Origin of the sequence: Kibdelosporangium persicum, from assembly GCF_013280595.1 — a bacterium.
Lineage (GTDB): Bacteria > Actinomycetota > Actinomycetes > Mycobacteriales > Pseudonocardiaceae > Kibdelosporangium > Kibdelosporangium persicum.
Window position 1 is genome coordinate 721,932 of sequence record NZ_JAAATY010000001.1, and the last position, 57,500, is coordinate 779,431.

General features: G+C 68.5%; 52 protein-coding genes (2 of these 52 cut by a window edge). 21 read left to right on the forward strand and 31 right to left on the reverse strand.

The genetic code is table 11. From position 1 onward, the window contains the following. The 6 genes from fxsT to GC106_RS03315 form a co-directional block, all read right to left on the reverse strand. Positions 1–313, reverse strand: partial view of an FxSxx-COOH system tetratricopeptide repeat protein gene (fxsT, locus tag GC106_RS03290; RefSeq protein WP_281368361.1) — the 5' portion only. The gene continues 3,995 nt to the left of window position 1, outside the view; 313 of the gene's 4,308 nt are visible here — the first part of the coding sequence; the start codon lies at positions 311–313; the stop codon falls past the left edge of the window. A gap of 44 nt (positions 314–357) precedes the next feature. Then, a complete protein-coding gene (locus GC106_RS03295) occupies positions 358–1,392 on the reverse strand; it encodes an AAA family ATPase (RefSeq protein ID WP_173124132.1) in 1,035 nt (344 codons plus the stop codon). Next, a complete protein-coding gene (locus tag GC106_RS03300; protein ID WP_312872382.1) occupies positions 1,389–2,864 on the reverse strand; it encodes a VMAP-C domain-containing protein in 1,476 nt (491 codons plus the stop codon). The genes GC106_RS03295 and GC106_RS03300 overlap by 4 nt, the downstream gene beginning before the upstream one ends. A 92-nt stretch (positions 2,865–2,956) precedes the next feature. After that, positions 2,957–3,748, reverse strand: coding sequence for a lytic murein transglycosylase (locus GC106_RS03305; protein WP_173124136.1), 792 nt, complete (start codon positions 3,746–3,748; stop codon positions 2,957–2,959). Positions 3,749–3,804: 56 nt separating this feature from the next. Next, complete coding sequence (locus GC106_RS03310) at positions 3,805–4,299, reverse strand: helix-turn-helix transcriptional regulator (protein ID WP_173124138.1); 495 nt, start codon at positions 4,297–4,299, stop codon at positions 3,805–3,807. Between the two features lie 173 nt (positions 4,300–4,472). Next, entirely contained in the window at positions 4,473–4,634 is a 162-nt protein-coding gene (locus GC106_RS03315) for a hypothetical protein (RefSeq protein WP_173124140.1), read from the reverse strand. A gap of 417 nt (positions 4,635–5,051) precedes the next feature. On the opposite strand from GC106_RS03315, the gene GC106_RS03320 reads away from it, so the two are divergent. The 3 genes from GC106_RS03320 to GC106_RS03330 are packed head-to-tail and all read left to right on the forward strand — an operon-like array spanning position 5,052 to position 7,360. After that, positions 5,052–5,720, forward strand: a complete 669-nt coding sequence (locus GC106_RS03320; protein ID WP_173124142.1) for a Crp/Fnr family transcriptional regulator — start codon at positions 5,052–5,054, stop codon at positions 5,718–5,720. 56 nt (positions 5,721–5,776) lie between these two features. After that, on the forward strand, positions 5,777–6,118 hold the full coding sequence (locus tag GC106_RS03325) for a hypothetical protein (protein ID WP_173124144.1): 342 nt from the start codon (positions 5,777–5,779) through the stop codon (positions 6,116–6,118). Between the two features lie 12 nt (positions 6,119–6,130). Next, positions 6,131–7,360, forward strand: a complete 1,230-nt coding sequence (locus GC106_RS03330; RefSeq protein WP_173124146.1) for a glycosyltransferase family 4 protein — start codon at positions 6,131–6,133, stop codon at positions 7,358–7,360. Here the strand turns inward: GC106_RS03330 and GC106_RS03335 are convergent. Both GC106_RS03335 and GC106_RS03340 read right to left on the reverse strand, forming a co-directional pair. Then, complete coding sequence (locus GC106_RS03335) at positions 7,335–9,932, reverse strand: tetratricopeptide repeat protein (protein ID WP_173124148.1); 2,598 nt, start codon at positions 9,930–9,932, stop codon at positions 7,335–7,337. The two genes, GC106_RS03330 and GC106_RS03335, sit on opposite strands and share 26 nt — an antisense overlap. A 33-nt stretch (positions 9,933–9,965) precedes the next feature. Beyond that, complete coding sequence (locus GC106_RS03340; RefSeq protein ID WP_173124150.1) at positions 9,966–11,099, reverse strand: acyl-CoA dehydrogenase family protein; 1,134 nt, start codon at positions 11,097–11,099, stop codon at positions 9,966–9,968. 46 nt (positions 11,100–11,145) lie between these two features. On the opposite strand from GC106_RS03340, the gene GC106_RS03345 reads away from it, so the two are divergent. The 7 genes from GC106_RS03345 (at position 11,146) to GC106_RS03375 (ending at position 17,720) form a co-directional block, all read left to right on the forward strand. Further along, positions 11,146–11,814 (forward strand): TetR/AcrR family transcriptional regulator, encoded by a 669-nt coding sequence (locus GC106_RS03345; protein ID WP_173124152.1) that lies wholly within the window; start codon positions 11,146–11,148, stop codon positions 11,812–11,814. Positions 11,815–11,868: 54 nt separating this feature from the next. Next, positions 11,869–12,603 carry a hypothetical protein gene (locus GC106_RS03350; protein ID WP_173124154.1) on the forward strand — a complete coding sequence of 245 codons (735 nt, stop codon included), beginning with the start codon at positions 11,869–11,871 and terminating at the stop codon, positions 12,601–12,603. Then, the gene (locus GC106_RS03355; protein WP_173124155.1) at positions 12,600–13,232 is read left to right on the forward strand and encodes a hypothetical protein; all 633 of its coding nucleotides are present in this window, start codon (positions 12,600–12,602) and stop codon (positions 13,230–13,232) included. Before GC106_RS03350 ends, GC106_RS03355 begins: the two co-directional genes overlap by 4 nt. A gap of 40 nt (positions 13,233–13,272) precedes the next feature. Further along, complete coding sequence (locus GC106_RS47495) at positions 13,273–15,534, forward strand: histidine kinase (protein ID WP_173124157.1); 2,262 nt, start codon at positions 13,273–13,275, stop codon at positions 15,532–15,534. A gap of 5 nt (positions 15,535–15,539) precedes the next feature. Then, complete coding sequence (locus GC106_RS03365; protein ID WP_173124159.1) at positions 15,540–16,181, forward strand: response regulator; 642 nt, start codon at positions 15,540–15,542, stop codon at positions 16,179–16,181. Positions 16,182–16,453: 272 nt separating this feature from the next. Continuing rightward, positions 16,454–17,086 (forward strand): response regulator transcription factor, encoded by a 633-nt coding sequence (locus GC106_RS03370; RefSeq protein ID WP_173124161.1) that lies wholly within the window; start codon positions 16,454–16,456, stop codon positions 17,084–17,086. A 142-nt stretch (positions 17,087–17,228) separates the two neighbouring features. Continuing rightward, positions 17,229–17,720, forward strand: coding sequence for a Pvc16 family protein (locus GC106_RS03375; protein WP_173124163.1), 492 nt, complete (start codon positions 17,229–17,231; stop codon positions 17,718–17,720). Between the two features lie 184 nt (positions 17,721–17,904). On the opposite strand, the gene GC106_RS03380 is transcribed toward GC106_RS03375, so the two are convergent. After that, a complete protein-coding gene (locus GC106_RS03380) occupies positions 17,905–18,372 on the reverse strand; it encodes a hypothetical protein (RefSeq protein ID WP_173124165.1) in 468 nt (155 codons plus the stop codon). Positions 18,373–18,543: 171 nt separating this feature from the next. Between GC106_RS03380 and GC106_RS03385 the strand changes: the two genes are divergently transcribed. Both GC106_RS03385 and GC106_RS03390 read left to right on the forward strand, forming a co-directional pair. Further along, on the forward strand, positions 18,544–19,596 hold the full coding sequence (locus GC106_RS03385) for a GNAT family N-acetyltransferase (protein WP_173124167.1): 1,053 nt from the start codon (positions 18,544–18,546) through the stop codon (positions 19,594–19,596). 70 nt (positions 19,597–19,666) lie between these two features. Then, entirely contained in the window at positions 19,667–20,695 is a 1,029-nt protein-coding gene (locus GC106_RS03390; RefSeq protein WP_173124169.1) for a LacI family DNA-binding transcriptional regulator, read from the forward strand. A 554-nt stretch (positions 20,696–21,249) separates the two neighbouring features. On the opposite strand, the gene GC106_RS03395 is transcribed toward GC106_RS03390, so the two are convergent. The 6 genes from GC106_RS03395 to GC106_RS03420 all read right to left on the reverse strand — a co-directional run bounded on the left by GC106_RS03395 (position 21,250) and on the right by GC106_RS03420 (position 26,997). Next, positions 21,250–21,714, reverse strand: a complete 465-nt coding sequence (locus GC106_RS03395; protein ID WP_173124171.1) for an FtsX-like permease family protein — start codon at positions 21,712–21,714, stop codon at positions 21,250–21,252. Between the two features lie 5 nt (positions 21,715–21,719). After that, positions 21,720–22,418, reverse strand: a complete 699-nt coding sequence (locus GC106_RS03400; protein ID WP_173124173.1) for an ABC transporter ATP-binding protein — start codon at positions 22,416–22,418, stop codon at positions 21,720–21,722. An 84-nt stretch (positions 22,419–22,502) separates the two neighbouring features. Next, on the reverse strand, positions 22,503–25,517 hold the full coding sequence (locus GC106_RS03405; protein ID WP_173124175.1) for a helix-turn-helix transcriptional regulator: 3,015 nt from the start codon (positions 25,515–25,517) through the stop codon (positions 22,503–22,505). Positions 25,518–25,528: 11 nt separating this feature from the next. Further along, positions 25,529–25,696, reverse strand: a complete 168-nt coding sequence (locus tag GC106_RS03410; protein ID WP_173124177.1) for a hypothetical protein — start codon at positions 25,694–25,696, stop codon at positions 25,529–25,531. 244 nt (positions 25,697–25,940) lie between these two features. Then, on the reverse strand, positions 25,941–26,129 hold the full coding sequence (locus GC106_RS03415; RefSeq protein WP_173124179.1) for a DUF397 domain-containing protein: 189 nt from the start codon (positions 26,127–26,129) through the stop codon (positions 25,941–25,943). Positions 26,130–26,133: 4 nt separating this feature from the next. Continuing rightward, entirely contained in the window at positions 26,134–26,997 is an 864-nt protein-coding gene (locus GC106_RS03420) for a helix-turn-helix domain-containing protein (RefSeq protein ID WP_173124181.1), read from the reverse strand. A gap of 142 nt (positions 26,998–27,139) precedes the next feature. On the opposite strand from GC106_RS03420, the gene GC106_RS03425 reads away from it, so the two are divergent. Further along, on the forward strand, positions 27,140–27,460 hold the full coding sequence (locus tag GC106_RS03425) for a hypothetical protein (RefSeq protein ID WP_173124183.1): 321 nt from the start codon (positions 27,140–27,142) through the stop codon (positions 27,458–27,460). 656 nt (positions 27,461–28,116) lie between these two features. Further along, positions 28,117–30,246, forward strand: coding sequence for a SulP family inorganic anion transporter (locus GC106_RS03430; RefSeq protein ID WP_173124185.1), 2,130 nt, complete (start codon positions 28,117–28,119; stop codon positions 30,244–30,246). Positions 30,247–30,301: 55 nt separating this feature from the next. Here the strand turns inward: GC106_RS03430 and gnd are convergent, their stop codons facing one another. From gnd to GC106_RS03455, 5 genes are all read right to left on the reverse strand, one after another. Further along, positions 30,302–31,735, reverse strand: coding sequence for an NADP-dependent phosphogluconate dehydrogenase (gnd, locus tag GC106_RS03435; RefSeq protein WP_173124187.1), 1,434 nt, complete (start codon positions 31,733–31,735; stop codon positions 30,302–30,304). Positions 31,736–31,795: 60 nt separating this feature from the next. Then, positions 31,796–32,704, reverse strand: coding sequence for an acyl-CoA thioesterase II (tesB, locus tag GC106_RS03440; protein WP_173124189.1), 909 nt, complete (start codon positions 32,702–32,704; stop codon positions 31,796–31,798). Between the two features lie 9 nt (positions 32,705–32,713). Then, positions 32,714–34,138, reverse strand: coding sequence for a pyruvate kinase (gene pyk / locus GC106_RS03445; RefSeq protein WP_173124191.1), 1,425 nt, complete (start codon positions 34,136–34,138; stop codon positions 32,714–32,716). A 134-nt stretch (positions 34,139–34,272) separates the two neighbouring features. Then, complete coding sequence (locus GC106_RS03450) at positions 34,273–35,604, reverse strand: pentapeptide repeat-containing protein (RefSeq protein WP_173124193.1); 1,332 nt, start codon at positions 35,602–35,604, stop codon at positions 34,273–34,275. 51 nt (positions 35,605–35,655) lie between these two features. After that, positions 35,656–36,318: a DUF2461 domain-containing protein gene (locus GC106_RS03455; protein ID WP_173124195.1), complete on the reverse strand. Its 663-nt coding sequence runs from the start codon at positions 36,316–36,318 to the stop codon at positions 35,656–35,658. A 163-nt stretch (positions 36,319–36,481) separates the two neighbouring features. Between GC106_RS03455 and GC106_RS03460 the strand changes: the two genes are divergently transcribed. Continuing rightward, the gene (locus tag GC106_RS03460; RefSeq protein WP_173124197.1) at positions 36,482–37,105 is read left to right on the forward strand and encodes a GOLPH3/VPS74 family protein; all 624 of its coding nucleotides are present in this window, start codon (positions 36,482–36,484) and stop codon (positions 37,103–37,105) included. Between the two features lie 4 nt (positions 37,106–37,109). Here the strand turns inward: GC106_RS03460 and GC106_RS03465 are convergent, their stop codons facing one another. Beyond that, positions 37,110–38,132, reverse strand: coding sequence for a serine hydrolase domain-containing protein (locus tag GC106_RS03465; protein ID WP_217279939.1), 1,023 nt, complete (start codon positions 38,130–38,132; stop codon positions 37,110–37,112). Between the two features lie 78 nt (positions 38,133–38,210). On the opposite strand from GC106_RS03465, the gene GC106_RS03470 reads away from it, so the two are divergent. Continuing rightward, positions 38,211–38,897 carry an HAD family hydrolase gene (locus tag GC106_RS03470; RefSeq protein WP_217279940.1) on the forward strand — a complete coding sequence of 229 codons (687 nt, stop codon included), beginning with the start codon at positions 38,211–38,213 and terminating at the stop codon, positions 38,895–38,897. Here the strand turns inward: GC106_RS03470 and GC106_RS03475 are convergent, their stop codons facing one another. From GC106_RS03475 to gltB, 3 genes are read right to left on the reverse strand one after another with little or no spacing between them, the layout of a single operon-like run. Next, positions 38,898–40,337, reverse strand: coding sequence for an aromatic amino acid ammonia-lyase (locus GC106_RS03475; RefSeq protein ID WP_173124203.1), 1,440 nt, complete (start codon positions 40,335–40,337; stop codon positions 38,898–38,900). A gap of 21 nt (positions 40,338–40,358) precedes the next feature. Continuing rightward, positions 40,359–41,870: a glutamate synthase subunit beta gene (locus GC106_RS03480; RefSeq protein ID WP_173124205.1), complete on the reverse strand. Its 1,512-nt coding sequence runs from the start codon at positions 41,868–41,870 to the stop codon at positions 40,359–40,361. Beyond that, positions 41,863–46,416: a glutamate synthase large subunit gene (gene gltB, locus GC106_RS03485; RefSeq protein ID WP_173124207.1), complete on the reverse strand. Its 4,554-nt coding sequence runs from the start codon at positions 46,414–46,416 to the stop codon at positions 41,863–41,865. The genes GC106_RS03480 and gltB overlap by 8 nt, the downstream gene beginning before the upstream one ends. A gap of 264 nt (positions 46,417–46,680) precedes the next feature. Here gltB and GC106_RS03490 point away from each other — a divergent pair, with 264 nt between their 5' ends. The 5 genes from GC106_RS03490 (at position 46,681) to GC106_RS03510 (ending at position 51,347) form a co-directional block, all read left to right on the forward strand. Beyond that, positions 46,681–47,616, forward strand: a complete 936-nt coding sequence (locus GC106_RS03490; RefSeq protein ID WP_217279941.1) for an ABC transporter substrate-binding protein — start codon at positions 46,681–46,683, stop codon at positions 47,614–47,616. Between the two features lie 32 nt (positions 47,617–47,648). After that, a complete protein-coding gene (locus GC106_RS03495; RefSeq protein ID WP_376777691.1) occupies positions 47,649–48,620 on the forward strand; it encodes a FecCD family ABC transporter permease in 972 nt (323 codons plus the stop codon). Beyond that, positions 48,617–49,396, forward strand: coding sequence for an ABC transporter ATP-binding protein (locus tag GC106_RS03500; protein ID WP_376777692.1), 780 nt, complete (start codon positions 48,617–48,619; stop codon positions 49,394–49,396). The genes GC106_RS03495 and GC106_RS03500 overlap by 4 nt, the downstream gene beginning before the upstream one ends. 98 nt (positions 49,397–49,494) lie before the next feature. After that, entirely contained in the window at positions 49,495–50,283 is a 789-nt protein-coding gene (locus GC106_RS03505; RefSeq protein ID WP_173124211.1) for an SDR family oxidoreductase, read from the forward strand. Then, complete coding sequence (locus GC106_RS03510; RefSeq protein ID WP_173124213.1) at positions 50,280–51,347, forward strand: NAD(P)H-dependent amine dehydrogenase family protein; 1,068 nt, start codon at positions 50,280–50,282, stop codon at positions 51,345–51,347. Before GC106_RS03505 ends, GC106_RS03510 begins: the two co-directional genes overlap by 4 nt. Here the strand turns inward: GC106_RS03510 and GC106_RS03515 are convergent. From GC106_RS03515 to GC106_RS03545, 7 genes are all read right to left on the reverse strand, one after another. Next, positions 51,288–51,698: an effector-associated constant component EACC1 gene (locus GC106_RS03515; protein ID WP_173124215.1), complete on the reverse strand. Its 411-nt coding sequence runs from the start codon at positions 51,696–51,698 to the stop codon at positions 51,288–51,290. The two genes, GC106_RS03510 and GC106_RS03515, sit on opposite strands and share 60 nt — an antisense overlap. Before the next feature lie 73 nt (positions 51,699–51,771). Beyond that, entirely contained in the window at positions 51,772–52,857 is a 1,086-nt protein-coding gene (gene lgt, locus GC106_RS03520; RefSeq protein WP_173124217.1) for a prolipoprotein diacylglyceryl transferase, read from the reverse strand. Between the two features lie 60 nt (positions 52,858–52,917). Continuing rightward, positions 52,918–53,718, reverse strand: coding sequence for a tryptophan synthase subunit alpha (gene trpA / locus GC106_RS03525; RefSeq protein ID WP_173124218.1), 801 nt, complete (start codon positions 53,716–53,718; stop codon positions 52,918–52,920). Beyond that, complete coding sequence (trpB, locus tag GC106_RS03530; protein WP_173124220.1) at positions 53,718–54,983, reverse strand: tryptophan synthase subunit beta; 1,266 nt, start codon at positions 54,981–54,983, stop codon at positions 53,718–53,720. Before trpB ends, trpA begins: the two co-directional genes overlap by 1 nt. Continuing rightward, a complete protein-coding gene (gene trpC, locus GC106_RS03535; RefSeq protein ID WP_173124222.1) occupies positions 54,962–55,771 on the reverse strand; it encodes an indole-3-glycerol phosphate synthase TrpC in 810 nt (269 codons plus the stop codon). The genes trpB and trpC overlap by 22 nt, the downstream gene beginning before the upstream one ends. A gap of 170 nt (positions 55,772–55,941) precedes the next feature. Continuing rightward, on the reverse strand, positions 55,942–56,424 hold the full coding sequence (locus GC106_RS03540) for a Trp biosynthesis-associated membrane protein (RefSeq protein WP_173124224.1): 483 nt from the start codon (positions 56,422–56,424) through the stop codon (positions 55,942–55,944). Continuing rightward, positions 56,417–57,500: the 3' portion of an anthranilate synthase component I gene (locus tag GC106_RS03545; protein WP_173124226.1), read on the reverse strand. Its footprint extends 461 nt past the window's final position; 1,084 of the gene's 1,545 nt are visible here — the last part of the coding sequence; the start codon falls outside the window, past its right edge — the gene reads right to left on this strand; the stop codon is at positions 56,417–56,419. The genes GC106_RS03540 and GC106_RS03545 overlap by 8 nt, the downstream gene beginning before the upstream one ends.

A 57,500-nucleotide genomic window follows, 5' to 3' on the forward strand; every position in this document is an offset into this window, starting at 1 on the left:
GTGAGGTGTCCACCAATGTCGGGCGGACCGCTCCTCGTTGGCGTGCCGCCCATTCCTCGTACCGCTCGGGCTGTTTTCGTTTGGGTGGCGGTGTTTCCCGTGGTGGAAGGGTCGGTTCCGGTTCCGGTTCCGGTCGGCGTTCACTTTCGGGAGTTCGCGGGGGATGTTCCGGTTCGGGTTTTGCCCGGGGCGGTGGCGGGGATTCCCTTTCCCCAGCGTGAATGCACCGCACCAGCCACCAGATGTCGCGCAGTTCCTGCCAAGTCAGGTCCGTCGGTCGTGCCTTCGCATGCCCGGCCGTCACCTGCCACATCAGACCGGGTTCCCGGTCTGGTGGCTCATCGGACGGCAGGGCGCTCAACTCGTGACGCTCCTGCTCTGCAACGGATGCCAGATCGCCGACAGCAGCGACTTCCACTCGTCGTCGTCAGGCTGGTGCACGCCCGCGGTGACGAGCTCGACGGCGAGGTGCACGGCGTTGAGCAGCTGGTCGGCCGCGAGGCCGCCGTGTTCGTCGCTGCGCTGGAGGAACTCGCCGATCAGCCGGGCGACGTCGACTCCTTCGGTCGGCCCGAACTGTGCCGCCACCATCGCGCCGAGTTGCTTCTCGTTCGGCGGTTCGAGGTGCAGTTGCAGGCAGCGGCGCAGCAGGGCGGGCGGGAACTCCCGCTCGCCGTTGCTGGTGATGATCACGATGGGGAACGCGCGGCACTGCACGCGGCCGCGCTTGATCGTCGCGGTGCCGCCCCAGTCGTCGGTCATCACGGTGACCTCCGGCTGCTGCTTGGCGATCCGCACCAGCTGCTCGATCCGGTATTCGCCTTCCTCGAAGGCGTTCAGCAGATCGTTCGGCAGGTCGATGTCGCCCTTGTCCAGCTCGTCCACCAGCAGGACGCGAGGCAGGTCGTACGGCAGCAGCGCCGTACCGAGCGGCCCGAGGTGGATGAACTCGCCGATGTCCGGCTCCTCGTGCGGACGCGTGTTGGCCGCTTGCACCCGCCCGATGGCGTCGTAGGAGTACAACCCGTCCTGTAGCAGCGTGCGGCTGCCGATCGGCCAGCGCAGCACCGGGCCGAGCCCGAGCTCGGAGGCGATCAGGTACGCCAGACTCGACTTCCCCGTGCCCGGACGGCCCGTCACCAGCAACGGTCGCCGCAGGTAGATGGCCGCGTTGACCATCGCGACCTCGTGCGGCGTGGAGAGGTGCCGGCGGTTGGCCGCCTGGCCGATCCGGCGCGCCGTCTCGCCGCCGTCGTCGACCGGTCGCGGTTCGACGTGCCCGGCACCGGGGAACTGCCGCCACGGCGGAGCCTTCGGCAGGTTCTCGACCGGCGACGACCGGGGCTGCCCGGTCCCGGTGTAGACGCGCCAGTCCCGATTCCGCTCAGTCATGCCGCGGGCACCCCTTCCGGGATCACCATCCGGTACGGGTCGTCCCACAGGATCGTCAGCTGGCTGCCGACGTGCCGCGGCCCCAGGCCGTCGGAGTAGGCGTTGGCGCGCACCATCCGCACCCGGTCGAGCAGGTGCAGCGGATTGGTCTCGTACAGGATGTTGTCCACCGCCGCGGCGAATTCCTCGGTGTCACAGTCCGAGCGGTGCCAGAGGATTACCGGGATTCCCGCGCGCAGCGCGATCGATATTTCGTCGGCGTAGGTCGCGCCGGTCGGCGGGGCGCTGAGGATCAGCGAGACAATGGACGGCGTGCGCTCGAAGTGGGAGACGAGTTCCCGTAACGCCTGGTGGGCGTTGGACGGATTCTGGTAACCGCCGCCTTTGGCGACGCCGCCGTTTTCCTCGACCTGTGTCCTGAGTTCTTTCCAGCGGATGTACCACGCCCGGTGCCACTTCCGCGCCTTCATTCTTTCCAACGACCTGACGGAGACCGGGAAACGACAGCCCATCGGTTCGGGAAAACGTGACTCCGTCTCCCACTGCCACTGGTCGACGTCCAGGTTCAGCAATTCGGTGGAGAGCAGGAACTCCAGCCTGATGTTGGGCTCGAACTGCGCCCATTCCGACTCGACGGTCTCAATGACCTCGGCGACCCGGAATTTCATCTCGGAGAGGTTACTGGCATGGACGTCCTGGCCTCTCTCCGGGTGCCACCCGTCGGATACGTCGAGTTGTTTCCATGTCGCCATCCGGTAAGCGTCACCGCTCGGACCAGCGCGTTCGATCTGGAACACCACGTATCCGTCCGAGCGCTGCGGCACCTTCGGCACCAGGGTCGTCGCCAGCTGCTCGCGCAACTTCGCCAGCTCCTGCTCCAGCCCCAGTTTCCCGGCCTGCCCGCTGACCCAGCGACGCAGTTCGACCGCGAGGTCCAGCCGCACGCGGCCGGCCAGGTGCTCGACGAACACGATCGCCTTGGGCACACCGTCGACGCTCGCGTTGAGCGTTTCCAGCACCCGGAACATCTCCTGGTATGTCGTCTGGTCAGGCAGATCGAGCGCGGCCTCACCGGCGACCAGCCGGTACAGGTCTCCGATTTCCGGGATCACCACCCCGCTGAGCAGCGTGAACAGTTGTCTGCGATCCTCAGGCGAGATCGTGTCGTAGACGATCATATCGGTGATTACACGCTTGACATCTGCCATGGCGGTCGAGCCCGGCTCGAGCCGCTCGAGCACCTTCAGCAACGTCGGCAATCCGTCCGAACGCTGTCTGCAGGCGTTGACAAGACTGAACAGATGTGTGGTCGTCTGCGGGTATTCGTCGACGGCCAACGGATGATCAAGCTCGTCGCTGACTATTCTGATCACCAGGTTTCGGCCACTCAGATCGTTAAGACAACCCACCCTCATCAACGCGCGGACAAGCGGCCAGAGAACGCCGTTGTCGCCGCCGTCGCCGTCCGTCATTCGGAACCTCTCCCCTATCCGAAGGCGTGCCGTCCATCATAGGGGCGCTGGGCACTCGGGATCATTAGTTCAGACCGATGAGATTGCTTTCGTCAGCTCCGGCCCTGTTTCGCGTACGCGTCGGCGAGGCCGAAGACCTTTTGACCATAGGAAACGGAGTTGTTGTACGACAGCACCCCGGCCCACCAGCCGGCGGGCGATCCCATGTCGCGGCCGCCGACGCACAGGTAGCGGGCCGCGGCCAGGGCGGCGTCGTCGATCTGCTGGGGGTCGCCGCGGCCGTCGCCGTCGCCGTCCGAGGCCCATTTGGCCCAGGTCGACGGGATGAACTGCATGGGGCCGACGGCGCGGTCGAGGGTCGCGTCGCCGTCGTAGCGGCCACCGTCGGTGTCCGAGATGTGTTTGACGCCGGCCGATCCGTCCAAGGGCACGCCGATGATCGGTTTGGTCGGACGGCCGTCATCACCGAGTCGCGCACCGCCGTACTGGCCGTGGTTGGACTCGATGCGGCCGATCCCCGCGAGTGTGGCCCAGGACAGACGGCAGCCGGGCGTTGTGGAGCGCAGGACGAGTTCGGCGTTGCCGTACGACCTCAACGCACGGGCGGGAATTCCGGTCCTACGAGAGACCTGGTTCGCCCATGCGACCAAGGGGGCAACACCGGCCGTCGCCTGCGGCACGCTGTCCGCTGCCGCCGCCGGTGCGACCGCGCCCGGTTGCACGGGCGCGGGCTGAACCTGCAGAGCGGGGATCTCGGTGGTGACCGGTCCGGCTTGTGGCGCCGATGTGGCGTTCAGCAGCCACACGCCGCCGCTCGCGAGTACGACCACCAGCGCGACCAAAGCAAGCCGCAAGAGCAGCCCTCGACGACGATCAACCACCATGGGTCGTCAACGACGAGGGCCAAGCCCTGGTTACGTCTTCGATCAGGCCACCAAGATCAGGCGACACCGTTGCGCTGCTGCCGCTGCAGCCGCGCCACACACCAGGCCGCCGCGCTGCCGCGGCGCAGGTGCTCGAGCACCGTCAGCGGACCAAGCCGACGGCTCAGGTCGGACGGCACCAGGCCGGCCGCACGGTAGTCCAGCGCACGCTGGTCAAGCGGGCTGATGCCGGCGTCCCACCACTGCTCGGCCTCGGCCAGTCCGCCGACCATCTGCCAGTAACCCGCCGCCGAGGCGATCAGGTCGGCCGGCACACCCGGCAGGCGCTTGCTCATCGCCTCGATGTAGCGCGGGTCGGCCGACTGCACGGCCGCCCATGACTTCGCCCCACCCTTGGAGCGCTGACCAGGGATCCCCGGTTGGGAAACGGTTACCGGTCCCTCGGCGAGCCACGTCGAGGCAATCCGATTGATCTCCTCCGCTTCCGCGTCTTGCGAACGCTCAGCCGTCCACTGCCGAACCAAAGCGTCGACCCCGTGGTCGTCGACCATGCGTGCCTCCTGTGGGGGCGATGATCACTCGTTGCCGAAGACCGTAGGGTGGAAGCGGGCCAAGAATCCAGAGGTGACGCATCATCAATCTCGCCACCTGGACTTTTTCCCCACAATCCACCCGGACGGTCCAATATGGATCGCTCTTCGGCGCTAGATGTGACGCAGCGTCATTAAGCGAACAGCTCCTTGACAAACGTGATGATCGCGTCCGCGCCATCGCGCAGCCAGCCGAGCACGGTCTGCACACCTTCCGCTGACTGCGTCGGCTGGGTGATCAGGTAGAACAGCAGCAGCGCAACCACTGCCAGCAGGACTATCTTCTTGACGTTCACCGGCCTTGACTCCGTCCGTTCGCACCCCTCCAGTACCGGGCGAGTCCCCGCTCGTCCCCGGAACTGACGCGCCATCACTCTACGGGGGCAACGCACCCCGGCGCAGACGGACACGCCCTGTAATCACCCGTTCGAGCAAACACCCGATCATCGTAAGCGTCACGCTCCGAACACGCACGATCACGAATGGTTCACGAAGATCGGACGAATCCGGCGAGTCGTCAAGCGACACGCCGAACCAAGGCGTCAACGTCACCCGACACAGGACGTCGAATATGCGTTTCACGCTTCATCCCGGCGGACTAGTCGTCCCTTCACCGAGCGTGGCACCTCGGCACGGAAAGGGCCCCGCCCGGCCGAACGACCATGCGATGCTGAAGTTGCCGCACACTTCTGTGTATATCTACACTGACCTCTATGGTGGAGGAGGCAACTCACAACATCCTCAAGATCCTCACCCCCGAGCAGCGCGCGGAACTGGAAGCACGCGGAAAGCGGGTTCCGTACGAGGCCGGTGAGCGAATCTTCCGGGAAGGGGAGCCGTCGCACTACGTCCTGCTGATCCAGAAGGGCCATGTGAAGGTCACCAGGCAGAACGTGCACGAGAACGAGGTCATCCTCGCCATCCGCGGCCCCGATGAGGTGATGGGCGACGAAGGTGTGCTGATGGACGAGCCCCGATCGGCGACCGTCACGACGATCTCCGAAGTCGTCGGCCTGAACATCGCGGCCAAGGATCTCGTGAGCTTCGTCAACGAGCACAACCTTTGGCCAGAGATGTACCGCGCCGCCGTGCGCCGGAGGCGGCAGTCCGAGCAGTTGTTGCTACGCGCGCCGTTGAACGTCAAGGGCAGGCTGGCCCGCTGGCTGCTGGACCTCGCCGCGGAGGTCGGCGAGAACACCGAAGACGGCTGGGTGATCGAGACGACGCTGTCCCAGCAGCAGTTCGCCGGCCGGATCGGTGCCACTCGCGACGCCGTGGCCATCGCCCTGCGCCAGTTGCGAGAACAAGGCATCGTCAGCACCGGGCGCCAGCGAATCGTGCTGCACGACCTCGAACGGCTGCGAACGACAGCATCCCGATAAGTGTAGATTCCTACTCTCAAGTGTGGAATCATACACACTGAGGGCGGGGTGAACCGATGACGGTGAGGACGATGGTGGCGAGTCGGCTGGGAGCCTTCCAGGACATCTGGGACGCCTGGAACGAGTCGGACGACGAGATCAAGGCCAAGCCCCTGCGTCATTTCGAGGTGGCTGTCCGCGAGCAGTTCAGGGAGTTCGACCTGCACCGGCGGAACGGCCAGAAGACCCGCGCCGCCAACGAAGCCGTGGACATCATCAGCATCGCGCTCAACCTGCTGCGCAGCCAGGGCTACGGCCCTGACGAGGTGGCCGAACTCGTCACCGCGCGCGCACGCGACCGGATGCAAGGCAAAACCGGCGCGATCCTCGACAAGTACCGAACCCGGTTCGGCATCTGACGCGCGAGCACGATGTCCGGCCCGACGAGAATCCCGACTCTCGCCGACACCGGCGAAGCGCACCCCAAGCTGTCCATCTTGACGGTCTGCGACGAGTGGACGCCGAGCAAGGGCGGCATCTCGACGTTCAACCGCTGCCTGGCCATCGCCGCGGCACGGTCCGGCCACCAGGTGACGTGCCTGGTCAAGGTAGCCACGCCAGAAGAAGTGCGGGATGCCCGGTCGCACAACGTCGATCTGATCGCCGCGCCACGACTCGCCGACGGCCCGAACCTGAACGTGCCGGTCGAAGAGGTGATCATCCGGCGGCCTGATGTCGTGATCGGGCACGACATGGTCTCCGGCGCGGTAGCGGACAACTACGTGAAGCGGTACATCACCGACGCGGTACAGGTCCTCGTCATCCACAACACGCCTGCGGCGAACGAGCCGTACAAACGGACAGCCGACGCGTCGAAGCGCACCGCCGAAAGGGAAAAGGTGCTACGGGCGATCAACGCCCATGTGGTCGCGGCGGTCGGCCCCAAACTCGCGATCGAGGCCGAGGACCTCGTCGACAACAGACACGGCCGGGTGCCGATCCTGCAACTGGACCCCGGGATGGACATTCCGCCGGTCGACATCGACCTCAGGCGGGACGTACCCGGCACGCGCACTGTCCTGATGCATGCCCGCGCCACGCACATCCAGCCCAAAGGGTTCGACATCGCCGCGCAGTCCCTGGCGGGCATACGAGTGCCTACCATGGGTCCTTATCCGAGGCTGCTTATCCGGGGCGCGGAAGACGACGAACGCGCCGACCAGTTCCGTGACGAACTCGTCGAGCTGTCGAAGCTGCCACGAGGAAAAGTCACAGTGTTTCCGTACACCACTGACGTTCACCAGCTCGATCACGATCTCCGGGCCTCGGTGCTCTGCGTCATGCCCTCGCGTGACGAGGGATACGGCCTTGCCGCGCTGAAATCGATCGCCGCGGGCACACCTGTTCTCGTAAGCCGCAACAGCGGGGTCGCGAACACGCTGTCCGACCGCCTCGGTCCACTGGCGGACGCGATGATCGTCGACGTCGTCGACGACTTGGAGCAGGACGCCCTGGAATGGCGGCGGCGCATCCAGCGCGTTCTGGACGAACCAATGCAATGGTTCGACTACACGCACACGATCCGCGAAGCGCTGTACCCGAAGATGCGGTGGAGCGACACCGTGGCCACGCTGATCAACCGCCTGCAGATCGCGTTCTGACCGAGAACCACTTGCTTCGCACGCGGTCGGTGTCCGGGTGCCGCAACTGTTCGAGGATTTCCACGGCTCGGCGCAACTCCGGCTCAGCGGCGACGGCTTCGCCGATGTCCATCCGCGCGTCGGCGAGGTGTTCGAGGCCGATCGCCTCCCAGTACTGGTCGCCGAGATCCCGGTCGAGGTCGATGGCTTGCCGGTAGTGCGCGACAGCCTCGTGCACCCGGCCGAGCTGTCGCTGGGTGTCGCCGATGGTCATCAACACCTCGGCTTGCCCTTCGCGGTTGCCGTGCAAGCTGTACAGCGCCAGCGCGCGCTCGCATACCGGCAACGCCTCTGCGTGGTTGCCCAACAGGGAAAGCTGCCGCCCCATGACGTTGAGCGCGTCAGCCCGTCGCAGCGGTTCATTCATGGCTTGGACGCCTTCCCACGCTTGCTGGGCATGGGTCAACGCGGTCGCGGGATCCCCCTTGGCTTCGTGGATCCGCGCGAAAGACAGGTGATAGTGAGCCAGGTCCAGGTCGTCTGCCGCTGTCTCGATCACCCCCATGGCCTGTGTCAGCTGAGCCAGTGCCTGGTCGAGTCGGCCAAGGCGCGCCAGTGCCGTCGCGAGATGACGCCCCGAGGTGATCTGCCCGGCGACGTCGCCGTGTTCCCTGGCGGCGTTCCAAGCGATTCGGTGCACGGCGATCCGATCCTCGCAGAACCCGCTGCGGCGCAGGAACACCGTGCACGTCCACGCCAGTTTCCAGCACTGGCCGACGATTCCCTCGTCCGCGGCGAGCCTGACCATGGCGAGCAGGGTCGGGTGCTCAGCGACGAACCACGCCATCGCATCAGCGTACGACGTCAGTTCGGGCCGGCTGACCACGTGGCCGGCGGACGGGAAACGCGCTTGCTGGAAAGGCTGGATCAACCGGTCGGCGGTCAACGATATGTCTACATAGTACTCAAGCATCCGTACGGCTGTGTGGTGCCGTTCCCGGTCGTCCTCAGCGAGTTCGTTCGCATACGCGCGCAGAAGGTCGTGGAACCGGAAGCGGCCGTCCTGGCCTTCCGTGAGCAAGTGGGTGCGGACGAGTTCGTTGAGCAACGAACGGGTCTCCTTGCGGTCCACACCGGTGATGGCACAACAGGCGTGCAGATCGATGCTCGGTCCCGGATGCAGGCCGAGCATGCGGAACAACCGTGCCGCGTGCGGCGAGAGCACCTCGTAGGACCACGAGAACACCGCACGAAGGTTGAGATCGATGTCAACGCCCAGATCGAGGGCGTCGAGCCTGTACCGCTCCTGCCGGATCTGACGCACCAGTGCACTGATCGGCCCCGTCACACGGGCGACCGCGATGCTCAGTGCCAAGGGAAGCCCCGCGCACAGGTCGACCAGATCTCTGATGGCCGCGGGCTCGGCGTCGAGGCGGCTCCCGCCCATCCGGCCGGCCAGCAAGGCGAGGCTTTCATCGAACGACATGCCGTCGAGGGCGATCCGGTGCGCTCCTTCTCTGACCACCAGGCTGTCCAGCCGGTTACGGCTGGTCACCAGCACCATGCACCGGGCGGCGCCCGGCAACAGCGGCCGGACATGCTCAGCGGAGCGCGCGTTGTCCAGCACGATCAGCATCCGCTGATGCACGAGCAGGCTGCGGTAGAGCGCGGCCTTCGCGTCGAGGTCGGCGGGAACACCCTGCGCCGCGACGCCCAAGGCCAGCAAGAACCCGTGCAGTGCTTGATCGGTGGTCATCGGTTCACGCAGGTCGAACCCGCGCAGGTTCACGTACAACTGGCCGTCGGGGAACCGGTCCTTGACCCGATGTGCCCAGTGAGTCACCAGTGTGGTCTTGCCGATCCCGGCGCTGCCGTCGATCGCCATGATGACCCCGGCCGAGCTTTCGGCAAGCTCGTCCAGCCGGTCGATCTCCCTGGCACGACCGGCGAAATGACGCATGTCGACCGGGAGCTGCCGTGGCACTGGCGAAGGAGGGTCCGCCGCAGGCGGTCCTGGCCGCACGGTCGCGTCCGGCAGGAAGATCCACGCAGCCGTGTCGACGTCCTTGTTCGTCACCCGGACCTGCTGGTACGCCGACCAGTTCGCGGCTGGGCTGTGCCAGATCACCTCTTCGTAGAACCAGACGGAAGCGATCACGGCGAGCAGCGCGTCGGACTGGCTCTGCATACGGCGGAACACGTGCCAGTCGAGCAGCCGGAACGCCAGATTGACCGCTCTGCCGACCACGCCGTGCTCGTCGATGTGGATCTCGCCCGCGTGTAGGGCCATCCGGAGCCGGATCTGCTCTTCATCCGGGTGTGCTTGGTTGTGGGCACGCAGCCCGGTCAGCAGTTCGCCCGGCAGTGCCTCGACGAAGTGGCTCTTCGGCACGGTGGACGGGACGATGACCATGATGCCGTCACCACGGTCTTCCCGGTGGCATTCAGCCCAGGGGATGCCCGCTGCTCCGCAGGCCGACTCGACAGCGGCATACAACCCGCGTCGAACAGCGAGTTGATGCGTGTTCGTGCGGCGACCGTCGCCGAACCCCACGACATCGACAACCAGAATGGTCCGGTGCACCGCCACCATGGACCCATCTGACTGCACCGGACCGGTTCACGTCTACAGCGTGCGGGCGATGATCTCCTTCATGATCTCCGTTGTGCCACCGAAGATGCGCTGCACCCGGGCGGCGGTCCACGCCTTGGCGATGGGGTATTCGGTCATGAAGCCGTAGCCGCCGAACAGTTGCAGGCAGCTGTCCACGACCTTGCCGAGGCGTTCGGTCGTCCACATCTTCGCCATGGCCGCGCCGGTCACGTCGAGCTCGCCCTTGAGGTGGCGGGTGATGCACTGGTCCAGGAACGCCTTGCTGACCGCGACCTCCGTCGCCGCGTCGGCGAGGGTGAACTTCGTGTTCTGGAAGCCGAAGATCGGACGGCCGAACGCCGTGCGCTCCTTGGTGTACTGCAACGTCTGCTGCACGGCGAGGTCCATCGCCGCCACCGCTGTCACCGCGATCAGCAGGCGTTCCTGCGGCAGCTGCTGCATCAGCTGGACGAAACCCTGGCCTTCCACACCACCGAGCAGGTTCTCAGCCGGGACGGTCACGTTGTCGAAGTACAGCTCCGACGTGTCCTGGCCCTTCATCCCGATCTTGTCGAGCACGCGCCCGCGCCGGAAGCCTTCCGCCCCTTCGGTTTCCACCACGACGAGGGAGACACCGGCGGCCTTCTCCTCCGGGTTCGTCTTGGCCGCCACGATGATCAGCCCGGCCTGTGCGCCGTTGGTGATGAACGTCTTCGAGCCGTTCACCACGTAGCTGTCGCCGGTGCGGATCGCCTTGGTCTTGATGCCCTGCAGGTCCGATCCGGTGCCCGGCTCGGTCATCGCGATCGCCGCGACCAGTTCACCGGACGCCATCCTGGGCAGCCAGCGCTGTTTCTGTTCCTGCGTGCCGTACGCGTTGACGTAGTGCGCGACGATTCCATTGTGGACAGCCACACCCCACGCGTCGTCTCCGGCCCGCGCTTGTTCTTGCAGCAGAACGGTTTCGTGCGCGAAGGTGCCGCCACCGCCGCCGTACTCCTCGGGGATGCTCAGGCAGAGCAGACCGACCGAGCCCGCCTTGTTCCACAGCTCGCGGTCGACCTGTTTGGCCTCGGCCCACCGCTCCTGGTGCGGGGTGAGCTCCTTCTCGCAGAACGAGCGGGCCAGCTCACGGAATGCCGTCAGGTCCTCGTCGAGCCATGTCATGCTCACGAAAATACATGCGTGCAGGACTGCATGTAAAGTACGCGGCATGTCCACCGAGGCCAGGCCCCGAACACAGCGGGAACGCCGGGCACGCACCCGGGCGGCGCTGCTCGACGCCACCATCGACTGCCTGGTCGACCTCGGCTACTCGGGCACCACAGTGCAGGAGATCTGCCGCCGGGCCGGGCTGTCCCGCGGCGCGCAGCAGCACCACTTCACCACCAAGGCCGAACTGATGGCCGCCGCGGTCGAACACCTGGCCGGCCGCCTGCGGGACGAGGTCAGGGGCACGCTCACCGCGCCGCAAGGCCCGCGACGCATCGGCGAGGCCATCGACCTGTTGTGGCGCGGATTCTCCGGCAAGCTCTCCACGGCCGCGCTCGAACTGTGGGTCGCCGCGCGTACCGACGAGGAACTGCGCCGCTCGATGCTGCCCGTCGACCGCGCGCTCGGCCGTTCGACGCTGGAAATCTACCGCGAGGCAGCGGGCGCGGACCTGCCGGCGGAGCGGTTGGAGACGCTGTACTGGCTGACGGTGAACGTCACCCGCGGGCTCGCGCTGGACGCCATGATCGGCGGCGACCCGGCCAGGCGGGCACACCTGCTCGACGAGTGGAAGGCCATCGCGACCTCCGTCGCGCTCGAGGCTGGTCGGCCCGGCCCTCGCTCGGGCCGACCAGCACCCTGGAAAGACATCCCGGCGCCCGGGTTATGACGCCGCGCCGGAAATTTCCTTCCGGCCCGGGGCGGCGGTGGCAGGATCGAGGGCATGACGTACACCGCCCCGCCGCCCGTGAAGCGGCCGGTATCGCGCCTGACCGCGGGTCTGCTCTGGCTGGTCGCCGCAGGACTGGGGGTGGGCGCGACCTTCGGCGACATCCTCGTCCAGGACTTCGGCGAGGGCTCCAGCTTCCGCACCGGGTTCTGGACACAGGGCCCGATCCAGGACGGCAGGCAGGTCGAGGACCAGGCGGCGTACTACGGCGTGGAAATCGTGATCGCCGCCGCGTTCCTGCTGTTGGCCTTCCTGCTCGTGCTGCTGAGCCGGCGCCGCTGGGCCCCGGTGGTGGCGGGCACGTTCGGCTCGGGCATGTACCTGGCCTCGGCGTTGACGTGGACGGTCACGTTGCCGAGCGCCGCGGGCGAGCCGTCGCCCAAACTCGGGTTATGGCTGTTCATCGGCGCCGCTGTGCTCGCTCTCATCGGACTGGGTGTCGCGCTCGCTGAGCGAGCCAGGCCGATGCAGCACCAGCAGCAGTCGCGGTTCATGCCGCCGCCCCCGCGGCCGATGCGGCCCCCGCAGCCACCGCCACCACCACGATGGGAACCCGAGACCCCCAAATACGGTGTCCCGGTGCAGCAACCTGACGCCCCGCGGCAGCCGGAAAGCCGTCCGCAGTCCGAAAGCCCCCTCGACGCACCGGACCGCACCACGGCGATCGACCCGCCCAAGACCCCGGACCCCGGCGCGATCTCCCGCAAGCTCGAGGGAGACGAGAAGTGACCTACCCCGCCTCGTGGCCGGTCGCGCGGCTGCGGCAGATCGGCTCCGGCGTGTGGCTGTTCGCCGGTGCCCTCGCGATCTTCGGCACCTTCATGCCGTTGCTCGAACAGAGCCGGGGCCCGTCCCGGCCGGCGCTCTCGGTCACCGTGTGGGGCCTCGAAGGCTCGCAGGCCTCGTCGGCCAACGTGTTCCCGCCGGTGGGCATCGCCGTGGTGGTCGGTGTCGTGATGGTGGTGGTGGCGGCGCTGCTCGGGCTGACGTCGACCAGGCAGCACCCGGCGAACGCGCCGGTGCTCGCGGCCCGGCTGATCGGGACGGGCGGCACCGGCCTGCTGCTCGGCTCGCTGATCCAGATCTTCCTGTTCTTCCGGGTGTTCGACCAAGAGGAGGCCGATCCGACCTTCAGCGAGTTCGCCCCGACCACGTCGACCGGGCTGGGCAGCTGGCTGCTGCTGGCCTCCGCGGTGCTCGCCGTCGCCGCGGTCGTGCTGATGCTCGTGCCGAAGATCGCCAAACGCGGCCAGGAACCGGACACCCCGCCGATGGGCATCCCGGTGGTCCGGGTGCTGGAGCCCGAGTACGACGAGCAGACGCCCGCCGAACAGCAACCCACTGACCCAAAGGGGTAGACATTCGTCCGCCGGGCCGGCCATGCGGAATGATCTGGCTGTGTCCGACTTGGCGGGCGCGTGGCGTGTGCCCGCCGCGTGCCTGGTGCTGGCGTTCGCGCTGCTGGCAGCGTCCGGCTGGTGTGTGCTGAGCAGGGCGACCAGCCCATCCGACGGCACCGTGATCAACATCGGTGATCAGGCGGTGTCGTCCCGTGCCGTGGTCATCCAGAAAACGACCGATGATGGGCTGTTTCGCGCGGGCGACGAGGTCGTCTCGATCAACGGCATGCCCGTCCGCGACGCGGTCAGCACCGGAATCGGCGGCCCGGACGCCAAAGTCGGCGATGTCGTGCGGTACGAACTGCGCCGCGACGGCACCACGGTCGAAGTTCGCAAAACGCTGAAACTGTTCCCGCTCAGCGACGCCGTGGGCCGCAACTGGCCGACTTTGCTTGTCCTGGCGCTGATCCTGATCGTCGCCGCCGGGGCCTTCACCGCCCGGCCCGCCGATCCGGCGGCCCAGGCCGCGCTGCTGACCTCCGCGCTGAGCTTCATCACCACAAGCGGATCGACGCACTTCCAACTGGAAGCGCTCGATCTGGTCGCCGGCAGCCAGTTCTGGCGGTGGTACACGGGCGAGTTCAGCTTCATGCTGCTGTGGGCGGCGACGCTGCACATGGCGATCGCGTTTCCCGCTGTGTACAACAAGAACACCTACCGCAAGCAACTGACCGCGGGTTACGTGGGCGCGGTCGTGCTCTACGGCCTGATGGCGCTGTTCGCCTGGCAGTTCATCGACGATCCGCTCGGCCGGTTCAGCCTGCTCGCCTCGCCCGTGTTGCCGGTGCTCTACAGCTATCCCTTGCTGATCGTGGTCGTGCTGGTGGTCCGGTACCGGCTGGCGCAGGACGAACTGGACCGCAACAGGATGCGGTGGGTCGTGTGGTCACTCGGCGGCGGCGCGTTGCTGTACTCCGCGTTCTTCGCGCTGCCAGAGGCTTTCCTCGGCCGCACGTTGCTGCCGAGCGAGTTGCACACGCTGGCGTTCCTGCCCGTGCCGATCGGCGTCGCCGCGGCGATCCTGCGCTACCGCGCGCTGAACATCGAAGTGGTGGTCAGCCGATCACTGGTCTACGGCGCGTTGTCGGCGGGCACGATCGGGCTCTACATCGGCCTGGTCAGCCTGTTGGCCCTGCTGTTCCCTCCGTTGGACGAACTGTGGCAGCAGGCCGCGGCGGCCGCCTGCGTGGCGGTTCTCGTGCAGCCCTTGCGGTCCCGGTTGCAGACGCTGATCAACAAACGGCTGTTCGGCGACAGCCACGACCCGTATCGGGTGGTGTCCGCGCTCGCCGCGAGGCTCGAGGAGACCAGGACTCCTCATGAGACCCTGCCCGCGTTGGTGGAGACGATCGGCAACGCGCTACGGCTGCCCTATGTGGCGATCGAGATCCAGGGCTCGGCGGGTGCCCCCAACGAACGCGTGGCCACGTTCGGCGAACCCACCGGTGAGCTGTTCCGGTTACCCCTTTCGTACCAAGGCGAACAAGTAGGCCAATTGGCCGTAGCGCCTAGAACGTCCCGGGAAGTCCTAGGACGCCGGGACCGCGTTGTCCTGGCGGAAGTCGCCCGGCACGCGGGTGCGGCCGTCTACACCACCCGGCTGACCCGGGACTTGCGGCGCAGCCGGGACAACGTGGTGCAGGCCCGTGAGGAGGAACGCAGGCGGTTGCTGCATGATCTGCACGACGGTGTCGGGCCGACCCTCGCGGCGATCTCGCTGGGGCTGCACGCGTGCCGCAAGGCGATCGGGCAGGCGTCCACCCAAGGCGAACTGCTCGGCACACTGCAGGAGGAACTGGACGGCGCGATCAACGAGATCCGCAGGCTCGCCCACGGACTGCGGCCGCCGGAGCTCGACCGGATCGGCCTGGTCGGCGCGATCAGGGCGTACGCCAAGGCGATCTCCACCAGGGCCGACGAGCGAGGCGTGACGATCAGGTTGGACGTTCCGATAAGCATGCCGAGGCTGCCGGCGACTGTGGACGTCGCCGCGTACCGGATCGTGTCGGAGGCGCTGACGAACGTGACCCGTCATGCCGCCGCACGTTCCTGCGCGGTCCGCCTGTGGGTGGACGACGACCTGCACATAGAGGTCGTCGACGACGGAATCGGGCTGCCCGAGCAGCCGCCGAGCGGCGTCGGGCTATGGTCAATGCGCGAACGGGCGACCGAGCTGGGCGGCGACTGTGTCGTGTCAGCGGCCAACGGCGGGGGCACCAAGGTGCGCGCGACGTTGCCGCTGCCGAAGGAAGGCGGGTAAGGGCGATGGATCCGCTCCGGGTCATGGTGGTTGACGATCACCCGCTGTTCCGGTTCGGGCTGTGCACCGTGCTCGCCGACGTCCCCGGGACCGAGGTGGTCGGCGAGGCGGCGACCGGGCTGGACTCGGTCAGCGCGGCCAAGGCGCTGCGGCCCGACGTGGTCGTGATGGACCTGCACCTGCCGGACATCAGCGGTATCGAGGCGACCCGGCAGATCGTCACCGAACTGCCGGGCACCGGTGTGCTCGTGCTGACCATGTTCGACGACAGCGAGTCGGTGTTCGCCGCGATGCGCGCGGGCGCCCGCGGTTATCTGCTGAAAGGCGCCGGGCAGGACCAGATCGTGCGCGCGGTGCACGGGGTCGGCCGCGGCGAGGCGATCTTCGGGCCGGACATCGCCACCCGGGTGCTCGGGTACTTCAACACCCCGCCGCCGTCCGCCGACCCGGTGTTCCCCGAACTCACCAGCAGGGAACGGGAAGTGCTCGCGTTGATCGCCGAGGGGCACAGCAACGCGACCATCGCGCGTGACCTCTCGCTGAGCCCGAAGACCGTGCGCAACCACGTGTCCAGCATCTTCACCAAGCTGCACGTGGCCGACCGGGCCCAGGCGATCGTGCGGGCCCGCAACGCCGGCCTGGGCTGATCATCCGCCCTTCCGCCCTGTCGACCGTCCCCAGTGGACTCGTTACCGGTTTGCGGTAACGAGCTGGTCTCGTTTTCCGGTTTTCCTTGCCCGCCTGGGTATCCGTGCCCGGAAAGTTCCCCGCGAAGACGGTGCCCGGTCGGGCAACAACAGGACATCGGTCCCATGTGGCCGGGACGCCCCTTCGGGCAGGCTGTGGGCACTCGATAGTTCAAGATGTGCCGGACGGGAACTGGGGACGTTCGTCACTTCACCGGGGAGAGATGAAGAACATGCACGAGCAGCGTCGCACTCCTGTCGTCGTCCGGGCCACCGATCCGATCCTCCAGAACGGCGTGCACATGGCACTGCGCACCCGGCCGGAGATCTGGCTCGTGGACGAGGACTCCGCCACGCCAGAGGCCGTCGCGCTGGTCGTCACCGACCGGTTCGACGAACGCGGCAGCCAGTTGCTGCGCACGCTGCAGGTCCGTGGCTTCACCCGGATCGTGCTGATCGCGGGCGAGCTGGAGGACACCGAGATCCTCACGGCGGTCGAAGGCGGCGTCTGCGCGGTCGCCCGGCGCTCGGAGACCACGCCGGACGTGCTGGTGCGCCTGGTGAAGGCCGCGGCCGCCGGTGAGGGCGCACTGCCGCCGGACCTGCTCGGCCGCCTGCTCAACCGGGTCTCCCGGCTGCAGCGGCACGTGCTGGAGCCGCGCGGGCTGCACCTGGCCGGGATCACCAACCGGGAGACCGAGGTGCTCAAGCTCGTCGCGAATGGACTGTCCACAAAGGAAATCGCTGACCAGCTGTGCTACTCGCAGCGCACGGTGAAGAGCATCCTGCACGACGTGACCAACCGGTTCCAGTTGCGCAACCGGTCGCACGCGGTCGCATACGCGTTGCGCGAAGGCCTGATCTGACCTCGATCCGGCACGAAAAGCCCCGCCCGCGGCGGGGCTTTTTCGTGCGCGCGGCCGTCGCCTCTTCGGGCACCCCGGAGCACCCTTTCAGGCGGGCGCTCACCCCTTGGGCCGGCCTGTCCCGGACTGGACACTCGAAGGTGTGATCACAGAAGTGGACGACGCGCTGTGCAAGCTGTTCGGCAGGCAGATGCCGGAGGGCACGGTCGTCCGGCTGGATCCGCCGAAGCCCACCTGGCAGACCGAACGGCCGTCGAACACCATCGACCTGTTCCTCTTCGGCCTGCAGGACGACACCGGGGCGCCGCCGCAGGGCGAACCGATCCGCCGCTGTGAGCTCTCCTACCTGGTCACCGCCCGTGCCGAGAAGATCCACGAGGAGCACCGGCTGCTCGACCGGGCGCTGCGCACCGCGATGTTCTCCGGCACGCTTCCGGAGGACTGCATGTCCTCCTCGCTCGCGGTGACCAAGCAGCCCGTCTACCTCAAGATCGCCAACACCGGGCCGGGGTCGCTGTGGACCAGCCTGGGGATGCCCGCGCGGGCCGCGTTCGTGATGAACGTCAGCGTGCCGATGCTGCCCGAGCCGGCAACACCACGCAAAGGCCCTCGGCGGGTGTGGGAGACGCCTTAGGCCGTGTATCGATGTCCCCGTTCGATGAGAGGCTGCCCCGGCCGGAGGCCGGAGTCGGCTCGGTGGGGTGGTTCCTGGCGTCGCCGCGGGAACGCCGCGAATACTGGTTGTCTTTGGGCGTTCCGCAGTGGCGCCAGGGGCCGCATCCGGCCCGGCTATCGCGAACGGGGCTTTGATACACGGCCTAGTCAACGCCGTTGCCGATCAGCACTATCGCGCCGATCGACGCCAGCGTGCCGCCGTTGCGGGAGAACCACTGGGCCGCGTCGGCCTGGGGCTCCGGCTCGCGGTTGTGCGGGGTGACGGTGACCGCCAGCGAGTACTCGACGTCGCCGATCACGTCCACGCCGTCCTGCCCGAAGTCGATCACGCTGACGCCGCTGAACACCATCGTCGCCGGCTCCATGAAAGTGCACTCGACCTGCGTGAACCGGTGCTTCGCCGGACAGGTGACGCTGGGCGCCTCGGTGCCCAGGCCGCTGATGAACACGCCTTCGCTGATCCGGTTGAGCACCGGCCGTACGTCGTCGCCGGACGCGGACGTCACCATGACATGCCCGCAGAGGGTGAGCGCGAGGTCCACCGCCACATGCCCGATGTCGGCCGACGCGGCCGCGATCGGGGTATCGGGCAGCGTGTACCGGACGGGCATGACCACCCCTAGCGCGCGAAAAACGAGGCGTCGTCACGTTAGGGCCTGGAGGTACCTTCGTAGGTGACCGAAAGGGCAGCCCATCGGGCGCCTGGTGTGACTTTTCCGCTCAGGAGCAGCAATTACACCGGGGAAACACCGCCGAAACACGCGGGGACGAGCCTGGGGCGCATGACCGAAACCCACACGTGGCGGCTGCGCGTCGAACTCGACGACTCCCCGGGTGTGCTGGCACGGATCACCACCCGGCTGGCCGCCCGCGACTGCAACGTCCTGGCGTTGTCCATCCTGCCGGTGCCGTCCGGTGTGGTGGACGAACTGGTCGTGCAGGCCGCTCCGGACGTGCCGCCCGCCGAACTGGTCAGGGAGATCCGCGCGGAAGGCGGCCGGTGCCTGGGCATCACCCACGCCGACGTGCGTGACCTCGTCGACCCGCCGACCGCGGCACTGCGTGCGGCCGCTCTCGCGATCGAGGACCCGTACGCCGCGCCCGAGGCGTTGCGCGTGTTGCTCGGAGCCGATTCGGTGAGCTTCGAGCACGGCGCGCCCGGTGACGTGCTGGACGGCGGGCACCGCGTGATCGTGGACCTCGGCGACGGCGCGACCGTGGCCGCCCGGCGGGGCTGGGCGCCGTTCACGGACGTCGAACTGGCCAGGGCGGCGGCGTTCACGGCGATGTTCAGGCAGACCTCCGCCGACGCGGACCCGCCGACGGCCGTGATCACCTCGGACGGCGCGGGCATCGTGCTGCGGCGGGGCGATGTCTCCGATCTGGACTCGGTGTCCGAACTGCACGCTCGTTGCTCCGCGCGGACGTTGTTCGCCCGCTACCACTCCGGCGTGCGCACGTTGCCGCGCAGGCTGCTGTACCGCCTGCTGACCCCGCCGCGCGGCCGGACGTTGCTGGCGGTGTGCGGCCGTGAGGTGATCGGGATCGGTCAGCTGATCCGGACCGCCCGGCCGGAGGAGGCCGAGGTGTCGCTGCTGATCGAGGACTCCTGGCAGCACAAGGGAGTCGGCACGGCGCTGCTGCGCAGGCTGGCCGCGACGGCACGGGCGGAAGGGCATCGTGAACTGGTCGCCTGGTGCCTGCCGGGCGAGTCCGGTTTCGAACGGGCCGCCGTGCGCGCGGGCATCCCGCTGTCGGTCCGGCAGGAGCAGGGGATGGTCCGCCTCGGGCTGCGGGTGGGTGAGAGCGCTTCCGAGGAGATCAGGACGCGCTGACCGCCTCCATGGAGTCCGGGCCGCACCAGGCTACCCTGGCTGCTAGGTGCGGACTGTGGGAGGAAAACACGTGGCCGGTCGACCACTCGCTGGTGCACGCCCGACCCTGGAGGATGTCGCCGCGGTCGCAGGCGTTTCCCGGGCGACGGCGTCACGCGTGCTCAACTCCTCACCGCGAGTCAGCCCGGAGGCACACGAAGCGGTCACGGCCGCCGCGCTGCAACTGGGCTACCAACCCAACCAGGCCGCGCGCACCCTAGTGACCAGACGCACCGGCGCGATCGCCATGCTGGTCTCCGAGCCGCAGGCGAAGGTGTTCGACGACCCCCACTTCGGCGCCCTGGTCCGGGCGGCGGCCAGCGAACTGGCCCGGATCGACACCCAGCTCGTGCTGATGCTCGGCCTGGGCGAAGGCGCCCACGGCCGCGCCGAACGCTTCCTGCGTGGCGGCCACGTCGACGGAGCGCTGCTTTTCACGCCTCACCAGGACGACCCGTTGCCCGCGACGGTGCGGAAGCTGCACCTGCCGTGTGTGTTCGGCGGACGGCCGTGGGGATCGCTACGCGGCCTCTACACCGTGGACAACGACAACGAGAGCGGCGGCTACCTGGCCACCGAGCACCTGCTCAACATGGGCCGTAAGACCGTTGTGTCCGTAACGGGACCAGACGACGAACTGTCGGCACGCGACCGCCTCGCGGGTTGGATCCGTGCGACGGGCGCGGGCGACGACGAGCTGACGTTGCTGACCGAATCCGGCGACTACACCCGCGAGGGCGGGTATCACGCGATGAACATGCTCCTGCACCGCGTGCCCAAGCTCGACGGCGTGTTCGCCGCCAACGACCTGATGGCCGTCGGTTGCCTGCAAGCACTGCGCGAGGCGGGCCGCCGTGTGCCGGATGACGTTGCGGTCGTTGGTTTCGACGACAACCCGATGATCGCGCCGCACGCCGATCCTCCGTTGACCACGATCCGCCAGGACCTGGCCGATCAGGTCCGCAAGATGATCGCCAACCTGACGGTGCTGATCGACGGCGGCTCGGTCCGGAGGCGGGAAGTCCTGCCGGTGCAACTGGTTCACCGCGAATCCGCCTGACGCGGGTTGCCGGGCGCGGCCCTCGGCCCCCCGATTTCCAGTCTACCGACGGGGTCTGACAGTTCTGTGCGCGTCAGCCCGAGTTGTCCACAGCCGTGGGTGTCGCTGCTTCTTGACGCCGTAACGCAGGTGCTCCACGCCGTTGGTCGAATGCCTGTCCTCCAACAGCTTCAGGTGCTGGTCGACGCCGTCCGGCGCGGAGCGTGGCCGAGTAGGCGACCTTGTCGCCTGCCTGCCACACGCTCGCGAAGTCCAGGACGAACGGGCGATCGCGGCATGCGGGCCACGCGAAATGGTTCGGCGGCAGTACTCCTCCCGGGTACTGCCGCCGTGTCCCTGCCCCCGGGAAAGACGCGCCGGGGGATGTCGAGCCGCCGCGCCCGGCATCCCCCGGCGCTTGCACCGGAACATCACCTCGATGTGCTCCGGAGCCGGGCTCACGGTGGCGGCGGTCCGATCCGAGTGACGCCGCCGCTCCATGAGAGCGCTCTCACCCTCGCGTGGAACGGGGCCCGTGTCAAGCACGGGGACAGGGATCTATACCGTCCCGTTGCCTAGGCCACTGTGGATAATCGCCGCGGTGGCCGCTCGGATGGCCCGCTGGGCGGGATTCGGCTCGCCCGGAACGCCGGCACGAGCGCGGCGAGCACCGCTCCGGTCGCGCCGACGACCGCGGCGAAGACCGCCAGGTTGAAGTCCAGGATGTCCAGCAGGATCAGCACACCGAAGAATCCGGCGAGCGCGCCCAGGACGCCGACCCACGCCGCCTCGGTGAGCACGCCGTTGAAGACCTGCGCACGGCTGGCGCCGAAACACCGCAACAACGCCAGATCCCGTCGCCGTTGCCGGACGTTCGAGGAAAACGCCCTGTACACCACGACTTCGGTGAGCGCGAACATCGGCAGCAGCCACCAGCCGGAGACCTGCGCCACGATCAGCACGATCAACAGCCCGATCGCCACCACACAGCAGAGCACCGCCCCGGCGCCCATCTGTTTACCCGCGTGGATGGGGTGCATCCTCATCACATCGCCGCCATGACCGACTCCACCGTCGGCCGTTCCACTTCGCCGGTGATCCGCCCCTGCGCCAGCACGAAGACCCGGTCCGCGTGCGCCGCCACGAACGGATCCCGGGTCGCCAGCAGGACGGACTGGCCGAGCTTGCGCACCCACATCCGCAGGAATCCCAGCAACGCCGCCGCTTCCATCCGGTCAAGCTCACCGGCCGGCTCGTCGGCCAGCACCAGGTCCGGCCGGTTGAGGAAGGCACGCGCACACGCGACTCGCTGCCGTTGCTCGGCCGTCAGCGCGGACGGACGGGTCCGGAGCAGCAGCGACAGCCCCAGCAGCTCGACCACCGTGGTGAACCACTGCTTCTCCGTGCGCCTGCCGGCCAGTTCGGCACCAATCCGGATGTTCTGCTCGACCGACAGCGTCGGGAACAGGCTGCACGTGGCGAACACGAACCCGATCCGGTCGCGCCGCAGCCTGGTCAGCGCCGAGTCACCGAGTCCGGTGATCCGGTCGGCTCCGATGTGGACCGTCCCGCGGTCCGGCCGCTCCAGCCCGCCCACGCAGTTGAGCAACGTCGTCTTGCCCGCCTCCGGCCTGCCCACCACCGCCGTCAGCCGCCCAGCCGGAACGTCCAGGTCCACCCCGCGCAACACCCGCGCTCGCACCACGCCGCGAACACTCGCAGCAGCCCCGACGGCAACCGACATACCGTTAACGTTAGAAGGCCACCGGCACTCTCCGCATCGGCTTGCAGACGTGTTGTGGATCAGACCTGAGTCTGACGCTCACGCTCAGTCAAGCAGGCCACGGTCGTAGGCCATCGCCACCGCCTCGGCCCGCCGGCTGGCCCCGAGCTTGGCCATGATCCGTGACAGGTGCACGCTCACGGTCTTCTCGCTGATGTACAGCTCCTCGCCGACCTGCCGGTTCGTCTGCCCCATCGCCACCAGCCGGAGCACGGACTGCTCACGCGGAGTGAACAGATCGACCGTGTCCCGCGGCCCGGTGCCGTCTTCGGACAACACGAGCCGGGCCCGGCGGGCCAGCTGCACGAGGGCGTCCTGCAGCGGCTTGGCGCCCAGCTTGACGGCCACTTTGTTGGCCAGCCGGAGCTGCACGGCGGCCTCGTCGCGCCGGTCGGCGCCCAGCAGTGCCTCGGCGTAGCGCCAACGGGCGACTGCCTGGTCGTACACGGCGCCGTAGTCGGAGGCCTCGACGGCCGCCGCCCACCTGGCCGGATCGCTGGCGCCGTGCGACCTGGTCAGTTCGGCTTCGGCGCGGGCCAGCCAGAAACGGCCGTCCGGGCCGAGGTCGCCGGTACGCGGCGTACCGAGCTCCGCGGTCTGCCTGGCCACCTGGGCGAACCGTTCGCCCTCGGCGACGATTCCGGCGACGTCCTCACCCTTCACCTTGGCCCGGGCTGCCGCGTCGGCCGCGGCACAGGTACCCAGCGCACCCAGCTTGATCCCGACCGTGGGCCACGACCCGACGACGCGCACCACCCAGTCGAGAGCTTCGCTCACCCGGTGTGACGCCACGTCCGGCTTGCCGCGCCACAGCGCCAGCTCGGCGCCCGCGGTGCCGGAGATCAGCGCGATCTGCAGCTCACGCCACTCCGACCGCAGGCTGGTCAGCAGCCGTTCCGCGGCGGCGAACCGGCCCCGGCCGACCGCGATGTGCAGGTTGCACGCGGCCAGGCGTGCCGAGATCGTGCTCGACACCCGGCCACGCGGCTGCTCGAGCGGCTCGTCGGCCCCGTCCCAGTCACCGCTCGCGTACTGGTTGAGCATCTGCAGAACACGCAGTTCGACGCCGAAGTCGCTCCACGACAGGCCGGTCTCGCGAGCCAGCTCGATGCCGTCGGCCAACGCCGCGGCGGCCTCGTCGAACAGGCCCAGCTCGTAGCGGTTGAGGCCGTGGTAGAAGCGGGCCCGCAGGCCGACCGTGATCGCGTCCGCCTCCTTGGCCCGGTCCTTGGCCTCCAGCAGCAGGTGCTGGCTCTCCTCGATCTCGCCGTCCGACTCGCGGACGATGGCCAGGGTGGTCAACGCGTCCGCCTCGGCGCCCGTCGCACCGACCGCACGGGCGTCCTTGACCGCCAGCTCCGCCTGCTCCCGCGCCAGCGACATCTCGCCTTCGGCGCGCAACATCCGCGCGTACACGGCCAGCACCCACGCGCGGGTGTGGCTCGGCGGCAGTTCGGCGGCCTTCGCCCATGCCGACTCGATGACGGCGCGCGCTTCCTCCTCGCTGCCGTCGATCGCCATCAGGGTCTGCGCGAGCCTGCGGCGGACCTCGGCCTTCAGCTCCAGGTCGCTCTGCTTGTCGGCGAGTTTGACGGCCGAGCGCGCGTAGGCGATGGCCCGCTCCGGGTCGCCGGACGTGCCGGCCGCCCAGGAAGCCTTACGCAGCAAGGTCAACTCGTCGGTGCCGGCCGGACGTTCGTCCTCGGCGACGGAATCCCACAGCCGCAGCGCCTGTTCCAAGTGCCGCAAGGCTTCTCCTGGCGCGCCCAGCTGCGTGGCCTCTTTCGCGGCACGCACGGACGCGGCCAAGGCGTCGGACAGCGCATTGCTTTCCATGCTGTGGTAGGCGAAAGCGGCTGAGTTGCCGCGCTCGTCCTGGCGTTCCTTCAGATAACGCGCGTACGCGGCATGCAGGCGGACCCGTTCGCCGGGCAGCAGGTCGCCGTACACGGCCTCACGCATCAGAGCGTGCCGGAACGAGTAGTGCACCTGCTCGCCGCCGGTCACGAAGATGTGGTGCTGCACGGCCTCGCGCAGCGACTCCTCAAGCTGGATGTCGTCGACGGCGCCGACTTCGCGCAGCGTGCTGTGCTTCACCGTCCGCCCGGCGACCGAGGCCAGCCGGATCACCTGCTGGGCGGGCTCGCTCAGCCGTTCCACCCTGGCCAGCAGCACGTCGGCGAGCGACGCCGGGATACCGCACTCGTCCTCGGCGAACGCGGCCAGCAGCTCCTCGGCGAAGAAGGCGTTGCCCTCGGACTGTTCGGCGACCTTGCGGACCATCTCGTCCTCGACCCGGCCCTCGGCCAGTGCCTCGACGAACTGACGTGCGGCGGCCTTGTCGAACGGCGGCAGCTCCAGCCGTTCCACCGCGGGCAGCCGGACCAGCTCCGCCAATAACGGGCGCAGCGGGTGCCTGCGGTGCAGGTCGTCCGTCCGATAGGTACACACGACGAGCAGCCGCTGCGAACGCAGCCTGCTCAACAGGAACGACAACAGCCCGCGGGTCGAGCTGTCCGCCCAGTGCAGGTCCTCGATCACCAGCACGACAGTGCTGTCGCCGGCCAGTTCGCTCAGCAGCCCGTGCACCGCGTCGAAGAGTTGCAACTGCCCGATGTCCTGCTCGCGCCGCGGCGGCATGCCCTGCACCTTGCCGATCGTCGGCGCGAAGTTCGGCACGAACCGTTGCGGTTCGAGCACCTGGTCGTGCGCGCCGGACAGCACGAGGTCCGGCAGCAGCATCCCCAGCGCCGGCCTGGCCAGCACGTCGTCCCGGCCCAGTCCGCGCAGTTGCGTGAGCGCTTCGGCGAACGGCAGGTAAGGCAGGCCGGTCTCGCCGAAGTCGACGCAACGCCCCGACAGCACGATCGCGCCCTCGTCGGTCGCGACCGTGCTGATCTCCTCGACCATGCGTGTCTTACCGATACCGGCGTCCCCGGCGATCAGCACCGCGCCGGCCGTACCCCCAGCGGAACGGCCGAGGGCCGCGCGCAACCGGTCCATCTCCCGGCTGCGTGCGACCAACGGTATTCCTGATCCCAACCTCGGCACGTCAGGCATAGTGACACACCTCAGGCCGCGCGGCGTTCACCATTTCCGTCGTCGGCCCTGTGTACTCGCAGCCGCTGCCACCAGCGTGGCGGCTGCGCCCTGCGCGCCTCACGCAGATGCTGACGAGCGACCGCGTCGCCCTGCCGGTACGCGACCTCCGCGTGCACGGCCTCCGGGGTCCATTCCATCTCACTCACCTCGTTGTCTCGCGTTTCGGTGATGATGAGATTCGTCGTAAGGGCCCGGCGCGGACATCGGGTGAACAACCACCGTTACGGCCACGACTCCTTACCAGCCGGGGTAAGGGGGCGGCACAGCCGGGTAAGGGCCCCTCAGGCCCGGCGTTTCCCCAGCTCAAAGCTCGTGAGTGGTTAGCCGGGTTAGAACCCGTACAACCACTCACGACCAAGGACCTGCGCTCCCGCTGGGTGACTAATCCTTTGTGGTGGCGAGGAACGCCGTCCACACCGCCGATTCGAACCGCAGCACGCCCGCTTCCGGGTTCTTGGAGTCGCGCACTCTCGCCTCGGTGTGTGCCAAGGCGATTTCGACACAGTCGTTGCCGGCACCACTGTGGCTGCTCTTTCGCCACACCGTGCCGGCCGGTTCGGAAACAGTCAAAGTTTCACTCCTCTCGTTGACGGGACAACCTTTCGGCCATCCGAGAGACCAAATGCACGCTGTCGTCCGGGCTTGCCGCGGACGCTCGCAAATGGTCGAACATCAAGGTATACCGTTGCACGTCGGCCTGCTCCTCCAAATAGACACCACCGGTTGTGGTGTCCACATAGACGACATCAGGGTCCGCCTGTTCAGGAAAACCAAGGATGAGAAAGGGACCCTCCATACTGGAGTGCGCGCCGGCGTCGAACGGGACCACCTGCAGTGTGACGTTCGTCAGCGTCGAGATTTCACACAATCGAAGCAACTGTTCGTGCATGACGCGCGGCCCGCCGACGGTCCGGTGCAGCACGGCCTCTTCGATGATCGCCCAGTACGCGGTCGGTTCCGGGGCGGTCAGCAGCCGCTGCCGTTCCACCCGCGCGCCGACCCGGCGATCCACTTCGGCCTCTGTCCAGTCCGGCCGGATCGAGCGCATCACCGCGCGGATGTAGTCCTCGGTCTGCAACAGCCCGGGAACGAGCAATGCCTGAAAAGCGCGCAGGGACGACGCCTCGGACTCCAGGCCGACGAACGCGCCGGTGAAAACCTCGTTATAGGCGTGCCACCAGCCCTTTTTGCGGGCCTCACGCGCCAGTTGGACAAGCGCTTCGCGATGATCCGGTGAAACCTCGTACAGTTCGAGCAAATCCCGCGCGTCGCGGGGTGCCACGCCGACCTGACCGGTTTCGATCCGGCTGATCTTCGACGCGGAGCACTCCAGTTTCTCGCCGACCTCCTCGATTGTCAGCCTCGCGGCCTCACGCAGCCTACGCAGTTCGCTGGCCAACCTGCGCCGCCGGACAGTGGGGCTTTGCCCTCGTGCCATCTGCAACTCCCGGGTACGTCACCCATTCGTGTACTGCAACTTGCAGAATGCGGATTGCAGCCGCAAGCTACTTCCTACCGCTTGCCAGTAGCAGTCGAAGGTCCGGACGGGACGCAGAGGGACGTGGTGACGCGTGGTCGTCGTGAACAACTCAATTTTCGGCCACCTGGAGTCCTCACTGAACGGCTATCTGGCTGATCTCACCCAGCGAGGGGAGTCAGCCGCCCCAGCGGCGGCGACGAGGATCGCGAACCACGAGTTGCCCCGCGTTGTCGCCGCCTTGCAGGCAGTGCTCGGCGAACACCGGCCAGACGAACAAGGCCGCTGCCCCACGTGCCGCAGACGCCTGTTCGGCCGCGCGCCCGCACCCTGCCGGGCCTACCTGGCGGCGCACCTGTGCCTGCTGGTCACCGAGGACGACCAGCCCCACAACAGCGACACACCCCAGCTCGGCGCCTGCTGAGCCCCCAGACGAACCGGCACGCCCGGTTCGGCCGGACCGCACGGTCCCTCCCCCGGCCAACTCCCCTTCCCTACGGCCGACCTCCCGTGCCGTCCGGTACCCCTCCCCAGCGGGACCGGGATTTTCGCGCCCCCCGACTGAAGCCCGGTCCCGCTGGTCTCCCCCGCACGGTCCACAGTGACCTTCCCGGTCGGCATCCCTCTTCGCGGACCCGGGGCCCGTCGACGAGAACCGCGCAACGGCGGGTCCACCCGCCACGGACGTGTGGTCACGCGATCTCGTGAACGGATCTTGGCGCATACCATCTCACCTGCTGTCACCGACCCGGGTGTGATCAACTCGTCCGGATGAATTTTTTGCGTGGCAAGCGATCTGCCGCCATCATGGAGTTCGAGCGGGACGGTACAAAAAGGACTCTCCAGCCGTTCCCGCGTCCAGTGCCGACACAGGTCGTGCCGACACGGAGGTTCGCATGATGGCCGGTTCCGGTGTGCAGCGACGGGTGCCGCGAGGCCCCTTCCGTCCCCGTGGTGGTTTCGGGCGGGCTCAGCGCGCCCTGGTGGACCAGCCCCGGTTACCCGGCTGACGGTCCGTCGCACGCAACCCCCGGATTCACCGGAATCCCGGGTGTTCCCGCCTCCGCAAGGAAAGAACCGATGTCCCGCGTCTCAACCGTGCTCAAACACGATCTGCCCGCGTCCTTCGTCGTCTTCCTGATCAGCATCCCGTTGTCGCTCGGCATCGCCGCCGCCTCCGGCGCGCCGCTGATCGCCGGCCTGGTCGCCGCCGTCGTCGGCGGTGTCGTGGTCGGATCGCTCGGCGGTTCGGCACTCCAGGTCAGCGGCCCGGCCGCGGGCATGATCGTCATCGTGGCGGGCTTGATCGACCAGTTCGGCTGGGCGGCCACCGCCGCCATCACCGTCGCGGCCGGAGTCGTCCAGATCCTGTTGGGGATCACCAAGGTCGGCAGGCTCGCGCTGTCGCTGTCCCCCGCGGTGGTGCACGGCATGCTGTCGGGCATCGGCGTGACCATCGTGGTCGGTCAACTGCACGTCGTCCTCGGCGGCACGGCCGACGGGAACATCCTGACCAATCTCGTCCAGTTGCCGGCACGGGTTCCGGTGTGGGGTGCCCTGCTCATCGGCGTGATCACGATCCTGACGATGGTGCTGTGGCCCAAAATCCCGCGGAGCGGCATGGTTCCCGCGCCCCTTGTCGCGGTGACGGTGGCGACCGGTGTGGCGATCGTGACGCAGCTGGACATCGCGACCGTGCATCTGCCCGACAACCCGTTGGACGGCCTGGCCTTGCCGCAGATGCCGGGCGGCGGGGCGTTCGCGATCGGGCTCGCGGTCGTCACGGTCGCGCTCGTCGCCAGCGTGGAGTCGCTGCTTTCCGCGGTCGCGGTGGACAAGATGCACAACGGCCCACGGGCTGATCTGGACCGGGAACTCGTCGGCCAGGGCGCCGCGAACGCCGTTTCCGGTGCGCTCGGCGGTCTTCCGGTGACCGGGGTGATCGTGCGCAGCTCCACGAACGTCGCGGCGGGCGCACGCACCCGCGCGTCGGCCATCCTGCACGGCGTGTGGATCGCGCTGTTCGTGCTTTTCCTGGCTCAGGTCCTGCAACTCATCCCGATGGCCGCGTTGGCGGGTGTGCTGATCGTGATCGGCGCACGCCTCGTCCACGCCGGTCACCTGAAGGATCTGCGGTTGCACGGCGAACTCGCGGTGTACGCGGTGACCGTGCTCGGCGTGATCGTGCTTGGCTTGCTGGAAGGCGTCGCCCTTGGCGTCGCGGTGGCCGTTGTCCGTGCGCTGTACCGGTTGGCGCACACGTCTGTGCGGGTCCGGGAAGGCGAGGACCACTGGTGCGTGGACGTCGGCGGTTCCCTCGTCTTCGTCGGAGTCGGCAAACTGGTCCGCGAACTGCGGCGGATCCCGGACGGCGGGAAAGTGGTCCTGCAACTGGACATCGACTTCATCGACCACGCCGCGTTCGAGGCGATCGACGGCTGGCGCGGCGGTTACGAGAGCCGCGGCGGCCACGTCGAGGTGCTGGAGAAGAACACCTGGTACGGCCGGGCACGGGACGGCAAACCGGGGCTGCGCAAGACGATCCCGTGGGTCGGTCGCTGGACCGACTGGGAGCGCAGGACTTTCCGGATGCCGGAGCCGCGGGAGCCGGTGCTCGACGGCGCGCTGGAGTTCGAAAGGATGGCGTCACACCTGGTCCGCCCGTGCCTCGCCGAACTGGCGCGCCAGGGTCAACGTCCCGAGCAGTTGTTCATCACGTGCGCGGACTCGCGGGTGCTGCCGAACCTGATCATGTCGAGCGGCCCGGGTGAGCAGTTCTGCGTCCGGAACGTCGGCAACCTCGTCCCGGTCCACCTGGAGTCCGAAGAGGACAGTTCGGTCGGCGCCGCGATCGAGTTCGCGGTCGACGTGCTGAACGTGCCCACCATCGTCGTCTGTGGACACTCACACTGCGGCGCCATGAAGGCGTTGCTGGGCAACACGGCCGAACCCGGAACCCGGCTGCGTTCGTGGCTGCGCAACGCCGCGTCCAGCCTGGCCCGGGTCGACGGGACGGACGACGTGGACCTGCTGGCGGCGGCCAATGTCGCGCAGCAGCTGGACAACCTGCGCACGTACCCCACGGTCCGGAAGGCCGAGGACCAGGGCAGGCTGCGGCTGGTCGGGATGTACTTCGACCTGACCGAGGCCCGCGTCTACCTGGTCGACCCGGACGACTACCGCCTCGTCCAACTCGAATCCCAGCACTGAAAACCCTCGTGAGTGGTTATCAGGGTTAGAACCCCGATAACCACTCACGAGGGGGTCAGGCGTCGATTTCGGTGCGGTCGGCGCCCCAGAGGGTGTGGAAGGCGCCGTCCTTGTCGACCCGGCGGTAGGTGTGCGCGCCGAAGAAGTCACGCAGGCCCTGGATGAGCGCGGCAGGCAGGCGCTCGGACCGCAGAGCGTCGTAGTACGCCAGGGCGCTGGAGAATCCAGGCACCGGAACACCAGCGGCCACGGCCGTGGTCACGACGCGACGCCACGCGTCGACGGCGTTCTCCACCGCGGACCGGAAGTAGTCGTCCGCGAGGAGGGACGGCAGATCCGGCGTCTTCTCGTACGCCTCACGGATGCGGTTGAGGAACACCGCGCGGATGATGCAGCCGCCGCGCCAGATGGTCGCCATCGCACCGAGATCGATGTCCCAGTCGTACTGCTCGCTCGCGGCGCGGATCTGGTCGAAGCCCTGCGCGTACGCGACGACCTTCGACGCGTACAGAGCCGCGCGCACGTCATCGACCAACGTGTCCGGCACCTGCACGGGAGCGTCCGAAGTGGACGTCAACGCGGAGCGCTGGTCGACACGGGCCGACAGCGACCGCGCGAACACGGCCTCGGCGATGCCGGTGACAGGGATGCCGAGTTCGAGGGCCTCCTGCACGGTCCAGCGGCCGGTGCCCTTCTGCTCGGCCTGGTCGGCGATGACGTCCACGAACGGCTTGCCGGTCGCCGCGTCCACGTGCCCGAGCACCTCGGCGGTGATCTCGACCAGGTAGGACTCCAGGTCGCCGGAGTTCCACGTGCGGAACACGTCGGCGATCCGCGCGGGCTCCATGCCGCCCGCACGGCGCAGCAGGTCGTACGACTCCGCGATCAGCTGCATGTCGGCGTACTCGATGCCGTTGTGCACCATCTTCACGAAGTGCCCGGCGCCGTCCGGTCCGACGTGCACGCAGCACGGCTCGCCGTCCACCTTCGCCGAGATCGCCTCGAGCACCGGGCCGAGGTGCTTGTAGGACTCCGCGGACCCGCCCGGCATGATGCTCGGGCCGTTCAGCGCGCCTTCCTCACCGCCGGAGATACCGGTGCCGACGAAGTGCAGGCCACGCTCCTTCAGCGCCGCCTCCCGGCGGCGGGTGTCGGCGAAGTGCGCGTTGCCGCCGTCGATGATCATGTCGCCCGGTTCCATCAGGTCGGCGAGCTCGTCGATCACCGCGTCGGCCGGGCCGCCCGCCTTGACCATGATGATCACCTGACGGGGCCGCTGCAGGGACGCGACCAACTCGGCCGCGGTCTCGGCCGGGACGAACTCGCCCTCGTGGCCGTGCTGCTCGACGAGCGCCTTGGTGCGGGCATACGAGCGGTTGTGCACCGCCACCTTGAAGCCGTGCCTGGCGAGGTTCCGCGCCAGGTTGCTGCCCATCGTCGCGAGGCCGGTCACCGCGATGCGGGCCTTGCCTTCCGTGCTGTTCACCATGTCTACCAGCCTGCCGTATCAGCCCGTCCAGGGCTCGCGGGATATGTACTCTGCAAAAAATCAGTCCCGGACGCGCAGCAGACCCTCCTGCACGACCGTCGCGATCAGCGTGCCGTCCTGGGCGAAGAACCGGCCGGTGGCCAGGCCGCGTCCGCCTGAGGCGCTCGGCGACTCGCAGTCGTAGAGGAACCACTCGTCCGCCCTGAATGGACGGTGGAACCACATCGCGTGGTCGAGGCTCGCGCCGATCACGTTGTCCAGCCACCAGTACTTGCCGTGCCGCGCGAGCGGGGCGTCCAGCAACGTCATGTCCGACGCGTACGCCAGCACGCAGACGTGCAGCAGCGGATCGTCGGCGAGTTTGCCGTCCGCCCGCATCCACACCTGGTTACGACCGATACGCGGACCCTTGTCGCGCGACAGCCATGGAGGCTCGGTGACGTAACGGATGTCGATCGGCCGCGGGATCGACTTCATCGGGTCGAGCCTGCCCTTGGCCGCCTCGACCTGGTCGAAGTACGTCGGCAGCTCGTCCGGTCCCGGCACCTCGGGCATCACGTCGGCGTGCTCGAGCCCTTTCTCGATCAGCTGGAACGAGGCGGACAGCGAGAAGATCGCCTTGCCACGCTGGACCGCGACCACCCGCCGGGTGGTGAACGACCGGCCGTCGCGGATCCTGTCCACTTCGTACACGATCGGAATGCTCGGGTCGCCGGGCCTGATGAAGTACGCGTGCAACGAATGCACGTGCCGCTCCGCCGGGACCGTACGGCCCGCGGCGATCAGCGCCTGCGCGGCGACCTGCCCGCCGAACACCCGGATCGGGCGGTCGGCGGGACTGACGCCGCGAAAGATGTTCTCCTCGATGACTTCGAGGTCCAGCAGGGCGACCAGCCTGTTCAGGACAGGCTGACCCGCCGCGCCGGCCTGGCCTGGATCCGCCGCCGCGGCCCGCGCGACCTCTGTCATCAGGACTCCCTACGCGTGGTCTTCTTCCCCCAACCGGTGTACCCGGATGAGGTTAGTGGACCCCACGGTCCCCGGCGGGGAACCTGCGACGATCACCACGAGATCGCCCGGCTGGTAGCGGCCGATCGACAGCATCGAGATGTCCACCTGGCGCACCATCTGGTCGGTCGAGTCCACCCGCGGCACCAGGAAGGTCTCGGTGCCCCACGTCAGCGCCAGCTGGCTACGCACTTCCTGCTCCGGCGTGAACGCCAGCAACGGCAGGTGCGTGTGCAGCCGGGCCAGGCGGCGCACGGTGTCGCCGGACTGCGTGAACGCGACCAGCGCCTTGGCGTTGAGGCGCTCACCGATGTCGCGGGCCGCGTAGGACAGGACACCACGCTTGGTGCGCGGCACGTGCGTCAACGGCGGCACGGCCGTCGACTCGCTCTCCACGGCCTCGACGATGCGACCCATCGTCTTGACGGACTCGATCGGGTAGCGGCCCACGCTCGTCTCACCGGACAGCATCACCGCGTCGGCGCCGTCCAGCACGGCGTTGGCGACGTCGGACGCCTCCGCCCGGGTCGGCCGGGAGTTGCTGATCATCGAGTCGAGCATCTGGGTGGCGACGATGACCGGCTTGGCGTTCTCACGGGCGATCTGGATGGCACGCTTCTGCACCAGCGGCACCTGCTCGAGCGGCAGCTCCACGCCCAGGTCACCGCGGGCGACCATGATCCCGTCGAAGGCGAGCACGATCGCCTCGAGGTTGTCGACCGCCTCCGGCTTCTCCAGCTTGGCGATCACCGGCAGCCTGCCCCGGCCGACCCGGTCCATCACCTGGTGCACCAGGTCGATGTCGGCGGGCGACCGGACGAACGAGAGCGCCACGAAGTCCACGCCGAGCGACAGCGCGAACTCCAGGTCCTCGATGTCCTTCTGCGACATGGCCGGCACGGACACGTCCATGCCCGGCAGGGAGATGCCCTTGTTGTTGCTGACCGGGCCGCCCTCGGTGACCTCGCAGACGACGTCCTGGTTCTCCACTTCCCTGACCACCAGTCCGACCTTGCCGTCGTCGACGAGCAGCCGGTCGCCGGCCTTGGCGTCCCGCGCCAGGCCGTCGTACGTGGTGGAGACGCGGTCATGGGTTCCGACGATGTCCTCAACGGTGATCCGGACGATGTCCCCGGTCCGCCACTCGACCGGTCCGCTGGCGAACGTGCCCAGCCGGATCTTCGGTCCCTGCAGGTCAGCCATGATTCCGACGGCGTGTCCCGTCTCGTCGGATGCGGCCCGGACCACGTCGTACACCTGCTTGTGGTCACTGTGGCTGCCGTGGCTGAAATTCATTCTCGCCACGTCCATACCCGCCTCGACCAGTTCGAGGACTTTTTCCGGGGTCGAGGTGGCTGGCCCCAGGGTACAGACGATCTTCGCGCGTCGGCTCACGTTCGTGCAGCCTAGCCCCTTCATCTGAACCGATGCGGAACTACCACCGGGTAATTTGTGAACGCCCCGGCCAGAGCCGGTTTTTCCACGCACGGCCACGGGGATTTTCCGCATCGTGGCAGGATCGTGCCACCTCAGGGCGCGTTCGGCGGGGCCCCGCGCTCGGCCGGGACCGGTGGCTTCTCCGGCGAGGTGACCCGGACGAGGTAGCCCCACGCGCCGTCGCGGTCGGCGAGGCGGGCCTCGGCGTCGTCCCGTGGTTCGCGGATCGCCCACCCGCGCGGCCAGATCGACAGGCTGCGGTCGACGTCCACCCGGACCCGGCCGCCGTCGAGCATCGCGGTGGTGGCGAACCAGGACTCGGTGAAGTCGACGTTCCCGCCGAACCGGGCGGCCCGCAGGTCGGCGTTGCGGGTGAAGTAGGCGCCCCGGAAGCTGCAGTGCGCCGCGAAGTACGCGCCGAGCGCCTCGACGTGCGCGCTGAAGCGGACGCCGTTGAAGGTCGCGTCCTTGGAGAAGGTCGACCCGCTGAAGTCCGCCTCGGCGGCGAACCAAGCACCGGCGAACTCGCAGCGCCCGACGAACATGACGGTGCGGAAACCGGCAGGCGCGCTGAACGCGGCCTGCGAGAAGTCGGCCATGCCCGCGAAGACGGCCTTGGCGAACAGCGCCTCGCCGTTGACCTTCATGCCGCCGAAGTCGGTGTCACCGGCGAACCCGGCGCCGCTGAAGTCGGCCCGGCCTGCGAACCAGGCGTTGCGGAACTCGGCGCGGCGGCTGACGAACCGGGCGTTGCCGAACCGGGCGTCCCCGGCGACCTGGGTGCCGGCGAACGAGATCTCGCCGGCGAAGTGCGCGCGGTCGAACGTGGCCAGCCGCAGCCGGCAGTTCGCCAGCACGAAGTCGATCAGGGTCGCGCCGGACAGGTCGATGTCGACGTCCGGCCAGAACAGGTTCGGCTCGGACGGCCGCAGATGGGCGGCCAGGATTCGCTGCGCGGCCACACGGACGCCACGTTCGGCCACGTCACCGATGGTGTCCCCGGCCTGTTCAGGCGGCGCGTACGGCATCCGTAGGTACGAACAGATCACGTTCACGACGGTCTGGCGGTAGGCGGGATCGACCTGCGCGAGCCGTTCCAGCGCGTACAGGCCGGCCAGGCGGACCGGTGCCTTGTCAGAACCGAGCTGGTCGGCCGCACGGGCGTACGCGTCGGAGCCACGACGTTCGGTGACGTCGGATTCGTGAGCGGCCGCGGACCGCGCCAGCCGCCAGACGTGCCAGGCGGCGATCATGAGCGCGACCGCGAGCCCGGCCAACAGACCCAGGTACACCGCTGTGCGCACCGAATCCAATGACGGGCTGCCGGTCAGCAGGAAGATCACGACGGCTGTCGCGGTAACGCCGAACACCGGCGCAACGACGACCGCCGCCACACGCCACCAGGACCACGGGGTGCGTTCCATGCACGTGATGGTGTCGTAACTGGCCGTCATTCACCACATCGGGTGCACCCGTCAGGCCGAACGGGTGCTGACGCCGACGTGGTCGCGGGCCCATTCGTTGAGCCCCCGCACCTCGCGCCAGGCCTTGCGCACGCGGGTGAGGCACTCGCGTTCGTGCAGGAAATCGCCGGGTTCCCAGCTGCGGGCGGCGTACAGCGACTTGTGCTTGAGCAGTTCGATCCGCGGATGGCCGGCGTCGTAGCCCTTCGGTTTGGTCTTCAGCCGCTCGCCGAGGATCTCCCAGCCGGACCGGCGCAGCTTGGCGACCATCCGCTCGAACGCGGGCCCGTGCACCTCCTCGGCGACGGCCGCGCGGAACCGCGCGATCTGGTCGGCCTCGAGGTGGAAGCAGCCGCCGCCGACCCGCAGCCCGTCCGGGCCGATCTCGACGTAGTAGGCACCGCCGCCGCGCCCCTGCTCGATCACGCCGCCGCAGTGCGTCTTGTACGGCGTCTTGTCCTTGGCGAAGCGCACGTCCCGGTACGGGCGGAAGACCTTGGCCGAGCCGAAGTCCGTCCCGAACTCGGCCGAGAGCTCGGTGAGCAGGGCCTCCATCGGCGCCCGCACGTCGCCGTCGTAGATGTGGCGGTTGTCTTCCCAGTACGCCTTGGTGTTGTCGGCCACGAGACCGTCGTAGAAGTCGATGGCGTGCTCGCCGAAACCCGTGAACTTCACCCGACGAAGGGTAGTTCGGCGGTGATCGGCGCAACGGCGCGGTGTCCGGAGCTGGTGCGGGGCCGCGCCCGCGGATTGGACACAACGCCACGCGCGTATAGGATTCGGTGGTAACGGCCATCCATTGGTTCGACGTTCTTCCCGCGGACCTCCGGGAGTCCAGGTGCGGCTGAGCGGCCTGTCGTTGTCCGAATCCCTGTTCTTCCTGGGACACGACCCGTTCACCGGCAAGGCGAGAATCCGCGGGCACGTGCTGGACATCGGCCTCGCGGCCGCGGCGCTGGCGGATCTGCTGTGCGACGAAAGGCTCACGCTCGACCGCGGCACGGTGGTGCCGGTCAGTCGTTACGCCACCGGGGAACCGATCGCCGACCGGATGCTGGAACGGGTCATCGCCGAACCGGAGCGGTACGGTGTCCGCGACTGGGTGGAACACCTGGCCGAATCGATCTTCGACATCGTCGTCGAGAATCTCACTGTCCGGGAACTGGTGATCCCGCAGGAGAAGCGCGGGATGTTCCGGCATTCCCTGCACTACCAGCCCGCTGATCTCCGGATCGCCTCCACGCCGCGCGCCGCGATCAGATCGGCCATGCTCGGCAGGACCGAGTGCGATCTTCCCGTGGCCACACTCGCGCTGATCGCGTGGACGATCGGACTGGACAAGGTGTGCGCGCCCGAATCGCTGACGGAATGGGTAGAACGGGCGAAAGAGGTGATCGTCGCGCCCTTCGACGGATTGATCGCAGGCACCGGCGCGGCGGTCCACGGCGGGAATCGCAGGTGAGACCTCAGTCGCTCATGGCACGCAACGCCTCTGTTCGCAACACGCCGAGTCGTTGCCGGTCACGGGAAACGAAGACCGCGTTGGACAGCACGACGACGAACCTGCCCGTGGCAGGCGAGACGTACAGGCTGGTCCCGGTGAAGCCGTGGTGGTAGGCCACACCGGTCTCCGGCACGACGATCCACCCAAGGCCGCGTCGTGTCAGGCCGTCCGTCGCGTGCACGGTGAAGCTGTCCCGTACGTACGCGCCGAGCGGCGTCTGCGCACTGGACGTTTCCATGACACCACGGGCGAATCGGGCAAGGTCGTGCGCGGTGGAGAACACCCCGGCATGCCCGGCCACGCCGCCCATCAGCGCGGCGCTTTCGTCGTGCACCACGCCCCACGCCGGTCTGGCGCCGACCAGCCTGCGTTCGGTCGGCGCGACGTCGGCGCCCGGGGCGAGCGGCCCGTACGTGGTGCGGTCCATGCCCCAGGGCAGCCAGAACCATTCCCGGGCAAGCACGTCCAACCCACGGCCGAGGACGCGTTCGAGGGCGAGGCCCAGCAGGATGAAGCCGCGGTTGATGTAACGGAGCCGCTCGCCGGGCTGGGCCTCCAGGTCCTCGCCGAGGATGAGTTCGGCGAGGTCGACGCCGCGGCCGAGGTACTGGTCGAACCTCGTCGTCGAGCGCAACCCGGTGGTGTGGCTGAGGATCTGGCGGGCGGTGACGGCCGATCCCGGGCCGGTCAACGGACCCAGGTAACTGCTCACCGGCTTGTCGAGGTTCAGGTCACCGTCTTCGACCGCTCGCCCGGCCAGCACCCACGTGACCATGATCTTGGTCAACGAGGCCACGTCGTAGCGGGTGGAAACCGTCGGCGGCACCTCGGCGAAACCCGTCGCGACCATACCGGCCGACACCACGCGCATGTCCTCGGCGGTGCCTGACACCGCGATCGCGCCGGGAGCGGCCCCGTCGGCGACGAAGTGCGAGATGGCCCGGTCCAGGCGTTCCGCGCTCGTCGCCAGCCAGCCGCCGGTCACCTTCTGATGTCCACTTCGGACACAACCAGCTCGATGGACACGCTCCGACTGTAGCGCGGATCGGGTAGCTTGGCCGGTATGGGAGGGATTACCACGGTCCTGTTGGACGTCGGCGGCATCTTGCTGCTCCCGTCGGCCGACGTCATGCGGGCCGCGATAGGCCATTCGGGGATAGAGCCGACCGACGAGCAGTTACGCCGTGCGCACTACGCGGCGACCGCGGCGACGGACGCCAAAACCGGCACGGACGAGGACGTGTACCGGCGGGCATTCGCGGCCTCCTGCGGCGTTCCGGCCGAGTTCGAGGCGGCGGTGTGCGAACTGTTCACCCAGAGTTTCACCGGACACACCTGGCAACGTGTCGCGCCCGGCGCGAAGGCCGGGATCGAACGGCTGCTCGCCGAGGGATTCCGGGTCGGAATCGTGTCCAACTCGGTGGGCACAGTCGCGCGGATGCTTGCCACGGCGGGGGTCTGTCAGGTGGGCGCCGGGCCGTACGCCCCGGTGGAGGTGATCATCGACTCGGCGATCGTGGGTGCCCGCAAACCGGACCCCCGGATCTTCGGCTTCGCGCTGACCGAAATGGGCGTCGACGCCAGTGAGACGGCCTACCTCGGCGACACCGCGCGAGCCGATGTGGACGGCGCACGGCTCGCCGGGCTGCGGCCGATCCATTTCGACCCGTACGGCGACTGCCCGGACCTGGCCGGCGACCACGAGCACCTGGACCGGTTCGACCGGCTGGCCGACCTGCTCAGGAGCTGATCACTCCCCGTCCGGCAGCTGGTTCAGGGCAGCCGCGGCCCGCTCGACGTCGGCGGTCAGTGACCGGTCCGCCATCCGCGGGTCGAGGATTCCGGCCATGTGCTCGTAGGCCTCACGAACCGGGACGTCGACCAGATCGGCCGCACGCATCCGCAACGCGCGCACCGCCGCCACCAGTTCGCAGCCGAGCACGATCCGGTAGGCGTCGGCGACCTGCCCGGCCTGGCGAGCGGCTTGCGTGGAGAACGACGCGTGGTCCTCCAGCCCACGGGAGACCACCGCACTGCCCAGCGTGACCGGCAGGGCCGCCTGCCGGAGCTGGGCGAGGGCGTCATGGGCGACGTACTCGAGGATCATCACGCCGGAACTGCCCGGCGGGCCGTAGGCCAGGAACGCGGGCAGGCCGGTTTCGTCCGGCTCGACCAGATCTCCCAGCCGTGCCGCGGAAAGCTCGGCGACGTGGTGGACCGTCGCCCGCGCGGTGTCGAGCGCGACCGCGACGTACGCCGTGTGGAAATGAGCGTTGTGGTAGACGTCGTTGTCCTGCACCGAGATCATCGGGTTCTCGGTGGACGCGTTGATCTCGGTCGTCAGCACCTTTTCCAAGTACCGCACCGCTTCCAGCGCGGGACCCTGCACCTGCGGGAAGGCCCGCAACCCGTAGGGGTCCTGGACCCGCCTGCCGGGTTTCGGGACCTCGGTCATGCCCAGCAGCCGCCGCATCTCGGCGGCGCACTCGACCTGTCCCGGATGCGGTTTGGCTTCGTGCACAGTGGACGCGTAGGGCTCAGGCGAGCCACCTAAAGCGATGTACGACAAGGCAGCCACGACATGGCTGGCACGCAACAACTGTCGCAGCTCGACAGTGACCATGACGGCCTCAGCCAGGGTCGCGGCGTTGCTGCTGAGGAAACCCAGCGCCTCGCCGACGCCGAACTCGACCGGAGCCAGTCCGCCTGTGGCCCAGGGCTTCTCGCCGACCAACGTGAGCGCGGTCTCGGCCAGCGCCGTCAGGTCACCGGTGCCGATCGCGCCGATCCGGTGGACGCCCGGCAGACTGTTGCTGTTCAACGCGTCCACGACCGCGAGCAACAACCGCGGATGCACACCCGATCGGCCGGCCGCCAACTGGTTGAGCCGGATCAGCAGCATGGCCCGGACCAGTCCCGGCGGCATCAGCTCGCCGACTCCGCCCGCGTGGCTGCGTATCAGCCGGAGACTGTCGTCGGCTGTTCCCTCGGTGATCACCGATTTGTTGGCGCCGACCCCGGTTGTCCTGCCGTAGACGGCACGCCGGGCGACCGCTTCGCGTTGCAGCTTCCACGCCGCTTCGGCGTCGTCCAGCGACGCGGGGTCCACACTGACCCGCGCGTCACCGGACGTGAACCGGACAACGTCGTCCAGCGACAAGGAAGCACCCGTGAGGACAATCTGAGCCATGCCCAGATTGTGCGCCTCACGTCAAACGACGGCCAGCGGCAAGGCAGTCGGGTGCACAGGGGCGGGCAGGTCCGAGGCTCCGGTGAGGTACGCGTCGACGGCGTTGGCCACCGACCGGCCCTCGGCGATCGCCCAGACCACAAGGGACGCACCGCGGTGCGCGTCACCGCAGACGAACACCCCGGGCGCGGTGGTCTGCCAGTCCGGACCACACGACAACGTGCCGCGCTTGGTCAGTCGCAGGCCGAGACCGTCGAGCAACGGCATGTGCTCGACACCTTCGAACCCGATCGCCAGCAGCACCAGGTCCGCCGGGATGGTCTCCACCTCGTCCGACACCGGCGTCACCTGGCGCAGGCCGGTCTCCGGGTCCTTCTCGACCCGGACGGTGCGCAGTTCCACCGAGCGGACGTTGCCCTCGTCGTCGCCGACAAAACGCTCGACGGCGACGGCGAACCGGCGCTCGCCCGCCTCCTCGTGCGCCGGGTAGGTCCGGAGCACGACAGGCCACGTCGGCCACGGCGAACGCTCGTCGTCACGCACGTCCGGCGGCTTCGGGTACTGGTCGAGCTGCGTCACGCTCAGCGCGCCCTGCCGGGTCGCTGTGCCGTAGCAGTCCGCCCCGGTGTCACCGCCACCGATCACGAGGACGTGCTTGCCTTCGGCGCTGATCGACGACGGCCCGTCGCCCTCGCACTGCCGGTTGGCCGGAACCAGGTGCTCCATGGCCAGGTGCACGCCCTTGAGCTCACGCCCGGGGATGTCCGGTGCGTCGCGGCCACGCAAGGCGCCGACGGCAAGGACCACGGCGTCGAACGAGGCGCGAAGCTCCTCAACGGACAGTCCGCTGCCGCCGACCTCGCAGCCGGTGACGAACTTCGTGCCCTCGGCACGCAGCTGCGCGAGCCGACGGTCGAGGACCTTCTTCTCCATCTTGAACTCGGGGATGCCGTAGCGCAGCAGGCCACCGAGCCGGTCGTCGCGCTCGAACACCGTGACCTCATGGCCCGCACGGGTCAGCTGTTGTGCCGCGGCCAGGCCCGCGGGACCGGAGCCGACCACCGCGACCTTCCTGCCGCTGGACACAGTGGACACCCGAGCGGCCACGGTGTTGTTGTCCCACGCGACTTCCGAGATCGTCTCCTCGATGCGCTTGATGGTGACCGCGCCGCCGGAGTCCGGCGAGATGGCCAGCACGCACGCGGTCTCGCACGGCGCCGGGCACAGCTTCCCCGTGAACTCCGGGAAGTTGTTGGTCGCGTGCAGCCGCTCGCTGGCCAGTTCCCAGTCACCGCGGCGAACCAGGTCGTTCCACTCCGGGATCAGGTTGCCCAGCGGGCAGCCCGCCGTGCCGGAGTGGCAGAACGGGATGCCGCAGTCCATGCAACGGGTGGCCTGCTTGCGCACCTGGGTGTCGCGTTCGGACGGTGTGAGGGCCTGGTAGACCTCACGCCAGTCGCCGAGCCGCTCGTCGATCGGGCGCTTCGGCGCGTCCTTGCGCGGGAAGGAAAGGAAACCGTTCGGGTCAGCCACGGGACGCCTCCATCACTGCCTCGTCGACGTCACGCCCTTCGGCGCGGGCCAGTCGCATTGCCTCCAGGACTCGTTGGTAGTCACGCGGCATCACCTTGGTGAACGACACCGAACGCCGTGTCCAGTCGCCCAGCAGCGACGCCGCCACGGCCGAACCGGTGAGTTTGTGGTGCCGTGCCACGGTTTCCCGAAGCCAGTCCAGGTCCTCCGCGGTGAGCCGCTGCAACTCGACCATCTCGGTGTTCACCAGGGCCGGTTGCAGGTCGAGCACGTACGCCACACCGCCGGACATGCCGGCGGCCAGGTTGCGGCCGGTCGGGCCGAGCACCACGGCACGGCCGCCGGTCATGTACTCGAACGCGTGATCGCCGACGCCTTCGGCGACGATCACCGCGCCCGAGTTGCGCACACCGAACCGTTCACCGACCCGGCCGCGCAGGTAGATCTCGCCTGATGTGGCGCCGTAGCCGATCACGTTGCCCGCGATCACCTGCGCCTCGGCGGCGAAGGGCGCGTCCGCGTGCGGACGGACGATGATCCGCCCGCCGGACAGGCCCTTGCCGACGTAGTCGTTCGCGTCGCCGACGAGATCGAGGGTGATCCCGCGCGGCAGGAACGCACCGAGCGACTGACCGGCCGACCCGGTCAGCGTCACGTTGATCGTGTCCTCCGGCAGGCCGTCGCCGCCGTAGCGCCGGGTGACCTCCGAGCCGAGCAGCGTGCCGACCGTGCGGTTCACGTTCCGCACCGGCAGTTCCAGCTTCAGCGGGTGCGCGTCTTCCAACGCCGCCTCGGAAAGCTGGATCAGCGTGCGGTCGAGCGCGTGCGCCAGGCCGTGGTCCTGTTCCCGGACCTTGCGCGGAGCGTTGTTGTACGTGTTCTCGACCACCTCGAACACCGGCGTGAGGTCCAGGCCACCGGCCTTCCAGTGGTCGACGGCGTCGTCGACGTCCAGCAGCTCGGCGTGCCCGACGGCCTCGTCGATGGTCCGGAAACCCAGTTCCGCCAACATCTCGCGGACCTCGTGCGCGATGAAGTGGAAGTAGTTCACCACGTGCTCGGCCTTGCCGGTGTACCGCCTGCGCAGCACCGGGTTCTGCGTGGCGATGCCCACCGGGCAGGTGTCCAGGTGGCACACCCGCATCATCACGCAGCCCTCGACGATGAGGGGCGCGGTGGCGAAGCCGAACTCCTCGGCACCGAGCAGCGCGGCGATCACCACGTCCCGCCCGGTCTTCATCGCGCCGTCCACCTGCACGGTGATCCGGTCGCGCAGGCCGTTGAGCATCAACGTCTGGTGGGTCTCGGCCAGGCCGATCTCCCACGGCGTTCCGGCGTGCTTCAACGAGTTCAGCGGCGAGGCACCGGTTCCGCCGTCGTGGCCGGAGATCAGCACCACGTCCGCGTGCGCCTTGGCGACACCGGCCGCGACCGTGCCGACGCCCAGCTCGCTGACCAGCTTCACGTGGATGCGGGCCCGCTCGTTGGCGTTCTTCAGGTCGTGGATCAGCTGCGCCAGGTCCTCGATGGAGTAGATGTCGTGGTGCGGCGGCGGGGAGATCAGCCCGACGCCCGCGGTGGAGTGCCGCGTGCGGGCGATCCACGGGTAGACCTTGTTCGGCGGCAGCTGGCCGCCCTCACCCGGCTTCGCGCCCTGCGCCATCTTGATCTGGATGTCGTCCGCGTTCACCAGGTACTCGCTGGTCACGCCGAACCGTCCACTCGCGACCTGTTTGATCGCCGACCGGCGCTCCGGGTCGTAGAGGCGCTGCGCGTCCTCGCCGCCCTCGCCGGTGTTGGACCGGCCGCCGATCCGGTTCATCGCGATCGCCAGCGTCTCGTGCGCCTCAACGGAGATCGAGCCGTACGACATCGCGCCGGTGTTGAACCGCTTGAGGATCGACTCGATCGGCTCGACCTCGTTCAACGGCACCGGCGGGCGTTCGCCCGTGCGGAGCTTGAACAGGCCGCGCAGCGCGCCGCCCTCCCGGTTGAGCCGCTCGACTTCGGCGACGTACTGGCGGTACACGTCCTCGCGGCCGGTCTTCGTCGCGTGCTGCAACAGGAACACAGTCTCGGGCGTGAACAGGTGCAGCTCACCCTCGCGGCGGTAGGCGTACTCGCCGCCGCTCTCCAGCCGCCGGTGCACCCGGTCGGTCGGGTTCTCCGGGTGGGCACGGCGGTGCCGCTGCGCCGCCTCCTCGGCGAGCACGTCCAGCCCGACCCCGCCGAGCTTGGAGGACGTGCCGGTGAAATATTCGGCCAGGACGTCGTTGGCCAGGCCGAAAGCCTCGAAGACCTGGGCGGCGGTGTACGCGCCCACGGTCGAGATGCCCATCTTGGACATGATCTTCAGCACGCCCTTGACGAGCGCGTTGACGTAGTTGCGGACCGCCTTGCGCGGCTCGATGCCGGTGATCGCCCCGCCGCTGATCAAGTCCTCGATGGACTCGAACGCCAGGTACGGGTTCACCGCGGCGGCACCGTAACCCAGCAGCAGTGCGATGTGATGCACCTCGCGGGCGTCACCGCTCTCCACCACCAGCGCGACCCGCAGGCGCTCCTTGGTGCGCACCAGGTGGTGGTGCACCGCGGAGACCAGGAGCAGGGACGGGATCGGCGCCATCCGGTGATCGGAGTCACGGTCGGACAACACGAGCGTGCGGGCACCCGCGGCGATCGCCTCGGACGCCTCCCGGCGCACCCGCTCGATCGCGTCCGCCAGCGCCTTGCCGCCACCGTCCACCTCGTACAGTCCGGAAAGGACCGTGCAGGCGAACCCAGGCAGATCCCCATCGTCGTTGATGTGGATCAGCTTGGCCAGTTCGTCGTTGTCGATGACCGGGTACTGCAACTGGATGTGCCGGCAGGTGCGCGGGCCGGGATCGAGCAGGTTCTGCTCCGGGCCCATGATCCGGGCCATCGAGGTGACCAGCTCTTCCCGGATCGCGTCCAGCGGCGGGTTGGTGACCTGGGCGAAGTTCTGCTTGAAGTAGTCGTAGAGCAGCCGTGGCCGCTTCGACATCGCGGCAGGCGGCGTGTCGGTGCCCATCGACCCGATCGGCTCGGCGCCCTTCACGGCCATCGGGGTGAGCAGGATCTTCAGCTCTTCCTCGGTGTAGCCGAAGGTCAGCTGGCGGCGCAGCACCGACTCGTGCGTCTGCACCACGTGCTCACGGTTGGGCAGGTCCGACAGCTGCAGCAGACCGGCGTGCAGCCACTCGTCGTACGGCAACTGGTTGGCCAGCTCGGACTTGATCTCGTCGTCACCGACGATCCGGCCGGCCTCGGTGTCCACGAGGAACATCCGGCCCGGCTGCAAACGCCCCTTGGCCACGACCTGACTCGGCGGCACGTCAAGCACACCGGTCTCGCTGGCCAGCACGACGCGGTCGTCGGCGGTCCGCCACCAGCGCGCGGGCCGCAGACCGTTGCGGTCGAGCACGGCGCCGACAAGCGAGCCGTCGGTGAACGTCACACAGGCGGGGCCGTCCCACGGCTCCATCACACTGGCGTGGAACTGGTAGAAGGCACGCCGGGCAGCGTCCATTGTGGCGTGGTTCTCCCACGCCTCGGGGATCATCATCAGCACCGCGTGCGGCAGGCTGCGGCCACCCAGGTGCAGCAGTTCGAGGACCTCGTCGAACGACGCCGAGTCCGAGCCGTCCGGGTCGACGATCGGGTACAACCGGCTCAGGTCACCCGGGATCAGGTCGCTCTCGAGCAGTGCCTCACGGGCCCGCATCCGGTTGCGGTTGCCGCGAACCGTGTTGATCTCACCGTTGTGCGCGACGAACCGGAACGGGTGCGCCAGCGGCCACGACGGGAACGTGTTGGTGGAGAACCGGCTGTGCACCAACGCGATCGCGCTTTCCAGCCGCTCGTCACGCAGGTCGGTGAAGAACTTCGGCAGCTGCTCGGTGGTGAGCATTCCCTTGTACACCAGGGTGCGTGCCGACAGTGACGGGAAGTACACGCCGTGCCCGGCGGTCCGGCTCTCGTGCTCCGCGCGCTTGCGCAGGCAGAACGCCAGCCGGTCCAGGTCGATGCCAGTGGGCACGCGCCCGCCGTCATCCTCTTGCCCGGCAACGAAGAGCATGGCGAAGTGCGGCATCACCGACCGCGCCGTCGGGCCCACCTCCGCCGCGTCCGGCGCGACCGGCACGTCGCGCCAGCCCAGCACCGTCAGGTGCTCCTCGGCCGCGATCCGGCCGATCAGCTCGACCGCCGCGGCCCGTCGCTCCGGGTCCGCGGGCAGGAAAGCGATGCCGGCGGCGTATTCACCCGCCTCGGGCAACTCGATGCCCGCTACCGCCCGCAGCAGCCGGTCGGGCAGCTGGACCAGGATGCCGGCGCCGTCGCCGCTGGTCGGTTCCGCCCCGGCCGCGCCGCGGTGCTCCAGGTTCGCCAGTGCTGTCAGCCCGTCCGACACGATGCCGTGCGATCGGCGGCCGAGAATGTCGGCGACCATCGCGACACCACAGGAATCCACCTCGGTGGTGGGGTCGTACAGGCCCTGGGGACCTGGGATGGCGGAGAAGATCATGAGCAGACCTCCCTCGTCGTCCTCGCGCTCAGGTGTTTCCTTCTTCTGGGCGCGGGACGCCGATGGCCCGCTTAGTTGACGTGACCTTAACAGCCGCGAAACGCAAAAAACACTCTTGCGGAGTGAAATCAGTCGGCTGAGGTAACGATTTGACTGATCGGAACGATACTGCGCCGGTAAGGCTGGACTTCGTTCGTCAGACTCAGCATAACTGACGTCCGGGTTACCGCGAAATGGCACAAACTACCTGGTAGCGTGCCTGCAATGAGCTTGGGACGCCGCGCGTCGACGCTGATGCTGTCGTTACTGACCGTGTTCACCTTGGTCTCCTGCGCCACCAGAGAGCAACCAGCCGGTTCGGCGCCACCGTCCCAGTCCGCCTTTCCGGTGACGCTGACCGCACCGGACGGTAAGCAAGTCGTAATCGAACGACAACCGGCCCGGATCGTGTCACTGAGCCCGACAGCCACCGAAGTGTTGTTCACCATCGGCGCGGGCAAGCAGGTGGTCGCCGTGGACGACCAGTCGAACCACCCGGCCGAGGCACCGCGGACCCAGTTGTCCGGTTTCAAACCGAACGTCGAGGCGATCACTCGGCAAAACCCGGACCTGGTCGTGGTCGCGGCCGACCTGAACGACGTGGTCGGCGGCCTGACCGCGGTGAAGATCCCCGTGCTGCTGTTGCCGACAGCCAGGACGCTGGACGACGCGTATGCACAGTGGACACTGCTGGGCCAGGCGACCGGGCAGGTGCCCGCGGCCGACGACCTGGTCCGAAGGACCCGGGACGGGATCAAGCAGATCGTCGACGGAACGCCGAAAAAGCCGCTGAAGTACTACCACGAACTGGGGCCGGACCTGTACACCGCGACCTCCGGCACGTTCGTCGGCCGGGTGTACGGGCTGTTCGGGCTGGTGAACGTGGCCGACCCGGCGGACACCCCGGCGACCGGCGGCTACCCGCAACTCGGGCAGCAGGCCCTGTTCCAGGCCAACCCCGACCTGATCTTCCTCGCGGACACCAAATGCTGCGCCCAGACCGTCGAGACCGTCCGTGCCAGGCCACAGTGGTCGACCCTGACCGCGGTGCAGCGCAACAACATCGTGGCCCTGGACGACGACATCGCCTCGCGGTGGGGGCCGCGGATTCTCGACCTGGTCACGCAGGTGTCCGGCGCGGTGAAGCGAGCGGCAGGCTGAACCGACAGGGCCTGTCCGGCCGTGCACTGACGGTGGCGCTGATCCTGTTGGTGCTCGCCGCTTTCTCGTCGCTGCTGCTCGGCGTGTCCGACCTGGGGTATGCACGGGTGCTGCAAGAGATCTGGGCGCAGCTGACCGGTGGCGTGTCGCCGTTGTCGTCCCGGGAAGCCGCGATCCTGTGGTATCTCAGGGCTCCCCGGGTCGTGCTGGCGGCGTTGGTCGGTGGCGCGCTGGCCATCTCGGGTGCCGCGTTCCAGGGTGTGTTCCGCAATCCCTTGGCGGACCCGTACTTGCTGGGCGCGGCGGCCGGGGCCGGGCTGGGCGCGACCATCATCGTGGTGACCGCTCCGACGTGGAGCATCGCGTTGCCACTGGCGGCCTTCGCCGGCGCGCTCGGCGGTGTCGGGCTTTCGTGGGCGTTGAGCCAGTCGGCGGGGCGCAGCACGGCGACGCTGCTGCTCGCCGGGGTGGCGGTGGCGTCGTTCCTGACGGCCGTGCAGACCTTCGTGCAGCAGGCGAACATCGACACGATCCAGCGGGTGTACTCGTGGATGCTCGGCGGGCTCAACACCACCGGGTGGCGTGAGGTTCTGCTGACATTGCCGTACATCACCGTGACGAGTGTCGTGTTGTGGTTGTGCGCAAGGCTTCTGGACGTGTTGGCCGTCGGTGACGAGGAGGCGGCTTCGTTGGGCATCCGGCCCGCGCGGGTCCGGTTCCTCGTGCTGGGCGCTGCTTCGCTGGCGACCGCCGCGGCCGTGTCCGTCGGTGGCCTCATCGGGTTCGTCGGAATCGTGGTGCCGCACATCGTCCGGCTGCTCGCGGGGGCGAGTTACCGGGTCGTGCTGCCGTTGTCCCTGCTGGGCGGTGCGACGTTCCTGATCGTCGCGGACGAGATCGCGCGGACCGTGCTGGCACCGGCGGAACTGCCGATCGGCGTGATCACGGCGTTCACCGGGGCGCCGTTCTTCCTGTTGGTGCTGCGGATGAACAGGACCCGATGATGCTGGAACTGGTCGGCGTGACGGCCGGATACCGTGGCAGACCCGTGGTGTCCGAGGTGTCGGTGGCGGTCCCGCGCGGCAGCTGGCTGGCGATCATCGGCCCGAACGGCGCGGGCAAGTCGACCCTGTTGAAGTCCATCGCCGGGCTGGTCCCGCACTCGGGTTCCGTCCTGCTGGACGGACGGCCCGTCCAGCAGCTGAGCGCCCGGGAACGTGCCCAGGTGATGGGGTATTCACCGCAGACGCCATTGTTGCCTGAAGGATTGTCGGTCACCGCTTACGCTTTGCTCGGGCGTACGCCGCATTTGGGGACCCTGGCTCGGGAAGGCCCGCGGGATCTCGCCGTGGTCGAGCAGGTTCTGGCCAGGCTGGACCTTTCCTCGATGGCCCGGCGGTTGCTGCGGACCCTGTCGGGCGGTGAGCGGCAACGGGCCGTGCTCGCCCGGGTTCTGGCGCAGCAGACCGGAATCCTCCTGCTGGACGAGCCGACCACGGGCTTGGACATCGGGCACGCGCAGGCCTTGCTGGAGTTGGTGGACCGGTTGCGGACCGAGGATGGGACGACCGTGGTCACCACCTTGCACGACTTGACCCTGGCGGGCCAGTACGCCGACCGGCTGCTGTTGCTGGATCGCGGAAGCGTTGTGGCTTCAGGAGATTCAGCCTCCGTGCTGAACGCTTCCGTCCTGGCGCAGCACTACGACGCCCGGCTGAGTGTCATCGAAGGACCCGACGGAAGCCCGGTCGTAGTCCCCCAACGCCACCCGCCCAAGTAACACCCCTGGTCACCCCTCGTGAGTGTTTATCCGTGTTCTAACCCGGATAAACACTCACGAGGGGAGATCGGGGTACTAGAACGTGTTACAGTTTTTGCATGATCCTTGATCGGTTTCGGGTTGACGGGCTGGTCGGCGTGGTGACCGGGGCCGGGCGGGGAATCGGGGCCGCGACAGCGGTCGCCCTCGCCGAGGCCGGGGCTGACGTGGTCATCTCGTCGCGAACCGGTGACCAGCTCAAGGACGTCGCGCGACGGATCGAGGCGGCCGGGCGACGGGCCAGGATCGTCGAGGCGGACCTCAGTGACCTTGATGCCGTGCCGCAGTTGGCCGAGGCCGCGCGGGCGGAGTTCGGACGGCTGGACATCGTCGTCAACAACGTCGGCGGGTCGATGCCCGCGCCGTTCATGCACACCAGCCCGCAGACGCTGCTGGACGCGTTGAGCTTCAACGTGGCCACCGCGCACGCGCTGAACCTCGCCGCGGTGCCGATCATGCTGGAGAACGGCGGCGGGTCGATCGTCAACATCTCGTCGGCCATGGCCCGCCTGACCGGACGGGGATTCCTGGCGTACGGCACGGCGAAGGCCGCGCTCTCGCACTACACCAGGCTCGCCGCCACCGACCTGGCGCCGAAGATCCGGGTGAACGCCATCTGCGTCGGGTCGGTCGCCACGTCGGCGCTGGACATCGTCCTGCGCGACGAGGAGATCAAGACCAAGATGGAGCAGGCCACCCCGCTCAGGGTGATCGGGGAACCGGAGGACATCGCCGCGACGGTCCTGTACCTCACCAGCACCGCCGGGAAGTTCGTGACCGGCAAGGTCCTCGAGGTGGACGGCGGCACCGAACGACCCACTCTCGAACTGGGTTTGGAGGACCTGTGACGTATCGCGTCGTGCAGTGGAGCACCGGGAACGTCGGGCGGCACGCGATCGCGGGCATCGACGCGCGACCGGACCTGGAGCTCGTCGGGGTGTGGGTGTCCGCCGCGGACAAGGTGGGCCGGGACGCGGGCGAGCTCGCGGGCCTCGGCCGTGAACTCGGGGTCAAGGCCACCCATGACGCGGATGCGTTGCTGGCGTTGAAACCCGACTGCGTCGTGTACACCGCGATGGCCGACGACCGGTTGACCGAGGCGCTGGACGACCTCGCCAAAATCCTGCGGGCCGGCGTGAACGTGGTGTCCAGTTCGCCGGTGTTCCTCCAGTTCCCCGACGGCGTCGTGCCCGAGGAGGTCTCCGGCCCGGTCAGGACGGCCGCGGCGGAAGGCCAGGCTTCCCTGTGGGTCAACGGGATCGACCCCGGGTTCGCCAACGACGCGCTCCCGCTGGTCCTCACCGGCATCAGCGAACGCATCGACGAGGTCCGCTGTCAGGAGATCCTGGACTACTCCACGTACGACAACCGCAAGGTCCTGTTCGACATCATGGGTTTCGGCGCCCAGCCGGGCGACACCCCGCTGCTGCTGCAGCCCGGTGTGCTCGAACTGGCGTGGGGCAGCGTGGTCCGGCAGATCGCCGCGGGCCTGGACGTCCGGCTCGACGAGGTCACCGCCGTGTTCGAGACCGTGCCCGCGCCGGAGACGTTCGAGATCAAGTCCGGCACGATCGAAGCCGGAACCGCCGCGGCACTCCGGTTCGAGGTGATCGGGAAGGCCGACGGCAGGGCCGTGTGCGTGCTTGAGCACGTGACGCGACTGCGGGCCGACCTCGCGCCGGACTGGCCACAGCCGGTCGGTCACGGCAGCTACCGCGTGATCGTCACCGGCGAGCCGACCATGACGATCGACCTTCAGCTCATGGCATCCGACGGCGACCACAACACCGCGGGCCTGAAAACGACCGCGATGCGCCTGGTGAACGCGATCCCGGCCGTCGTCCAGGCACCGTCAGGCCTGCTCACCGCGCTCGATCTGCCGCTGATCACCGGCCGGGGACTGGTCGCCTGACCCGCTGAGGAACCTGCGGGCCGCGTCGATGGCGGCTTCGGCCTCATCGGCTGAACCGCAGGTGAGTTCGAGTTTCCGGCCGTCCCCGACGGTCAGCTTGAGCGTGACCTTCTTGGCGTTGCCGCGTGCGATCGCCCAGTCCCTGACCGCACGGATCAACGCCGTCGCCGTCGTACTGGTCAGCACGACGACGATCGCGTCGAGGACAGGCCCCATGTGGCCTTCCTCGATGGGCAGCGAGGACAGCTTCACCCGGCCACGCAGGTCGTCCTCGTCGCGCAGCCAGTTCGCCAGCGCCCGCAGGTCGTCTTCGGTTCCGTCGACAGAGATCGAAGCACTACCAGCCGTCACACCCGACCACAGTAGTGCCCCGGGAAAACGACAAGCCCGGCACGCGACCGGGCTTGTCCACTTCGTTGCCTGTTCAGTCCTTCTTCGGCTCCGCCTCGGGCTCGGGTTTCCGCTCGTCGTCCTTGGCTTCCGGGGCAGCCGGGACCTTCGCGGTCTCGTCCTCGTCGGCCTTCTTCGCCGAGCCGGCGTCGGGATCGGAGCCGGAGGCCGCCGTGGTGTCCTCGTCGGCCTTGTCCTCGGCGTCCTCGGACACCTCGATCGGGGTCGGGTCCTGTGGTGTGCCGTCGCCGCGCAGCAGCGCCAGGTCTTCGCGTTCGCCCTTGCCGCGAGCCATGATGAAGTACACGACCGCGCCGATGAACACCAGGATCGAGACCCAGACGTTGACCCGGACGCCGAACACGAGCGTGGCGTCGTCGGTGCGCATCAGCTCGATCCACGTGCGGCCGAGGGTGTAACCGGCGACGTACAGCGCGAACGCGCGGCCGTGGCCGAGGCGCACCTTCTTGTCGACGTACACGACCAGCAGCGCGACCGCGAGGTTCCACAGCAGTTCGTAGAGGAACGTCGGGTGCACGACCGCGATCGGCGTGTGGTCCACGGCCACGCCGGACAACTGGTCGGCGATCCCCGTCTCCGGGTTCACGCGCTGGTAGATCTCCAGGCCCCACGGCAGGGTCGTCGGACCGCCGTACAGCTCCTGGTTGAAGTAGTTGCCGATCCGGCCGATCGCCTGGGCCACCACGATGCCCGGCGCGACCGCGTCGGCGAAGACCGGCAGCGGGATGCCCTTGCGCTTGCAGCCCAGCCAGGCGCCCACGGCGCCGAGCGCGATCGCGCCCCAGATGCCCAGGCCGCCGTTCCAGATGTACAGCGCCTCGACCGGGTTCTTGCCCTCGCCGAAGTACCGGTGGTAGTCGGTGATCACGTGGTACAGCCGGCCACCGATCAGGCCGAACGGCACCGCGTACACCGCGATGTCCACCACTTCACCGGGCCGCCCGCCCCTGGCCTGCAGGCGTTTCTCGCCCCACCAGATCGCCACGATGATCCCGAGGATGATGAAGATCGCGTAGGCGCGGATCGGGATCGGGCCGATTTCCCAGACGCCCCTGTCCGGGCTCGGGATGTTAGCCAGGAAGACGTTCGCTCCGGTCACGAGGGCACACGGTAACGCCTCGCCCCGGCGGCCCGCATACCACCCTGCTGAGTGGCCGGCTCAGGAGGCCTGACCTGCGGCGACACGGGACCGGACACCTTCGGCCAGTTCGCCCGCGAGCGTACGGACCCCGTCGATGCCTTCGCCTGCCTGGGACACGAACGCCGAGCCGACGATCACCGCGTCCGCGTAGGCGGCGATCTCCGCCGCCTGCGCACCGGACCGCACGCCCAGACCCACGCCGATCGGCATGTCCGTGTGCGCGCGCACACGCCGCACGAGGTCAGGGGCCGCGTTGCTGATCGCGTCCCGTGCGCCCGTGACGCCCATGACCGACGCGGCGTACAGGAATCCGCTGCTCCTGGCGACGGTGGTGACGATCCGCTCCTCCGTGGACGCGGGCGCGACCAGGAAGATGCGGTCCAGGCCGTGTGTCTCGGACGCCGCGACCCACTCGTCGGCCTCGTCGACGATCAGGTCCGGGGTGATGATGCCCAGTCCGCCCGCGGCGGCGAGGTCACGCGCGAAGGCGTCCACGCCGTAGCGGTACACCGGGTTCCAGTACGTCATCACGACCGCGTGGCCACCGGTGGACGCCACCCGCTCGACCACGCGGAAGACGTCCTTCACCCGGAATCCGCCGCGCAGGGCCTGCTCGGCGGCGAGCTGGATCGTCGGGCCGTCCATCACCGGGTCGGAGAACGGCAGGCCGACCTCGACGATGTCGCAGCCGGACTCGACCATCGCGGTGAGCACCTCGGCGGAGCCGTCCACCGTCGGGTACCCGGCGGGCAGGTAGCCGACAAGTGCGGCCCGGTTCTCCGCCCTGGTGGCCTCGAACACCGTCGCCAGCCTGCTCATCAGGCGTCCTCCCCTACCAGGCCGAAGAACTTGGCCGCCGTGTCCATGTCCTTGTCGCCCCGGCCGGAGAGGCTGACCAGGATCACGCCGTCCGGGCCGAGTTCCTTGCCGAGCCTGATGGCTCCGGCGAGCGCGTGGGACGACTCGATGGCCGGGATGATGCCCTCGGTCCGGGACAGCAGCTGGAACGCCTCCATGGCCTCGTCATCGGTCACGGAGTAGTACTCGGCGCGGCCGGAGTCCTTGAGGTACGAGTGCTCCGGGCCGACGCCCGGGTAGTCCAGGCCGGCCGAGATCGAGTACGCCTCGGTGATCTGGCCGTCTTCGTCCTGCAGGAGGTACGAGCGGGAGCCGTGCAGCAGGCCCGGGCTGCCCTCGGACAGCGTGGCGCCGTGCTCACCGGACTCGATGCCGTGCCCGGCGGGCTCGTAGCCGACCAGGCGGACGTCCTTGTCGTCGATGAAGCCGTGGAAGATGCCGATCGCGTTGGAGCCACCGCCGACACACGCGGCGACGGCGTCCGGCAGCCGTCCGGCCTTCGCCAGCATCTGCCGCCGGGCCTCGATCCCGATGATCCGGTGGAAGTTGCGGACCATCAGCGGGAACGGGTGCGAGGCGGCCGCGGTGCCGAGCAGGTAGTGGGTGGTCTCCACATTGGTCACCCAGTCGCGCAGTGCCTCGTTGATCGCGTCCTTGAGGGTCCGTGACCCGGTCTTGACCGGCACGACCTCGGCGCCGAGCAGGCGCATCCGCGCCACGTTCAGCGCCTGGCGCTCGGTGTCGACCTCGCCCATGTAGATCACGCAGTCGAGGTCCAGCAGCGCGCACGCGGTCGCGGTGGCCACGCCGTGCTGGCCGGCGCCGGTCTCCGCGATGACCCGCTTCTTGCCCATCCGCTTGGTCAGCAGCGCCTGGCCCAGCACGTTGTTGATCTTGTGCGAGCCGGTGTGGTTGAGGTCCTCGCGCTTCAGCCAGATCTGCGCGCCACCGGCGTGCCTGGCGAACCGGGGCGCCTCGGTCAGCAGCGACGGGCGGCCCGCGTAGTCACTGAGCAGGCGCAGCAGCTCGTTGACGAAGTCGGGGTCCAGCCGGGCCTTGTCGTACTCGGCCGACAGCTCCTCCAGCGCCGGGATCAGCGCCTCCGGGATGAACCGGCCGCCGAACTCGCCGAAGTACCCGCGCTCGTCCGGGTCGTGCGAGTCGTGCTCGTGCCCGGTCCTGTCGTCGCTTCCGTTGTGCTCTGTCATCGCGAGGGCCTCGGGCATGCTGGGTGGGAACCGGCGGTGACCAGCTTGGTCAGCGCCGCCTTGGGATCGCCGCTGGCCACCAGGCCCTCGCCGACCAGCACCGCGTCGGCGCCTGCACCGGCGTACGCCATCAGGTCGCCGGGGCCGCGGACACCGGACTCGGCGATCTTGACCGTGTCGAACGGCAGTCCCGGGGCGATCCGGGTGAAGACCTCGCGGTCGACTTCGAGCGTGTGCAGGTCACGGGCGTTCACGCCGATCACCGACGCGCCCGCCTCCAGCGCGCGGTCGGCCTCCTCCGCGGTGTGCACCTCGACCAGCGCCGTCATGCCGAGCGACTCGACCCGATCGAGCAGGCCCACCAACGCGTTCTGCTCCAACGCCGCCACTATCAGCAGCACCAGATCCGCGCCGTGCAGCCGTGCCTCGTGCACCTGGTACGGGCTGACGACGAAGTCCTTGCGCAGCAACGGAACGTCCACCGCCGCACGGACGGCGTCGAAGTCCGCCAACGATCCGCCGAAGCGCCGCTGCTCGGTCAGCACGCTGATCACCCGCGCGCCGGCCTCCTCGTAGTCCTTGGCCAGCTCGGCCGGATTCGAGATGTCGGCCAGCTCGCCCTTGGACGGACTGCGGCGCTTGACCTCCGCGATCACGCCCACGTCCGTGGAGCGGAGCGCGCTGAGCGCGTCCCTCGGCGGCGCCACCTTCGCCGCCTTCTCCTTGAGGACCTCGAACGGAAGCCTCGCTTCGCGGGCCGCGAGATCCTCGCGCACACCGTCGATTATCGACTCGAGAACGCTCACCGCGTTTGCCCCTTCCCGCCGCACTGATGCTAACCCTGCGGCAGTTCTCGGCAGGACGCCGGGTCCGTCCGTGCACACATAGCATGCGCCTGGCGACGCAACGGTTGCGCGACGGGGGTCACATCCGGGGTTCACATCGTGAGTTCACACACCGGAATCACACGGCCGAATCACACAGTCGGGTCCTCGCCGCGTTCGAGCGCGCGCCACATCTCCTTCTCCTGTGACGGTTCCTTCGCGTCCTTCGCCGCGCCGGGCGCCTGGTATCTCGCGCCCAGCCTCGGCATCCTGTGGCCGGCACGGACAAGCATCACGGCTGCCACGACGACGGCCACGCCCGCGAACAACGCCAGGACACGCGGTGGCAGCGCCTGCCCGTCGCCGAAGGCGCCGTTGACGGCCAGCCAACAAGCCGCGAAACCGGTCAGTGCCAACAACACCCCGACGATCCGGCGCGGCCAGCCACTGGTGGCCAGCACCCCGGCGATCCCCGCCAGGTAGATCAACGCCAGCGGGACCAACGCGCCGGCCTGCTCCGCCCCGGTCAGGTCCGACCACTTCAGCCGCGACGAGCCCCACAGCGCGGCCGAAGCCGCCAGCAGCAGGACCGTCACGATCCATAGTGGACGACGGTCCGGCGCCTGCTCAGCCATCGGCGGCCGGCCTGATCGTCTCGGCCATCGCGATCGCCGACAGCACCGCGCCCGCCTTGTTCTGGCACTCGTCGTCCTCGGCCGCCGGGTTGGAGTCGGCCACGATCCCCGCGCCTGCCTGCACGTACGCGACACCGTCCTGGACAAGCGCGGTACGGATGGCGATCGCGGTGTCGGCGTTGCCCGCGAAGTCGAGGTACCCGACCACACCGCCGTACAGGCCCCGCCTGGTCGGTTCGAGCTCCTCGATCAGCTCCATCGCCCGCGGCTTCGGCGCCCCGGACAACGTCCCGGCCGGGAAACAGGCCGTGACGGCGTCGAAGGCCGTCATGCCCGGCGCGAGCCTGCCGGTGACCGTCGAGACGATGTGCATCACGTGGCTGTAGCGCTCGACCCGGAAGAAGTCCACGACGTGCACGGACCCGGGCGCGCACACCCGGCCGAGGTCGTTGCGGCCCAGGTCGACGAGCATCACGTGCTCGGCGCGTTCCTTCTCGTCGGCCAGCAGGTCCTTCTCCAGGATCGCGTCCTCGTCCGCGTCCACGCCGCGCCAGCGGGTGCCCGCGATCGGGTGCGTGGTCGCCACCCCGTCCCGGACCGTGACCAGGGATTCCGGGCTGGAACCGACGATGTCGAAGCCGTCGAGCCGCAGCAGGTACATGTACGGGCTGGGGTTGGTGGTCCGCAGGATCCGGTACACGTCCAGCGGGTCGGCCTGGGTGTGCATCTCGAACCGTTGCGACACCACGATCTGGAAGGCCTCGCCTGCGCGGATCGCCTCCTTGGCCGTCTCGACGGCCTGGCCGAACTCCTCGCGGGTGCGGCGGCGGGTGAACCGCGGCCTGGGGCGTTCGAACACCATCGCCGTCGGCTCGGCGGTGGTGTAGAGGTCGGCGGACATCCTGTTCAGCCGGGCGACCGCGTCGTCGTACGCCTCGTCGACCCGCTGGGGCGAGTTGTCCCAGTTCACCGCGTTGGCGATGAGGGTGATCGTGCCTTCGTGGTGGTCGAGGGCGGCCAGGTCGGTCGCCATCATCATCACCAGCTCGGGGATGCGCAGGTCGTCCTCGGCCAGC

What these genes read in the sequence shown, in the direction of transcription:
- GC106_RS03295 (WP_173124132.1), bottom strand. Translation starts at nt 1,392, where the DNA reads ATGACTGAGCGGAATCGGGACTGGCGCGTCTACACCGGGACCGGGCAG.
- GC106_RS03300 (WP_312872382.1), bottom strand. Translation starts at nt 2,864, where the DNA reads ATGACGGACGGCGACGGCGGCGACAACGGCGTTCTCTGGCCGCTTGTC.
- GC106_RS03305 (WP_173124136.1), bottom strand. Translation starts at nt 3,748, where the DNA reads ATGGTGGTTGATCGTCGTCGAGGGCTGCTCTTGCGGCTTGCTTTGGTC.
- GC106_RS03310 (WP_173124138.1), bottom strand. Translation starts at nt 4,299, where the DNA reads ATGGTCGACGACCACGGGGTCGACGCTTTGGTTCGGCAGTGGACGGCT.
- GC106_RS03320 (WP_173124142.1), top strand. Translation starts at nt 5,052, where the DNA reads ATGGTGGAGGAGGCAACTCACAACATCCTCAAGATCCTCACCCCCGAG.
- GC106_RS03325 (WP_173124144.1), top strand. Translation starts at nt 5,777, where the DNA reads ATGACGGTGAGGACGATGGTGGCGAGTCGGCTGGGAGCCTTCCAGGAC.
- GC106_RS03330 (WP_173124146.1), top strand. Translation starts at nt 6,131, where the DNA reads ATGTCCGGCCCGACGAGAATCCCGACTCTCGCCGACACCGGCGAAGCG.
- GC106_RS03335 (WP_173124148.1), bottom strand. Translation starts at nt 9,932, where the DNA reads ATGGTGGCGGTGCACCGGACCATTCTGGTTGTCGATGTCGTGGGGTTC.
- GC106_RS03340 (WP_173124150.1), bottom strand. Translation starts at nt 11,099, where the DNA reads ATGACATGGCTCGACGAGGACCTGACGGCATTCCGTGAGCTGGCCCGC.
- GC106_RS03345 (WP_173124152.1), top strand. Translation starts at nt 11,146, where the DNA reads ATGTCCACCGAGGCCAGGCCCCGAACACAGCGGGAACGCCGGGCACGC.
- GC106_RS03350 (WP_173124154.1), top strand. Translation starts at nt 11,869, where the DNA reads ATGACGTACACCGCCCCGCCGCCCGTGAAGCGGCCGGTATCGCGCCTG.
- GC106_RS03365 (WP_173124159.1), top strand. Translation starts at nt 15,540, where the DNA reads ATGGATCCGCTCCGGGTCATGGTGGTTGACGATCACCCGCTGTTCCGG.
- GC106_RS03370 (WP_173124161.1), top strand. Translation starts at nt 16,454, where the DNA reads ATGCACGAGCAGCGTCGCACTCCTGTCGTCGTCCGGGCCACCGATCCG.
- GC106_RS03380 (WP_173124165.1), bottom strand. Translation starts at nt 18,372, where the DNA reads ATGCCCGTCCGGTACACGCTGCCCGATACCCCGATCGCGGCCGCGTCG.
- GC106_RS03385 (WP_173124167.1), top strand. Translation starts at nt 18,544, where the DNA reads ATGACCGAAACCCACACGTGGCGGCTGCGCGTCGAACTCGACGACTCC.
- GC106_RS03395 (WP_173124171.1), bottom strand. Translation starts at nt 21,714, where the DNA reads ATGCACCCCATCCACGCGGGTAAACAGATGGGCGCCGGGGCGGTGCTC.
- GC106_RS03400 (WP_173124173.1), bottom strand. Translation starts at nt 22,418, where the DNA reads ATGTCGGTTGCCGTCGGGGCTGCTGCGAGTGTTCGCGGCGTGGTGCGA.
- GC106_RS03405 (WP_173124175.1), bottom strand. Translation starts at nt 25,517, where the DNA reads ATGCCTGACGTGCCGAGGTTGGGATCAGGAATACCGTTGGTCGCACGC.
- GC106_RS03410 (WP_173124177.1), bottom strand. Translation starts at nt 25,696, where the DNA reads ATGGAATGGACCCCGGAGGCCGTGCACGCGGAGGTCGCGTACCGGCAG.
- GC106_RS03420 (WP_173124181.1), bottom strand. Translation starts at nt 26,997, where the DNA reads ATGGCACGAGGGCAAAGCCCCACTGTCCGGCGGCGCAGGTTGGCCAGC.
- GC106_RS03430 (WP_173124185.1), top strand. Translation starts at nt 28,117, where the DNA reads ATGTCCCGCGTCTCAACCGTGCTCAAACACGATCTGCCCGCGTCCTTC.
- gnd (WP_173124187.1), bottom strand. Translation starts at nt 31,735, where the DNA reads ATGGTGAACAGCACGGAAGGCAAGGCCCGCATCGCGGTGACCGGCCTC.
- tesB (WP_173124189.1), bottom strand. Translation starts at nt 32,704, where the DNA reads ATGACAGAGGTCGCGCGGGCCGCGGCGGCGGATCCAGGCCAGGCCGGC.
- GC106_RS03450 (WP_173124193.1), bottom strand. Translation starts at nt 35,604, where the DNA reads ATGGAACGCACCCCGTGGTCCTGGTGGCGTGTGGCGGCGGTCGTCGTT.
- GC106_RS03470 (WP_217279940.1), top strand. Translation starts at nt 38,211, where the DNA reads ATGGGAGGGATTACCACGGTCCTGTTGGACGTCGGCGGCATCTTGCTG.
- GC106_RS03475 (WP_173124203.1), bottom strand. Translation starts at nt 40,337, where the DNA reads ATGGCTCAGATTGTCCTCACGGGTGCTTCCTTGTCGCTGGACGACGTT.
- gltB (WP_173124207.1), bottom strand. Translation starts at nt 46,416, where the DNA reads ATGATCTTCTCCGCCATCCCAGGTCCCCAGGGCCTGTACGACCCCACC.
- GC106_RS03490 (WP_217279941.1), top strand. Translation starts at nt 46,681, where the DNA reads ATGAGCTTGGGACGCCGCGCGTCGACGCTGATGCTGTCGTTACTGACC.
- GC106_RS03500 (WP_376777692.1), top strand. Translation starts at nt 48,617, where the DNA reads ATGATGCTGGAACTGGTCGGCGTGACGGCCGGATACCGTGGCAGACCC.
- GC106_RS03505 (WP_173124211.1), top strand. Translation starts at nt 49,495, where the DNA reads ATGATCCTTGATCGGTTTCGGGTTGACGGGCTGGTCGGCGTGGTGACC.
- trpA (WP_173124218.1), bottom strand. Translation starts at nt 53,718, where the DNA reads ATGAGCAGGCTGGCGACGGTGTTCGAGGCCACCAGGGCGGAGAACCGG.
- trpB (WP_173124220.1), bottom strand. Translation starts at nt 54,983, where the DNA reads ATGCCCGAGGCCCTCGCGATGACAGAGCACAACGGAAGCGACGACAGG.
- GC106_RS03540 (WP_173124224.1), bottom strand. Translation starts at nt 56,424, where the DNA reads ATGGCTGAGCAGGCGCCGGACCGTCGTCCACTATGGATCGTGACGGTC.